Annotated in this window: 51 protein-coding genes, 1 tRNA gene and 1 pseudogene (1 of these 53 running past the window's edge); 33 read left to right on the top strand and 20 right to left on the bottom strand. The window is 44.4% G+C overall.

Going from position 1 to position 57671, the window contains the following annotated elements:
- Positions 1 to 137 precede the first annotated feature (137 nt).
- The 17 genes from AABW11_RS05995 (at position 138) to AABW11_RS06075 (ending at position 20291) form a co-directional block, all read left to right on the top strand.
- The gene (locus AABW11_RS05995) at positions 138 to 362 is read left to right on the top strand and encodes an addiction module protein (protein ID WP_340103885.1); all 225 of its coding nucleotides are present in this window, start codon (positions 138 to 140) and stop codon (positions 360 to 362) included.
- The gene (locus tag AABW11_RS06000) at positions 362 to 667 is read left to right on the top strand and encodes a type II toxin-antitoxin system RelE/ParE family toxin (protein ID WP_340103886.1); all 306 of its coding nucleotides are present in this window, start codon (positions 362 to 364) and stop codon (positions 665 to 667) included. Before AABW11_RS05995 ends, AABW11_RS06000 begins: the two co-directional genes overlap by 1 nt.
- A gap of 228 nt (positions 668 to 895) precedes the next feature.
- Complete coding sequence (locus AABW11_RS06005) at positions 896 to 3322, top strand: penicillin acylase family protein (protein ID WP_340103887.1); 2427 nt, start codon at positions 896 to 898, stop codon at positions 3320 to 3322.
- A gap of 196 nt (positions 3323 to 3518) precedes the next feature.
- A complete protein-coding gene (locus tag AABW11_RS06010; protein WP_340103888.1) occupies positions 3519 to 5237 on the top strand; it encodes a GMC family oxidoreductase in 1719 nt (572 codons plus the stop codon).
- A gap of 200 nt (positions 5238 to 5437) precedes the next feature.
- Complete coding sequence (locus AABW11_RS06015; protein WP_340103889.1) at positions 5438 to 6163, top strand: gluconate 2-dehydrogenase subunit 3 family protein; 726 nt, start codon at positions 5438 to 5440, stop codon at positions 6161 to 6163.
- Between the two features lie 1514 nt (positions 6164 to 7677).
- Positions 7678 to 8259 carry an RNA polymerase sigma factor gene (locus AABW11_RS06020; RefSeq protein WP_340103890.1) on the top strand — a complete coding sequence of 194 codons (582 nt, stop codon included), beginning with the start codon at positions 7678 to 7680 and terminating at the stop codon, positions 8257 to 8259.
- Positions 8260 to 8262: 3 nt separating this feature from the next.
- A complete protein-coding gene (locus tag AABW11_RS06025; RefSeq protein WP_340103891.1) occupies positions 8263 to 8469 on the top strand; it encodes a hypothetical protein in 207 nt (68 codons plus the stop codon).
- Positions 8470 to 8509: 40 nt separating this feature from the next.
- Complete coding sequence (locus tag AABW11_RS06030) at positions 8510 to 9334, top strand: mechanosensitive ion channel family protein (protein WP_340103892.1); 825 nt, start codon at positions 8510 to 8512, stop codon at positions 9332 to 9334.
- Positions 9335 to 9387: 53 nt separating this feature from the next.
- A complete protein-coding gene (locus AABW11_RS06035; RefSeq protein ID WP_340103893.1) occupies positions 9388 to 9678 on the top strand; it encodes a hypothetical protein in 291 nt (96 codons plus the stop codon).
- 153 nt (positions 9679 to 9831) lie between these two features.
- Positions 9832 to 11154 (top strand): carbohydrate porin, encoded by a 1323-nt coding sequence (locus AABW11_RS06040; protein WP_340103894.1) that lies wholly within the window; start codon positions 9832 to 9834, stop codon positions 11152 to 11154.
- A gap of 93 nt (positions 11155 to 11247) precedes the next feature.
- Positions 11248 to 12147 carry a patatin-like phospholipase family protein gene (locus AABW11_RS06045; protein ID WP_340103895.1) on the top strand — a complete coding sequence of 300 codons (900 nt, stop codon included), beginning with the start codon at positions 11248 to 11250 and terminating at the stop codon, positions 12145 to 12147.
- 157 nt (positions 12148 to 12304) lie between these two features.
- Positions 12305 to 12769: a DUF4112 domain-containing protein gene (locus AABW11_RS06050; protein WP_340103896.1), complete on the top strand. Its 465-nt coding sequence runs from the start codon at positions 12305 to 12307 to the stop codon at positions 12767 to 12769.
- Positions 12770 to 13521: 752 nt separating this feature from the next.
- Entirely contained in the window at positions 13522 to 14043 is a 522-nt protein-coding gene (locus AABW11_RS06055) for a hypothetical protein (protein WP_340103897.1), read from the top strand.
- A gap of 186 nt (positions 14044 to 14229) precedes the next feature.
- The gene (locus AABW11_RS06060) at positions 14230 to 16821 is read left to right on the top strand and encodes an outer membrane beta-barrel protein (protein ID WP_340103898.1); all 2592 of its coding nucleotides are present in this window, start codon (positions 14230 to 14232) and stop codon (positions 16819 to 16821) included.
- Between the two features lie 35 nt (positions 16822 to 16856).
- Positions 16857 to 17834 (top strand): OmpA family protein, encoded by a 978-nt coding sequence (locus tag AABW11_RS06065; RefSeq protein WP_340103899.1) that lies wholly within the window; start codon positions 16857 to 16859, stop codon positions 17832 to 17834.
- A gap of 671 nt (positions 17835 to 18505) precedes the next feature.
- A complete protein-coding gene (locus AABW11_RS06070; protein ID WP_340103900.1) occupies positions 18506 to 19513 on the top strand; it encodes an amidoligase family protein in 1008 nt (335 codons plus the stop codon).
- Positions 19503 to 20291, top strand: coding sequence for a gamma-glutamyl-gamma-aminobutyrate hydrolase family protein (locus AABW11_RS06075; protein WP_340103901.1), 789 nt, complete (start codon positions 19503 to 19505; stop codon positions 20289 to 20291). Before AABW11_RS06070 ends, AABW11_RS06075 begins: the two co-directional genes overlap by 11 nt.
- Before the next feature lie 300 nt (positions 20292 to 20591).
- Here the strand turns inward: AABW11_RS06075 and AABW11_RS06080 are convergent, their stop codons facing one another.
- Together AABW11_RS06080 and AABW11_RS06085 are read right to left on the bottom strand one after the other, a co-directional pair.
- Positions 20592 to 21824 (bottom strand): M48 family metallopeptidase, encoded by a 1233-nt coding sequence (locus AABW11_RS06080; protein ID WP_340103902.1) that lies wholly within the window; start codon positions 21822 to 21824, stop codon positions 20592 to 20594.
- Between the two features lie 138 nt (positions 21825 to 21962).
- A complete protein-coding gene (locus AABW11_RS06085) occupies positions 21963 to 22148 on the bottom strand; it encodes a hypothetical protein (RefSeq protein WP_340103903.1) in 186 nt (61 codons plus the stop codon).
- Between the two features lie 143 nt (positions 22149 to 22291).
- Here AABW11_RS06085 and AABW11_RS06090 point away from each other — a divergent pair, with 143 nt between their 5' ends.
- The 4 genes from AABW11_RS06090 (at position 22292) to AABW11_RS06105 (ending at position 26266) form a co-directional block, all read left to right on the top strand.
- Positions 22292 to 23293, top strand: a complete 1002-nt coding sequence (locus AABW11_RS06090) for an endonuclease/exonuclease/phosphatase family protein (protein WP_340103904.1) — start codon at positions 22292 to 22294, stop codon at positions 23291 to 23293.
- Between the two features lie 620 nt (positions 23294 to 23913).
- Positions 23914 to 24843 carry a ring-cleaving dioxygenase gene (locus tag AABW11_RS06095; RefSeq protein WP_340103905.1) on the top strand — a complete coding sequence of 310 codons (930 nt, stop codon included), beginning with the start codon at positions 23914 to 23916 and terminating at the stop codon, positions 24841 to 24843.
- Between the two features lie 199 nt (positions 24844 to 25042).
- Positions 25043 to 25714: an alpha/beta hydrolase gene (locus AABW11_RS06100; RefSeq protein WP_340103906.1), complete on the top strand. Its 672-nt coding sequence runs from the start codon at positions 25043 to 25045 to the stop codon at positions 25712 to 25714.
- A gap of 201 nt (positions 25715 to 25915) precedes the next feature.
- Complete coding sequence (locus tag AABW11_RS06105) at positions 25916 to 26266, top strand: hypothetical protein (protein WP_340103907.1); 351 nt, start codon at positions 25916 to 25918, stop codon at positions 26264 to 26266.
- A 77-nt stretch (positions 26267 to 26343) separates the two neighbouring features.
- Here the strand turns inward: AABW11_RS06105 and AABW11_RS06110 are convergent, their stop codons facing one another.
- Both AABW11_RS06110 and AABW11_RS20100 read right to left on the bottom strand, forming a co-directional pair.
- A complete protein-coding gene (locus AABW11_RS06110; RefSeq protein WP_340103908.1) occupies positions 26344 to 26685 on the bottom strand; it encodes an AtuA-related protein in 342 nt (113 codons plus the stop codon).
- A 377-nt stretch (positions 26686 to 27062) separates the two neighbouring features.
- Positions 27063 to 27714: pseudogene (locus AABW11_RS20100) on the bottom strand (SIMPL domain-containing protein).
- Between the two features lie 223 nt (positions 27715 to 27937).
- On the opposite strand from AABW11_RS20100, the gene AABW11_RS06125 reads away from it, so the two are divergent.
- Both AABW11_RS06125 and tnpA read left to right on the top strand, forming a co-directional pair.
- Positions 27938 to 31270 carry an amidohydrolase family protein gene (locus AABW11_RS06125; RefSeq protein ID WP_340103911.1) on the top strand — a complete coding sequence of 1111 codons (3333 nt, stop codon included), beginning with the start codon at positions 27938 to 27940 and terminating at the stop codon, positions 31268 to 31270.
- Positions 31271 to 31605: 335 nt separating this feature from the next.
- Entirely contained in the window at positions 31606 to 32067 is a 462-nt protein-coding gene (tnpA, locus tag AABW11_RS06130) for an IS200/IS605 family transposase (RefSeq protein ID WP_340103912.1), read from the top strand.
- A 251-nt stretch (positions 32068 to 32318) separates the two neighbouring features.
- On the opposite strand, the gene purM is transcribed toward tnpA, so the two are convergent.
- Complete coding sequence (gene purM / locus AABW11_RS06135) at positions 32319 to 33323, bottom strand: phosphoribosylformylglycinamidine cyclo-ligase (protein ID WP_340103913.1); 1005 nt, start codon at positions 33321 to 33323, stop codon at positions 32319 to 32321.
- Between the two features lie 438 nt (positions 33324 to 33761).
- Here purM and dtd point away from each other — a divergent pair, with 438 nt between their 5' ends.
- Together dtd and AABW11_RS06145 are read left to right on the top strand one after the other, a co-directional pair.
- Positions 33762 to 34202 (top strand): D-aminoacyl-tRNA deacylase, encoded by a 441-nt coding sequence (gene dtd, locus AABW11_RS06140; protein ID WP_340103914.1) that lies wholly within the window; start codon positions 33762 to 33764, stop codon positions 34200 to 34202.
- Positions 34202 to 35104: a hypothetical protein gene (locus tag AABW11_RS06145; protein ID WP_340103915.1), complete on the top strand. Its 903-nt coding sequence runs from the start codon at positions 34202 to 34204 to the stop codon at positions 35102 to 35104. Before dtd ends, AABW11_RS06145 begins: the two co-directional genes overlap by 1 nt.
- 260 nt (positions 35105 to 35364) lie before the next feature.
- Here the strand turns inward: AABW11_RS06145 and AABW11_RS06150 are convergent, their stop codons facing one another.
- The 6 genes from AABW11_RS06150 to ffh form a co-directional block, all read right to left on the bottom strand.
- On the bottom strand, positions 35365 to 35928 hold the full coding sequence (locus AABW11_RS06150) for an adenylate kinase (RefSeq protein WP_340103916.1): 564 nt from the start codon (positions 35926 to 35928) through the stop codon (positions 35365 to 35367).
- A 153-nt stretch (positions 35929 to 36081) separates the two neighbouring features.
- Positions 36082 to 36450, bottom strand: a complete 369-nt coding sequence (gene rplS / locus AABW11_RS06155; RefSeq protein WP_340103917.1) for a 50S ribosomal protein L19 — start codon at positions 36448 to 36450, stop codon at positions 36082 to 36084.
- A gap of 23 nt (positions 36451 to 36473) precedes the next feature.
- Positions 36474 to 37166: a tRNA (guanosine(37)-N1)-methyltransferase TrmD gene (trmD, locus tag AABW11_RS06160; protein ID WP_445263744.1), complete on the bottom strand. Its 693-nt coding sequence runs from the start codon at positions 37164 to 37166 to the stop codon at positions 36474 to 36476.
- Between the two features lie 6 nt (positions 37167 to 37172).
- Entirely contained in the window at positions 37173 to 37712 is a 540-nt protein-coding gene (rimM, locus tag AABW11_RS06165) for a ribosome maturation factor RimM (protein ID WP_340103919.1), read from the bottom strand.
- Positions 37713 to 37746: 34 nt separating this feature from the next.
- Positions 37747 to 38808: a 30S ribosomal protein S16 gene (rpsP, locus tag AABW11_RS06170; protein WP_340103920.1), complete on the bottom strand. Its 1062-nt coding sequence runs from the start codon at positions 38806 to 38808 to the stop codon at positions 37747 to 37749.
- Between the two features lie 36 nt (positions 38809 to 38844).
- A complete protein-coding gene (gene ffh / locus AABW11_RS06175) occupies positions 38845 to 40188 on the bottom strand; it encodes a signal recognition particle protein (RefSeq protein WP_340103921.1) in 1344 nt (447 codons plus the stop codon).
- Positions 40189 to 41205: 1017 nt separating this feature from the next.
- Here ffh and AABW11_RS06180 point away from each other — a divergent pair.
- The 6 genes from AABW11_RS06180 to AABW11_RS06205 all read left to right on the top strand — a co-directional run bounded on the left by AABW11_RS06180 (position 41206) and on the right by AABW11_RS06205 (position 46868).
- Complete coding sequence (locus AABW11_RS06180; RefSeq protein WP_340103922.1) at positions 41206 to 42042, top strand: enoyl-ACP reductase FabI; 837 nt, start codon at positions 41206 to 41208, stop codon at positions 42040 to 42042.
- A 370-nt stretch (positions 42043 to 42412) separates the two neighbouring features.
- Positions 42413 to 42985 carry a crossover junction endodeoxyribonuclease RuvC gene (gene ruvC, locus AABW11_RS06185; protein ID WP_340103923.1) on the top strand — a complete coding sequence of 191 codons (573 nt, stop codon included), beginning with the start codon at positions 42413 to 42415 and terminating at the stop codon, positions 42983 to 42985.
- A gap of 16 nt (positions 42986 to 43001) precedes the next feature.
- Positions 43002 to 43595 carry a Holliday junction branch migration protein RuvA gene (ruvA, locus tag AABW11_RS06190; RefSeq protein ID WP_340103924.1) on the top strand — a complete coding sequence of 198 codons (594 nt, stop codon included), beginning with the start codon at positions 43002 to 43004 and terminating at the stop codon, positions 43593 to 43595.
- Positions 43596 to 43677: 82 nt separating this feature from the next.
- Positions 43678 to 44355 (top strand): response regulator transcription factor, encoded by a 678-nt coding sequence (locus AABW11_RS06195; RefSeq protein ID WP_340103925.1) that lies wholly within the window; start codon positions 43678 to 43680, stop codon positions 44353 to 44355.
- Positions 44352 to 45434 (top strand): sensor histidine kinase, encoded by a 1083-nt coding sequence (locus tag AABW11_RS06200; RefSeq protein WP_340103926.1) that lies wholly within the window; start codon positions 44352 to 44354, stop codon positions 45432 to 45434. The genes AABW11_RS06195 and AABW11_RS06200 overlap by 4 nt, the downstream gene beginning before the upstream one ends.
- 357 nt (positions 45435 to 45791) lie before the next feature.
- A complete protein-coding gene (locus tag AABW11_RS06205; RefSeq protein WP_340103927.1) occupies positions 45792 to 46868 on the top strand; it encodes a mannose-1-phosphate guanylyltransferase in 1077 nt (358 codons plus the stop codon).
- A gap of 137 nt (positions 46869 to 47005) precedes the next feature.
- On the opposite strand, the gene AABW11_RS06210 is transcribed toward AABW11_RS06205, so the two are convergent.
- From AABW11_RS06210 to AABW11_RS06220, 3 genes are all read right to left on the bottom strand, one after another.
- A complete protein-coding gene (locus AABW11_RS06210) occupies positions 47006 to 47764 on the bottom strand; it encodes an MBL fold metallo-hydrolase (protein WP_340103928.1) in 759 nt (252 codons plus the stop codon).
- A gap of 97 nt (positions 47765 to 47861) precedes the next feature.
- Positions 47862 to 48155 (bottom strand): hypothetical protein, encoded by a 294-nt coding sequence (locus AABW11_RS06215; protein ID WP_340103929.1) that lies wholly within the window; start codon positions 48153 to 48155, stop codon positions 47862 to 47864.
- Between the two features lie 110 nt (positions 48156 to 48265).
- Positions 48266 to 48988, bottom strand: coding sequence for a hypothetical protein (locus AABW11_RS06220; RefSeq protein ID WP_340103930.1), 723 nt, complete (start codon positions 48986 to 48988; stop codon positions 48266 to 48268).
- A 103-nt stretch (positions 48989 to 49091) separates the two neighbouring features.
- On the opposite strand from AABW11_RS06220, the gene AABW11_RS06225 reads away from it, so the two are divergent.
- Complete coding sequence (locus AABW11_RS06225; protein WP_340104165.1) at positions 49092 to 49589, top strand: glutathione peroxidase; 498 nt, start codon at positions 49092 to 49094, stop codon at positions 49587 to 49589.
- A gap of 162 nt (positions 49590 to 49751) precedes the next feature.
- Positions 49752 to 49825 (top strand) — tRNA-Asp (locus AABW11_RS06230).
- A 319-nt stretch (positions 49826 to 50144) separates the two neighbouring features.
- Here the strand turns inward: AABW11_RS06230 and AABW11_RS06235 are convergent.
- The 6 genes from AABW11_RS06235 to AABW11_RS06260 form a co-directional block, all read right to left on the bottom strand.
- Positions 50145 to 50294 carry a hypothetical protein gene (locus AABW11_RS06235; protein WP_340103931.1) on the bottom strand — a complete coding sequence of 50 codons (150 nt, stop codon included), beginning with the start codon at positions 50292 to 50294 and terminating at the stop codon, positions 50145 to 50147.
- A 680-nt stretch (positions 50295 to 50974) separates the two neighbouring features.
- The gene (locus AABW11_RS06240; protein WP_340103932.1) at positions 50975 to 51166 is read right to left on the bottom strand and encodes a hypothetical protein; all 192 of its coding nucleotides are present in this window, start codon (positions 51164 to 51166) and stop codon (positions 50975 to 50977) included.
- A gap of 347 nt (positions 51167 to 51513) precedes the next feature.
- Entirely contained in the window at positions 51514 to 52278 is a 765-nt protein-coding gene (locus AABW11_RS06245) for an SDR family NAD(P)-dependent oxidoreductase (protein WP_340103933.1), read from the bottom strand.
- A gap of 575 nt (positions 52279 to 52853) precedes the next feature.
- Entirely contained in the window at positions 52854 to 55337 is a 2484-nt protein-coding gene (locus AABW11_RS06250) for a TonB-dependent receptor domain-containing protein (protein ID WP_340103934.1), read from the bottom strand.
- Positions 55318 to 56688 (bottom strand): HTTM domain-containing protein, encoded by a 1371-nt coding sequence (locus AABW11_RS06255; protein WP_340103935.1) that lies wholly within the window; start codon positions 56686 to 56688, stop codon positions 55318 to 55320. Before AABW11_RS06255 ends, AABW11_RS06250 begins: the two co-directional genes overlap by 20 nt.
- 3 nt (positions 56689 to 56691) lie before the next feature.
- On the bottom strand, positions 56692 to 57671 hold the 3' portion of the coding sequence (locus AABW11_RS06260) for an imelysin family protein (protein WP_340103936.1). The gene runs 130 nt beyond the window's last position; 980 of the gene's 1110 nt are visible here — the last part of the coding sequence; the start codon falls outside the window, past its right edge; its stop codon occupies positions 56692 to 56694.

Below are 57671 nucleotides of genomic sequence, written 5' to 3' on the forward strand. Positions count from 1 at the left end.
GAAATCCAAACCTTAGGGGGTCAATATGCCCGGAATGGGGGGTCAGTATCACCGGAATATCCATCTGCCAAAATTATTTTCCTTTTTTCGAGTTTATTACCATACTATAGAAGTATTCAAACAATTTGAGAAAAGCTATGATTAACAAAAAAATCAAAAAACAAGTACTTGAACTATCGAATCAGGAACGTGCAGAACTTGCACATTTGCTAATTGATAGCCTCCATCCGGAGAAAGAATTTGAATCGGAGGAAGCTTGGTCAGAAGAACTAAAAAAACGTATCGCCCGGCATGAGCAAGGCAAAAGTTCGGCAAAGTCCTGGAGCGAGGTGAAAAGAAACGCACAGGCACTTCTTGACTGATGAGTAAAATAGCCTTTGAACTCGACGATGCGGCAGAGGCTGAGTTTTACGAAATCGTTGATTATTACAAGCAATTTGATGAGAAGCTTTCCCGCGATTTTATTCAAGAGTTTGAAAATACTGTTCAGAGACTGATAAAATTCCCAAAAACTGGCCATCCCTATCTACATCAGTCAAAGCGTATTTTCCTTAATCGTTTTCCTTATGCAATTGTTTACAAGGTTTATGGGAATGAATTAATCATGGTATTTGCCATCATGCACATGAAAAGAAAACCGGATTATTGGGAAAAACGTGTTAAATAAATTGCAGGCTGCATAACCAGCAAATCGACGCGAAAACCGCCTTCCCTTTATCAAAAACTCCGATAGATTTAAGACTATTAGTAAATAGCAAAGTTTCGAATTACTGTGCCGTTTAAGCACCAAACCGTTAACTCGCCACAATACAGTATCCATTAAAAATCCCTTTTCATCATTCCACACTTTTGATTACTCTTTAGAAAGAATTTTACATCAACCTGAACGCTTTTCATGAAACGTTTACCATCTCTGGCTGCAACAACGCTCATCACGGCCCTGATTGTTTATCTGCTATCCGTTCCCCTTGGGCCTCTTCCGCCCGCAGGTTCATTTTTTCATCCGGCGATGGGCTTCTGGGCCAACGCCGAAACGGTTGGTGTAACAGGTGACATTACGTTTCCCGCAAGCGCCGCAACCGATCCCGTTGATGTCTTTTACGACGAGCGGGGAGTCCCGCATATTTTTGCACAAAATGATGCAGACCTCTACTTCGCCCAGGGTTATGTAACCGCGCGCGATCGTTTGTTTCAGATGGAGCTTCAAATCAGGGCAGCCGGCGGTACTCTCTCTGAATGGCTGGGAGAAACCACCATTGAATACGACCGCCATCAGCGACGCTTAGGCATGCAGTACGGAGCAGAACAGGCCATATCCCTCATCGCAGAAAACGACACCATTCGCTCCGTCCTGCAATCGTATGCCGATGGTGTAAATGCTTACATCAATAGCCTCTCTTACGAAACATATCCGCTGGAGTATAAAATTCTGAATGTTGAGCCGGCAGAGTGGAAGCCCATCAATACCGCACTACTTCTTAAATATATGACGCAGATGCTGGCAGGCCGATCCGATGATTTCAGTATGAGCAACACAATCGCTCACTTTGGCGAGGAGTTCGTCAACACCTACCTGAGTGGCCGTTCCGATTTGATGGAACCGATTGTGCCGCCTGAGAAAGAGTGGATGTTTAATCCGGCCACCATCACTCCTCCAAATGTTCGGTTCGACCCATCATTCACTGACGATATTCAGCCCTGGAAGCCCGACCCGCTGAATGGCAGCAACAACTGGGTGGTCGATAGTTCCAAAACCGCCGGTGGATACTCGATTCTCTCCAACGATATGCACCTGAATATGAGCATGCCGTCTATTTGGTACGAAATGCAGCTGCACGCGCCGGGAGTTAACGTGTATGGAGTTACCCTGCAGGGTACCCCAACGGTTATTGTTGGATTTAACGAAGCTATTGCCTGGGGCTTAACCAACACCGGTGCCGATGTCATGGACTGGTATTCAATTACGTTTCGGGATGAAACAAAGACCGAATATCTGCATGATGGGGAATGGCTATCGGTTTCTGAGCGGATTGAAACAATTCGGGTAAAAGGCGGACCGGCAATTACAGACACGCTGATTTTTACACATCACGGGCCGGTTTATGAAAGCGGGGAGATCACGCCCGACTCAGAAACAATCCAGCAAAACCACGCACTTCGGTGGATCGCCCACGATCAATCCAATGAGCTTTTGACCTTTTACAAGCTAAACCGCGCGCAGGACTATTCAGATTTCAAAGAGTCGTTTCTTACATATAAGGCACCCTCCCAGAACATAAATTTTGCGGCCGTTGACGGAGACATCGCTCTGCAAACGGTGGGCAGGTTTCCGCTTAAATGGCAATTTCAGGGCCGAAGCGTAAGCAACGGGGCCGATTCGCGCTACGACTGGAACGACTTTATTCCTTATGAACAGAATCCTTATTCTTTAAATCCTGGAAGAGGATTCCTGAGTGCAGCCAATCAATATCCTGCATCACCTGATTACCCGTATTACCTTGGTGAAAGTTTTGCGCCTTTCGAACGGGGCCGCCGTATTAACGACCTGCTGGGGGAAATGGAGTCAATCCGCGTGGACGATTTTGAAGAGATGCTGATGGATAATTTTTCATACCACGCCTACCGGCTGCTTCCCGCTTTGCAACTGGCGGTTCCGGCCGACTCACTCAGCGATGAAGAACAGCTTTACCTGAGCCGCCTGGATGACTGGGATTTTTTCAATGAAGCTGAAGCTGTTGAACCTACAATTTTTCATTACTGGTGGCAACAGTTCTACGATCATCTGTGGGCTAATAAATACGACACGATCTATCCCATGACACGGCCCGATCGCGATCTGACCGTAGATCTTGTAGTCAGCAATCCGGAGTCTGTCTGGTATGATAATGTACATACAAATAAGGTTGAAGCACTCGGCGATATTGCGCTCGGTTCTTTCAGAGACGCCATCGATCAGCTTACCAACGAACATGGAAGTGATTCTGATAATTGGCAGTGGGGTGCAGTCAGGAATACCAATCTCGGTCATATTGGTAGCATTCCCGGTATGGGAGTCAAAAACTTGTTTACGGGCGGCGGAGCTGAATCAATCAACGCAATCCGTGGCAGCCACGGCCCGTCATGGCGAATGGTGGTAGAGCTCGATCCGGATGGCGTGCGAGGCTACGGCGTCTATCCCGGTGGCCAAAGTGGCAATCCCGGCTCAAAAACGTACGATGAATTTGTGAATACATGGTTAGAAGGTGAGTTGTATGAGCTGACATTTCTCCGGGAGAAACCACAAGAGCGGGATGATTTTCCGTTGTTGGTTCGGTTTGAATAACCCCCGTCTGCACGCTGTTTTTGCTCCGAAGGAGTCCCTCTGGGGCAGGCTGACGGGTTTTATGATCCATAGCTTATTACTTTCTAAAAAAATCAGTGGCCATTCAAACATTATCAACCATTATAAAATATTATAATCACCACCTCAAACCGGGCAAATCGATTCTCAGCATTAACATTTAAACAACACTTTAAAAATGAAAGAAACATATGATGTAGTTATCGTCGGCTCAGGCGCCGGTGGCGGCATGGCCGCAAAAGTTCTTGGAAATGCCGGCTTGAAGGTTGCAGTGATGGAGGCCGGAGGTGATTTCGATCCGGCAAAAGACGAGTACCGGACCCAAATGCGCTGGCCCTGGGAGTCCCCGAGACGAGGTGCCAATACGGTTCGCCCGTTTGGAGATTTTGATGCTGCCTGGGGCGGCTGGGAAATTGATGGTGAACCCTATACCCGCACCGAAGGCACGGAATTCGATTGGTTTCGCTCCCGAATGCTCGGAGGACGTACAAACCACTGGGGGCGTATCTCGCTACGATTTGGGCCGAAAGATTTTAAGAGAAAAAGTATCGATGGCCTGGGCGATGACTGGCCCATCGGTTACGACGATGTCAAACCCTACTACGACAGGGTGGATAAACTGATTGGCGTATTTGGTACCAACGAAGGCCTTGAAGACGATCCCGATGGCTTTTTTCTGCCGCCGCCAAAACCGCGGCTTCATGAGTTGTATGTAAAAAAAGGTGCAGAACGCGCCGGCGTACCGGTCATACCGGGCCGGCTATCTATATTAACGCGGCCGGTTAGTGATGACCGCGGCGTCTGCTTCTTCTGTAACCAATGTAATCGCGCCTGCGGTGCTTACGCTGATTTCTCCTCTGGAACCTGCCTGGTTCAGCCTGCCATGAAAAACGGCCGGGTTGATCTCTACACCGGGGCCATGGTTCGGGAAGTTACCACAGACCAGCAGGGCAGGGCCACCGGCATTATCTACATCAACAAAGAGGACATGCAGGAATACAGTGTACAGGCCAGGGCTGTTGTGCTCGGGGCGTCTGCATGTGAGTCAGCACGAATTCTGCTGAACTCAAAATCCGGCCAGCACCCTGATGGTCTTGCAAACGGCAGCGGTGTCGTGGGCCACTATCTGCTCGACTCAACCGGGGCCGACAGAATGGCCATCATGCCAAACCTGATTGACCGCGACCGTTATAACGAGGATGGAGTGGGCGGAGCGCATATCTACTCACCCTGGTGGCTCGATAACGCCAAACAGGATTTCCCTCGCGGCTATCACCTGGAGTATTGGGGCGGAATGGGTATGCCGTCGTACGGAACGGGATTTGGCATGGACAATATGCGGCAGTACATTAAAGATGAGTTTGGCAATCCATCACCCAACGGTGGCTACGGAAAAGGGCTGAAGCGGGACATCCGCAGGCTTTACGGATCTACAGTGGGCGTTTCGGGTCGGGGCGAATCCATCGCCATGTACGACAATTACTGCGAGATTGATCCCGGTACCGTTGATAAATTCGGAATTCCGGTCCTTCGCTTTAACTACAACTGGAGCGAGAACGAATATAAACAGGCACAGCACATGCATAACACGTTTGAAGAAATTCTGACGAGCATGGGCGGCACCCTGCTGGGCAGCAAGCCCGGAGCCGATCAGGAGTATGGGCTCCATGCACCGGGCCGTATCATCCATGAAGTAGGCACCACGCGCATGGGAACCGATCCTAAAACGTCTGTTTTAAACGAGTTTGGCCAGGCCCATGAATGTGATAATCTCTTTGTGGTAGATGCCGGTACATTCGTCTCCCAGGCAGACAAAAACCCTACATGGACCATCCTGGCCCTCTCATGGCGTACATCCGATTACATCGTGGATCAGATGAAGAAAAATAATATTTGAAATGGATAATACATCTTATAATAATGGTAAAATTGCTATGAGTCATCCCGCACTCCGATGCGGGATCTCCAATTCTCGTTCAGTCCTTACCACCTATAAAAAAACCTTCCATGATTCGAGGATGTGAGATCGCGGGTCAGAGCCGGCGATGACAGATTTGGATACCCTATTTTCTAATTTCTAATCAACAAATAACCAAAATGGACAGAAAAGAATACATAAAACTGATGATGGCCGGCTCTCTTGGTGCAGGTCTTTTTATGGCCACCGGCTGCACAGAAGAAGACAGACAGCTGAGCGAGCAGATCATAGCGAATAACAGTCCGGGTGACGGGTACGGCCGAACGGAGGAAGAAAAGAAACACGATCAGCGTCTGCATGCTGACACGTTTTTCACGACCGAAGAAAAAGAGATGGTAGCCGTGCTTAGCGACATCATAATTCCGGCTGATGAAATCTCAGGCAGCGCCACCGATGCAGGCGTTGTAGAGTTTATTGAGTTTATGATGAAAGACTACCCACCATTCCAGGTGCCCACGCGCGGCGGGCTGATGTGGCTGAACAATCTATGTAGGAAGGATTATGGCTCGGATTTTCTGTCGTGCAGCTCACAGCAGCGGATGGAAGTAATTGACAAAATTGCCTGGCCCAATGATGCCGCACCGGATATGGAGTACGGCGTGCGTTTCTTCAACCGCATGCGAAACCTAGTCTCTACCGGATTTTTCACTTCCGAAATGGGGATTAAGGACATGGACTATCGCGGCAATCGCGCTAATTTCTGGGACGGTGTTCCTGATGACGTCCTCGCCAAACACGGCCTGTCTTACGACAAAAAAACCCTGGAAGAGACCATCCGGTTCGAAGAGCGGGGTGTCATGGCAGAATGGGATGAAGATGGAAATTTGATCCGGCCGCGCGCGTAATATAGAAGGTCTTCGATTTATCTTTCAAAAGAATTCGCAGTCTGCCTGCATTGATGAGGTGAGCTTGTGTTTTAAAGACTGACCTCCCATCGAATTTACAGGGCGCAAAATCTCCCTTAAAAAACTTGGCCGATATTTCATGGAATATCAGCCGCTATCACAGGCTTAATCCCTGAATATTCACACAAAAATTGTGTCGGTAGCAAGGCTATACTCCGCCAAGACGTCGAAGAGCAGGCGTAAAATAAAGAGAGATGGAAGAGTACATAACGCACTCTGAATACGCTTTATTTCCACACAACAAAGCTCTCTGTAAAATTTCACTTAGCGAGAATCGAACCCAGGTTTTTAATTATTTGCATTAAGTCACGCATATCAAAAACACATAATCCGGGTCAAAAAAAAAGTCTTTCGATACAGGAATGAGTAGCTTTTTTAACCCTGTATTTAATAAAAAATCTAAACAGATTGCCGCTTTACAAAGAAGGAATTCTCGTAAGTAAATCTTCAGTTTAAAGCCAGGATTGGCGGCCCTTCATGTTCATTATTTATTCCAATATAAAATGATTCCAGCTGTACGGTTATGAAGGGCATACAAATATCTGCTTTACTAAGTAATTGAAAAGTATCTTCCAGTACCTGGAACCAACGAGTGTAATGCCTTCGATGAAATGTCGTGTAGTCATCACGCCATTGACATGATATTAGTGAGATAATCACGTTTATTATCAAGCCAGACCATACTTTGTCCAGACCTTCATTTTGAGGAGTTTGCAAAACCAGGGATTTTATAATAGTTCAAGTCCAGCCGGCGGACGTGAGGATTTCGATTTCACGATTACTCTTAAATTTGATAAAAGCGCGGGTTTATAAAGCCCCCGTTTAAACCACTGTTACGTGTATTTCAAGTTTGAGGTGAGGGAAATTGTGTGTAGAGCTGCTGTTTTATTGATAACAGCTAAATTTAGTTACCACCAGCAGTTATAATTCGGGTCCATTACATTATAAGTAAAGTTATTCAATCTACTTTTCCCTACGTACCGTCAACTTCAACTATGTCGCCAATAACAAACGTCCTGTCCAGATTAATAATTAGTCCGTATATAAGATTTCACAGGGACTCTCTTGGCTTTAACCGATAGTTTATCCTGTAATACATAAGCTATGCTATACCAGCTGAATTGTTCATATAAACCAAATCCAAAGCGGTGATGAGACCGTGAGTAAAAACTCCATACTTAATCATGGAGTGCGCCAATATGGTGGTTTTTTCATCAATGCTACTTTTCCGAAAAAGAAGTTTTGAAATACAGTTTAGCATTTTCCAAAGCACTCTTTTATTTTTTTGCTGTTCCTTTGTTATGCACGATCATACCATTATACTCCTATTAAATTACAAAGCTACCTCTATTAGAAAAGGGCGTATATTTTTGAAAAGCCACTACCAATGAGTGACTTTTAAACTCTTCGGACGTCTAAGTTTCTAATAAAAAGTAAAGCATGCATGTACATTAATGGTTAATACCTATAAAAACTCAACTGATATTGAGTTGGTACAAAAAGTGACAAAAAACGGCGATCAGGAGGCGTTTGGCGAACTCTACGATCGTCATTGCAGCCGGGTCTACAATAAATGCATCACCTTTACGAACTCAGCTTATGAAGCTGAAGATCTGACTCATGACGTTTTCTTGAAGGCGTTTTTGAAATTGTCCTCATTCAAACAAAATTCGTCTTTTTACACATGGTTGTATTCAATAACCTATAACTCCTGTATAGACTACTCAAGAAAACGATCTTCGGATAGCCAGGATATCACTTTGGCAGCTAATGAGGTTGAGAGAGATGAGGCAAAGGCATACTATGAGAAAACGGAAGATGAGCTTTTACAAATAAAGGTCGGGTACCTAAAAAAAGTTTTGGCCGATTTAGAATCTCCTGATAAAATGATTCTTTTAATGAAATACCAGGATGACATGTCGATTACAGACATACAGGACGTCTTCGGGGTAAGTGAAAGCGCCGTCAAAATGCGGTTACTACGTGCCAGAGAACGTGCACTGACCATTTATAAAAGATTAACCAAAAATCCCTAATCAATGCTGGACGATCATTCGCAAAAATCGAATAATGCATTTAAAAAGCTCGCTGAAGAGAATACCCCTTCCCCTCAGCTAAAGAAAAAAGTTCTTTCCAGCACAAATTTCTGCCGGGTTCTGGCCAAAACATTGGACCTCTTCTCACTAAAAGCAGTCGATTCATTTATTGAATTGATAAACGTAAATAAGCCGAAGAGTGACCGTTAAAAAAATCTGCGTCAAATTTTAATGACTTAATCAAACAACTATGGAAACATTTACCGACCTGACCGATGTGGTCCAAAATTCTTTTTTAGCGTTTGGGGAAAAGCTTATGAGCGTTCTTCCCAATATACTCGGTGCAATACTTCTTTTGATTATTGGCTGGCTTGTAGCAAAGTCGGTTGAACTTGTAGTGAGAAAACTCCTGCAATCAATAAAGTTTGATAAACTCGCTGAAAAATTTGTTGACGCAACGTCTGTAGATTCCAGGGTTATAGCAATTGCACCGAGTAAAGTAGTATCAAAGTTTATTTACTGGATAATTTTGCTCTTATTTTTCATTTCAGCATCAGATACATTGGGGTGGAATGCTGTTTCCGGTGCAATAGGGGAACTGGTATTATATCTACCTGAGTTATTCAGTGCCATCGTTGTTTTCATCCTTGGCTTGTTGCTGGCAGGTTTTGTCAGGAAGATTTTAACAACTACTCTGGGCTCTCTTGGTATGTCTGCAGGCAGTGTGCTAAGCAATATCATATATTACTTTATACTTATTATTGTAGCCACCACGGCACTGGATCAGGCGGGATTAGATACATCCGTAATCACTTCGAAACTTACGGTTATCCTCGGAGGTATCTTGCTGGCCTTTGCCATCTCATTTGGATATTCCTCCAGAGACGTGCTAACCAATATTCTTTCTTCTTTTTATGTGCGAAACAGCTTTACTGAAGGCCAACACATAACAATTGGCGAATTTACAGGTGTGATTAAAAAAATAGACTCCATTCATGTAACTCTTTCTACGGAGGATGGAGAAATTTTATTTCCTACTCACAAACTTATTTCCGAAAATATTATCAGAACTTAAGTCTGCACTACACCAATCACCAAATGATCAAACAAAAAAAACAAAGGTTTCATATGAGCAAACGAGATGAATACATCGATAAAATAACTGCTAAACTAAAATCATGGGATGCCGAGATTGACAAGCTTGAGGCCGAGGCAAACCAGTCGAAAGGAGAATTAGAAGCGGATGTTAAAGAGCAAATTGATGAGCTCAAAACGAAAAGGGCAGAAGTATCAAAACAGGTGGATTCTATTAAAGATGCCTCTGATGATGCCTGGGAAGATATGAAAGATGGAATAGAAAAAAGCTGGAATGCACTGTCATCCGCTTTTGATAAGGCCAAATCTCGGTTTAACCAGTAATTTTACATGCCGTTCTAAATCTAAAACCCGGGCTTTTTTGTCCGGGTTTTTTTGCCAAAAATAAACAAATGAGTTCTATAGATTATATTTTTCAGACGTTGTGAACATTATATTTTTATCCCCTTGTTAACTTTCAAACAGAATTTAAAAACCTTGCAAAGACTCTATTACTCTTTCTTGCTGCTTTTGCTATGCATGAACACCAACACATTTGCGCAAGGCGTTGCTGAACAAGAAAGTATTTGGGAACGTGAAGAAGCTACCGGCAACTGGGGCGGTCTGCGTGCTCCTTTCAATAATTACGGGTTTACTCTTGAGTTGAACTTGATCGGAGATGTGATGGGCAATGTTTCAGGGGGAATCAACCAGAAGTCTGTTTTCATTCAGAATATTGACCTTAAGTTTGTCATTGATAACGAAAAACTGATAGGCTTGCCGGGATCCAACATCCTGTTTTCAGTCCTCCAAAACAACGGAAACAGCATTAGCCAATACACCGGCGATGTGCAGGGTGTAAGCAACATTGAGGCCGAACAAGCCATCAGGCTATTTGAAGTCTGGATTCAGCAACGGTTATTTGCAGACCAACTTTCTGTCCTTGGAGGTCTTTATGACGTGAATTCAGAATTTGATTTTATAGAGTCCGCTTCCCTGTTTATTCAAAGTTCGCAAGGCATGGGCGGCGATTTTGCCGAAAGTGGTTTAATTGGTCCGCCTACCTTTCCGGCTGCCGGATTGGGAGGCAGAATCAAGTTTGTTCCGGACCGGAGAATATACATTCAGGCCGGTTTGATGGATGGCGCACCTGCTTCACTGAATTCCGCAAAAAGCGCAGATTTTACGTGGAACAATAGCGGTGGCACTCTGGCCACTGCCGAACTTGGCCTGCTGTCATTTGGTCAAGAATCTTTCAAACCACAAGACAACCTATCCACCCGGCAAAGCCGGTCTTTTATAGGCCGCGAAGTTAGCAGTGATTACAGAACAAAAATTGCTCTTGGGGTCTGGAGTTACTCTAAGAACTATGTATCAGACCGTTATGGTACAACGTTACCATCTGTCACAGATAACCAAAATGATAAAGGCATATACATTCTTGCTGACTGGAAATGGAATCCTAATCCCAAAAAAATCTATCAGCAATTATCTGTTTTTGGGAGAATTGGTTTTACTGAAAACGAAGTTAGTCGCTTTAAATCATACGGTGGCGGTGGTATAACTTATAAAGGGTTGATTCCCGGTGACCTTAACGGGTTACTGGGATTTTCGTTAGCGTCCGTACAAGGAAGTAAACTTTTTCAACAAATAAACGGACAGGTTGATGATTTTGAAACCGTACTCGAACTCACCTACTTAACAAAAGTTATTCCCTGGTTGAATATTCAACCTGACATACAATATATCATTAGTCCGGGGGCAAACCTGAATACGTCAAATGCACTGGTAGTGGGAATACGTACGGATATAGCACTTTGATTTATTTTCAAATTCAGAGTTAATGCGAGAGTATAAACCCTAAAAGGAATTTCAGTAGCCAACCTTTTAATAACAGAAAAGTTTTACGGTATTATGAGTAAAAAAGTTCATTTAGTCCTTGGAAGTGGTGGAGCACGTGGAATTGCTCACATAGCAGTAATCGAAGAACTTGAAAAAGCGGGTTATAAGATCATTGAGGTCATTGGCTGTTCCATGGGGGCTGTGGTCGGTGGCATTTATGCGGCCGGTCACCTAAAAGATTACAAGGAATGGATATTTAACCTCAATAAAGAACGAGTATTTGACCTTCTGGATTTCACCTTTACTAAGCAGGGCTTTGTAAAAGGTGAGAAGCTATTTGCCCAGCACATTGAGGTAACCGGCCAAGAACAAATTGATAAATTTTCTATTCCTTTTACAGCGGTAGCAACCGACATGCGCCATCACAAAGAAGTGCATTTCACCAAAGGGGATTTGTATAAAGCTCTTCGGGCCTCAGCCTCCATCCCCGGGTTTTTCGTTCCTGTGGTTGAAGATGGAATGGTTTTAGTAGATGGAGGCGTGCTTAACCCACTTCCAATTGACCTGGTTAAAAAACAGAAAGATGCGATAATCGTAGCCGTTAATTTGAATGGTAAAGCAGATCCAAAATTTGACAAAAAAGAAGAACAGGAGACTGACACATTGGATGAAGTGCAGGAATGGTTTGATGATGTTTTGCCAGATTTTTTGAGGCCTAATAGTAAGACAAAATCAAAGGCTGAATTACCGGCCAAAGAGGAATCTTTTTCATTGATCGAACTGATGGACACTACCTTCAATTTTACACAAGACAGATTAACGGACCGAATTATCGAATTGTACAAACCGGATTATCTCATCGAAATCCCGAGGAACGCGTGTGGCGTCTTTGATTTTGATGAGGGGAAACGGATTTACGATATTGGAAAAGAAGCTTATCGAAAGGTTTTGGGGTCCGATACCGTAGTTTAATCCATTTAGAGAATTCTTAACTGTTTCATGAAAAAACTAAATTGAGTCTTTGGGCGGCCATGTTGAGATAGAAAATGAGGTGCATAAGGGAACAACATCTAAGGTAATTTAACCGAATCCGATTCGTAGAGTAGCTGAAATTGATTAATAACAATGAATGTCAGATATAGAGAAACATCCCTCCAATACCAGAAAACTTGCCGAACTGTTAGACAGTCGGTTTACTGTTCCCGGAACGAGTATAAAGTTCGGTATAGACCCAATTCTGGGGGTTCTAACCGGTTTTGGCGACTGGGTCACTGCCATACTATCAGCTTACTTGATGTTTTACGCCACCAAATTAGGCGCAAAGACGAGTGTGCTGTTCAGAATGTTCTTGAATATTTTCATCGACCTGCTTATTGGCGTCATCCCCGTTCTGGGTGATTTGTTTGATGTAGCATGGAAGGCCAATATTCGTAATATCCGGCTGCTGGAAAAACTGGAAGCTGATCCTTCCAGTACCGAATCCCAAAGCTCACTCATAATGTGGGCACTACTTATATTTCTGATTTCAATCCTGATTGGCATCCTTTTTCTGATCGGATGGATGATCACGAAGATCTGGGAGCTTATTTTTTAATCTGTTTATCTGTTTCTATAGCTGAAAAAATTAGCACTCTTTAGATACTTACTAAAAGATGGATCTACAGGAAAGTATGTAAGTACTTGTAGAATTTTTAAGAACTCGAAGTTCCTGTGTAACTTCGTTTACGGATACCATAAGACCGGGAGTTGAATTATGCACATATTATTTTTACACGTCATCGCGGACTCTGATCCGCTATCTCCCATTATCGCATAAAACAACATTATATTACTGGCAGAGCTTACTGTTTCAAATCAGTAGGGGAGATGCCGTTCCGATGCTTCGGGACGGTATGACCATGAGTCTTAAAATCCCGATCAAGAATTAGACACCCACAAACTATCCTGTAGATCCAAAAAAGTTTAAACGTCCCCAATTTCTGAATTCTCCATTCAATAGAAGGATAATGTGCTTTCCTGCCTTTTTTAGGGTTATTCTGCACTATTATGCGCTCATCTTTTCGAAGGCAAAGCGAATTCCCCGGAATAAAAATTCTCAAATTAACAGGGTATTGGCCAACGATTTGTTATCGATAAAGTGTTAGAACCGAATGCATAAATCTCACCCATATTTGTTGAAAAAAATATGTGACCTAATCTTTATTCCCCGTCTAATGATTTGTAATCAGATTTTGACTCTGGCTACTGCCCGAACAAAGTGTAATAGTTTTTACTCTTGTACTAACTCTGGGCTATCGTTTTAGTCGAAACCCAACTGATTTCAGATAAACTAATAAAAATGAAATTATGATATCAAAAAATACATATTCGAAGATTCTTGCACTGGCAGCCTTACTTATTGGTTTTATTTCCTTTACCGGATGCGGAGATGACAACCCTGTAAGGTTATCACCGGATGAAGTACAAGGCCGGTACGATTTTACAGAGTTTACGTTTATCCCGGATGCAGGAGCGTTAATGGCTGCCAATGTGCTGGATACACTGGTGATGGATAGAACCAGCCTGCTTCTCCTGGACGGAGGGCAATTTGCACTAAACTATCAGTTCATCAATGGTGAGGAATCACTTATTTCTGGAGATTTTACCGTTACAGAATCTGCGGTTGAGTTAAACATGTCGTCAGGATCTGATGACAGGCAAAATGAGCTGCTGCTCCATTCACCTCTTAGATTGATTCGAAACATGGAGAGTTCAAGCCTCGAAACCAGAGAGGTTAGAACTAAAAATTTGAGTTTATTTTCAGGCCGATACGAAGGTATTCCGCCAGTTGAAGGAGAGCTTAGAATTAAACTTGTCCTGCGACAGTAAAAGCCAGGTTGTGGCTTAAAAAGCTGACCTAAAAAGGCCACAACTATAGTCAGGAAAAGAACTAAAAAATTTCACGGTGCTTAGATATCGCGGAACCGGTGTGTCTGATAAATCTGGACTGACAAAACACACGGTCTGCCACCAGTAAATGAAAAAAGTATAACAACCAATAAATTGGATACTATTATGCGTACAAACAAAGTTGCACATATGTTGGATTTTTTAAAAAAAGCCAGTTTAACGCTATTGATGGCAGGTTTAGCATCAACTGCATACTCACAGGTTGCTGGTCTTAACTATTCGTTTTCTCCTACGGCTGAGCGCGTAATTTGGTCAGATAACAGCGGACTTTCTAATGGTTTTATTTACGGTGGAAAGATAGGAATTGGATTTGGACAGTATGTAGAGCTGGAGGGCGGCTACCAGTTTGGAAGAGGCTTTAATACCGACCCACAGCGACTCAGCCAGAATGCAAATTTCAATACTCTATTTTCAAATTTGCCGGCCCGTGATCTCTCAATTAACAAATTCGGCGTCAATACCAGGCTTAATCTTACCAGCTGGGCGTTTGTCCCATATCTGAACATTGGAGCCGGTTTAATGGAGTTCAGGCAAGACGATCATGTAAACAACCGATCTCTTTATTATGCGGGCGGTGCCGGAGTAATGACCACACTCGCATCCAGGTACTCTATTTTCGCAGAAGTGAACAGGACCGGATATCGGTTGAATCCCGGCAGCCTTTACACAGAAAATGATTTAAGTAATGCCGGTATATCACCCGGTACGTTAAATGAAGTATTGTATCACACCTGGAACTTAAAAATTGGTTTGAAGGCATATCTGGGCGGAAACCGTTATGATGATCCCTCACAAACAAGTTTTGTTTTTCTCGATAAATATAATGGCGGCCTGTATAACACACGCGTTAGTATTGCACCTGTTTTTGGTCAGATTTTTTTCAATGAGTCACTGGGGATGCCAAACAACCAGCAGTTTGCAGGGCTCTCTGCAGGGTTTGAATTTGGCCCGCACGTAGCTCTGCAGGGATTCTACTGGAAAGGTTTGAGCAGTGAAGATTTAGAATTTGAGGGGATTTCAATGGTTGGTGCAGAGTTTAAATCTTCACTGATTCGATCAAACATCACACCCTATTTTACATTAGGCGCGGGCTATCTTTCACTTGATGATGATTACCGAACTAAAAATTTGCCACTAATCAGTAACCAGGTATTCGGGCTTGCGGGTCTTGGTGTAGATTTTCATGTCTCTAAGAGAATTACTCTCGACGCTGCTGTTCGTACCATGATGAATAGCATAGAAGATCCGGAGCCGGCCACATGGCAGCAGAATCTTGAATTCAGTCCCATGCTTACTGCTGGTGTTACTATCAAAATTGGTTCAATAAGTAACCGAAGAGCTTCACAGAAACGGCAGCAGATGGCGATTGTAAGCGAAGGGCCCAGAACGCAACCCGAAGCAGAAACTGACCCGCAATCAACAAGACAGGAACCAGAAGTTGTTCGTGAAGAAACTAAACGGCAGCCTGAGACAAAAACCGAAAGCAAACCAGCCGGCGAAACACGGACAGCTGAACAAAGAGAATCTGGAAGAATGGGTTCTGTTATCAGCGACCTTTCACCGGAACTACAGCTTGTTGTTATGAGAGAGGCTGTTCTTACTGAACAGATTGCCAGAGCAGCAGCTGAAGGAAATTCTGCAAGAGAAGAGTTTCTGAAAGCAGAAAGAAATGAGCTCAGATCTCAGTTGATGACTGTTGGCTTCCCTACATCTAAGGACTCAAAAGATGAACCTGTTCTGGATCAGCGCACATTTACTTTGCCGGTCCTTCAGGAAGGCGAAATTTACATACGCTTTGGCAAGCCTGAAACCAGGAAGCAACAACCGCAGCAAACTGTAGGTGAGCCTTCGCAAACAGCGGGTGATGTAGATACTCGCACACAGGACCTGGAAAATTCTGTGAACAGACTGCTGGATGAATATCTCGAAAGAGAAGGCAGCGAAGCAGCAGCTGATACGGCTGATACTCAGCTCGGGAATATGGAAGCACGTCTCAATCGTTTGATGGAAGCATTGGAAAACAAGCCGGAGTCCGATCAAAATATCGATGCAAGACTGGAGGCGTTCGAACGGAAAGTTCTTGAACTGCTCGAAGCACAATCGGCGCAAACTCAAAGTCAGCAGCCATCTAGCCAGGAAAGCCAGGAGTATTTAGATGCCCGGCTTAATGAATTTGAAAACAGGATACTGAACATACTGGAACGGCAACGTCCTGCAGTAATACAGGATCAGGTCACCAGGGAAAGGCAAACAACCACCTCATCAACTCTCACTCGCAATACACAAGGCAGAGAATTACAAGGTCTTGGCGTGTATATGGGAATGTCGAACCCTCTGCAAGTAACTCTTGGGGTAAGAGCCGATTATGGAACAATTCTTGGCGACCGCTTCCAGATCCTGCCTGAATTCATTTTAGGAGTCGGAAGCTCAACAGCTATGTATAATATCAATATGAATATGCTTTACAACCTCGACTTTGCCAGATTTGGTGAGTCCTTTGTGCCATACGTGGGTTTGGGAGCAGGAATTTTAGCATTCTCAAATCCCCCGGCAGATTACAAAGGAATTCAACTCACAGGATCCGTCATTCTAGGTACGGAATATCAATTAAGAAGTGGTGCATTTTTTGTTGATTATGCAAACTATAACCTGTTTAAGATCAATAGATTTCAGATGGGCTATCGGTTTAATTTTTAAAATCAATAGTGAGTAACGTGCATTTTTCAACAAAAATGAGATTTGATTTCCTGATCATATTGCTGCCGGCATTTCTTCTGCTTTTGAGTGCAGAAGCGTTGGTAGCACAGGAAGTTCGTTACGAGCAAAATACACTGATTCGAATAGACTCTTTGTCCTCAGGAATTGTACTGAAACCGGGGGCCAGCTCGGCCCCCGATTTCGTTTCTCCGATTGATGGAATTCCATTTTCCTACGAATTTGAAACACCGGAAGGACTGCTGAGAATTAAGGAAATGCTTAGCGGATGCCAGGAATGTGCACCCTTGCAAGAAGATACAGGCTACACCCTTGAAGAGATTGAAAATGTACTGAGAAAACTGTTAGCCGAACGAGGATTACCGTTTGATCAAACGACAGCTGCGGGGACGGATGCTTCAGCCGCTGCACAAAGTGCAATGAACCGGGTCGACCAGCTATCTCGTTTAAATCAGTTCAGAAGTTACACTAATGTCCCTGCAAACCAAGGGCAGCCTCAAGATGCAGCTGACTTAGAAAAACGTGAACCAGTGACAAATACTGACACCGATACTCCGATTGCGCCGGCACCATCTACTCCTCAAGCACAGCGGGAGTCTCTTGAAGAGATGATAGCGCGTGTGGAAAGGGATTTTACAGATAAGGGCAGTTTTACAGATCAACGTGTGCAATTCGAATTTGATAGTCATAAACTGCTACAGGGATCATTTTTATTGCTTAACGCAATAGGAACGTATATGACAAATAATCCGGACCAGGAAATAATAATTACCGGCAACACCTGTACCATTGGACCTCTTGAATATAATTACCGCCTTTCAGATTTAAGAGCAAATAGTGTCGCCGATTACCTGTTGTCTAATTATCCAAAAATAGATGCCGGCCAGATTTCAACAGAAGGGCGCGGACCTGATAATCCTATTGCCAATAACGATGATCCGGAAGTACGTTATCTTAACAGGCGCGTCGAATTCATCGTTAAAGGCGAACAATAGTTGAATCTCAGGGCCTGTTTTTTCGAATTGGTTGAAATAAATGTTAAAGGGCTTAATAGCCTAATTTGACGATAGTACCGTTGATTCATTCATACCCGGCAGCCACCGGTTTCAAATTTAGCACTATTTGGCCCGTCGCCAGATGGTTTATTCTATCCCAATCTCATTCCCAATGCGTAGCCCGGGCTGTGTTATGTGAGTTCTTCAGGGCCTTTAAATCACAAAATCGAAACTCTTAATTGATTTTAAATTGACTATTTGTGACCGCCTCCCTTTCCAGACTCCGATGGAGTCACACAACACACTATGGGGCTGCCCTATGACACAACGAAAGCCCACAATAATATCCAGAAGCGATCCACTATACCAACGCCCACAAATCCATTAGAGGGATTCTATAGATAGGTATTTAAGGTTGACCCGTTGATCATATCGTCTCCTCGAACTAACCTGTTAAAATTCTCACCTTCATTCATAAAATTGTTTGGATTTTTACAATAAAAACAAATTCACTGAAGTTCATACATCTCTCTGTTTATTCTGACGTTCATTCAAAGTCTCATGAATAAATAGTTTCTTACACTCAATATCTCCGCTATCTTTAAAACGAAATACATAGATTGCCTTAAGCGCTAATTTTGATTTTTTATTGATACTTTGTCAATCTTAATATGAGTCAACCCCAGTTTAAAACACCTCCTTCACCCCTGAATACAACGGGTGAGGAGCGCTGTACAGGATTTGAATTTGAGTTCACGGGAGTGGAAATCCCGGAAGCTGCCCGCATGGTCCGGGATCTGTATGGTGGTTCCGTAACGAGAGTGAGCACATACGAATATCACGTGGCAGGTACATCTTTTGGCACGTTTAAACTGGAACTTGATGCTCAGCTTCTTCGTGAAAAGAAATATGAGAAAACACTGAAGTCAATCGGGATCGATCTCACAACTTTTAAAAACATAGAATCGATCGAGGACAAGCTGAAAAATATGGCTTCGTCGGTGGTACCATTTGAAATTATTACGCCCCCGATTCCGCTCTCCGGCATGCCAAAGCTTCTGAAACTCGTTGACGAGCTGCGCACCTGGAAAGCTAAAGGAACCGGCAGTTCGGTACTTTATGCATTTGGGCTTCATTTGAATCCGGAAATTCCCGACGATTCTGCTATGAGCCTACTCAATCATCTACGGGCCTACGTGATGCTTGATCCATGGATCCGAAAAGATGCCAAAATTAACATCAGCCGGCGTCTGACGCCCTACATCAACGAATATAAAGCAGACTACCTCCAGCTCATCCTAAGCACAGGCTATAAACCGTCGCTTGAAGAGATGATCCGTGATTACTTCCGCTTTGATAACAGCCGCAACCGGCCGCTCGACATGCTTCCGGTCTTTATGCATCTTGATCCTAAGACCACACAATCTCTTCTAAAAGAAACACTGACCTCCGCCCGGCCGGCTTATCACTACAGGCTGCCAAACTGTTCTATTGAAGATCCGGACTGGTCACTGGCTGATGAATGGAACCGCTGGGTGTTGGTGGAACAGTTAGCGGCTGATACCAAAACACTATATCAATACTCAAAGACCTACTTGAAATTGAAGAAAGAGACACTGGTTGGGTTTGAAACGAAATGGGTTGAACTGATGAACCGCTGGGTTCGCAATGTCTCATAAACGACCAAAAATTGGTATAACCGGGCCTGATGAGGGCGGAACCGGAGCCTGGCTTTTTACAGCGCTCTCTATATTATTGGCTGGAGGAAAACCTGTTCGTATTACGGTGAAGTCACCAGCTACAATTGATGAACTTGACGGTCTCATTATCGGCGGGGGAGCAGATGTTGAACCATTGAAGTATGGCCAGGAACGAATTGAGAAAGCGGTTCTCGCTAAAGACAGCCGAACAGTTTTTGAGTGGATACTCTCTATCCTTTTTTTCCCCCTCTATTGGCTGGTTAGATATTTTCAGCACACAAAATCGGCTCAGGTTGATACTGACCGAGACGACTTGGAGCTGCAGCTTCTGCGTGATGCTCTCCGCTATAAGAAACCGGTTCTGGGTATTTGTCGTGGCATGCAGCTGATGAACGTCCATTTTAATGGATCTCTTCACCAGGATATCAGGGGATATTACACGGAAACACCACAAGTCTCTTCCATCTTTCCCAAAAAGCGAATTGAGCTTAAAGAAGGATCTAAGCTATCACGCATACTTAAAACAACCGTCTGTAACGTGAATGCACTCCATAATCAGGCTATCGATACTCCCGGTGATGGTGTGGAATTGGTTGCTAAAGAAAAAAACACAGACATCACACAAGGACTCGAACACCCGGACTACTCATTTGTAATTGGTGTGCAGTGGCATCCCGAATACCTGATCCAGGTGAGGCGTCAGCGCTGGATTTTCAAAGAATTGATTAAATGCGCAAAAAAAGCCCCTACTTCCTAACCCATTATTGGGTTTTAGTTTAGTAGCAAACAACTATTGCCTTTGAGTTGGAATCTGCATGTAAACATGCCATACTTCATTTTACCGAATTCTAACCCTGGCCTTTTTGAGAAAGAAATACGATTTAGGAGCTTTGAATAATCCATCTGTCGGCTGGTTTTGCCGGCGGATGGATGTCATTAACCCGTCAGTCCGCGGGAGCAGCATTCAGACAAGCATTATTGCATTGTCCCGATTCAATGATTTAATCCATTTCTCTAAATACAGTTGATAAACCTTATGCACCACATCTAATCTGTTTTAACCATTTCTTATCGCCTTAATCCTTTTCAGCGCCGGCGGATGGGAGTAGTTCAGAAACACGTAAAACGGGTGGGGTGTCAGGTTGCTGAGGTTGTCTTTGGAGAGTTTCTTTAGCACGTCCACCATGGCTTCAGATTTTTCGATTGTTGATGCCGCAAAATGATCGGCCTCATATTCATGCTTACGGCTCATCATCTGCATGAAAACTCCAAGGATGGTTTCAACAGGTGAGTAAAGCAGTCCAAAAAACAACAGTCCCGCATATACGCTCATCTCTTCCATAAAGAATGCATCAAACAGTGCCGGAACCTGCAGGAATATGGAGAGCAGCACAAACATTATACCGGTGTGCAGAATACTGATCGTCATATTTTTAACAATGTGATTCTTCTTGTAATGGCCGATTTCATGAGCCAGTACCGCTACCAGCTCTTCTTTGGTGTGATTTTCGATGATCGTGTCGAACAGGGCGATTCGCTTATTTTTGCCGAACCCGGTAAAAAAGGCGTTTGATTTGGATGAGCGTTTGGACCCGTCCATCACGTAAATTCCCTGCAGCGGAAAATCGACTTTATCTGCATATTCTTCGATGGCCCGGCGTAGCTCACCATCTTCCAGCGGTTCAAACTTGTTGAAAAGCGGCATAATCCACGTTGGAGCAACATACTGCATAATCAGCGAAAAAGCCGTAACCGCCAGCCACGCGTAGACCCATGCCCAGGCTCCGCCGTATTCAAAAAAGGCGATGATTCCTGCCAGCAGGGGTCCGCCAATCAGAACCGAAAGGGCGAGTCCTTTCAGGCGGTCAGCCACAAATGTTTTAGCGTCTGTTTTATTGAACCCAAAGCGCTCTTCAATCACAAATGTGGAATAGATGCTAAACGGAAGAGAAATAATTGCCTTACCGATAACCAGCGCCCCGATGAAGATCAGGCCGGTGCCAATCACGCCAAATTCAAAACTCCGCGCCCATTGGTCGAACCAGTTAAAGCCGCCTGCAAACCAGAACGAAAGCAGTAAAAGCAGGTTAAACGTGCCTGTGATAAACCCAAATTTCGTATTGACCCGCGTGTACTCTTGTGATTTGGCATAGGTTTCCTCATCGTAGACATCCTCAAATTCATCGGGAAGCTCTTTGGATAGTGCTTTTAGATTGAGTCGGTTGGATATGATGCCCAGCGTAAAATCGATCAGGATTGCCGCCAGGATGATGATGGTGAATATGTTCACTGATTACGTTTTTTTATCGTTTTCTTTACTTTTATGGTGCAGATCAAAGGCCCACTTTACAATGGTGAAAAGTGAGTGATGTATTGATTTGATTTAGACATCGTGTAGATCTGTTTCTTTGCAGTTTTGAACAGAATATTATTCTATTATTGCTGCACACTCACTTCTTATCTTCTTTTGATAATCGACAGGATCCACTCCTTTTTCGAGAATCCCACAATATCTGGATGCATTGAACGATTTTTTAGCTTTCTTAAGCTGATCCTGAATCTTTTTGAGAGATTCCTCAGTTGATTCTGATTTTTTTATTGTAACTGATCTCATATCGTTCTGTTTATTTTTTGAACTTTTAGAAAGATAACGTTTTTTAATCACTTTTATGGAGCTTCACTAATTTCATAATTTGATAATTTGATTCAATCACAGATCTTCATACTCTCTGTTTTAATGCCAACAAACCAAAATCCATGAAGTCTTTTTATCCTCTTTCGCTTCTAATACTCGTATTCTCATTTGCAGCTTGCTCAACTACCGATCTTACCACAGATTCCACCGCAGCTCATGAGAACTGGGAGTGGATTGCCACACCATCGTGGTATGATCATACCGAGTACGACACTGTTTCGGTGGTAACCTGGAACGTGGAACACTTTGTAGATGAGTACGATAATCCCTACATCGATAATGACCGTGAAAACAGTCCTGAAGACGATCTGGCTGAACGCCGCAAACTCCTGGCGGAAGCACTTATCGATCTGGATGCGGATATCGTGGTGTTCCAGGAGATTGAAAGCGCAGCTTATGTTGAGTCTATTGCAGAAGAATATCTTGCAGAGATGGGATACCGCTATTTCACAAGCCGTGAGAGCAATGACTGGTATATGAACGTGGTGGTGATGAGCCGGATACCGCTTGGCATATTATACAGCTATGCGAATCCATATACCTACATTGTAGGCGAAGAAGATGACGATGGCGGCCCCTCTATCCAGAATTTAACAAATAACCGGATGCTGTCGGTAGATGTGCACGTCAATCCAAACTATAGGTTTTTACTCTCCGGCCTGCACTTGAAAGCGGGACGCGGTGACAGGAATGCGGGCTGGAGAATCGGGCAGATCAACCTGCTCCGTGAGCATTACGGCAGGATTTCGTCGATTAATCATGATGCCCGAATCCTGGTAACGGGCGATCTCAACACCATTCCCGGCGATCCGGAATTTGAGCAGCTTCTTGGTAATGAAGAGAGCCGGGTTCAGTTTATAGATCCACTTGCCGATGTTCAATCTTACACTCACACCGCCGATGACCCGCAGCGTCAGCTTGATCATATCCTGCCAAACAGACCTATGATGCAGGATCTCGTTCCCGGTTCCGCCACCATCCCGATGCCGTTCGATGCTGAAACAATGCGTTTCATCAGTGACCACCTGCCGGTGATGGCGAAGTTTGTAACAACAGTAAATTGATTTTAGATAAGTCATTGCATTTCTAAGAACTCCTGATTCTGAATAGAAGGGTGCCTAAAACAAAGCAGAAACCACGCACACGTCTGAACGCTTGAGAAATGCTATGTCTCTCCCTGGTTCGGGATCTTTAGACATGGCATTTCTGAGGACTCCTGATTCTGACCGGATGAGTTCCCCAAAACAAAGCAGAAACCAAGCACACATTTGAATCCTTGAGAAATGCTATGTCTCCTGGTGGCAGTGGTTTGAGTCTTGCTTAGTCCGTTATCAGAGTCACTTGACATTAGACATGGCATTTCTGATAACTCCTAATCATGAAAAGATCGGCCACTAATTTTGACTCACCCGCTATGCACACCTCCAGATTCACAAGAAATGCTATGCCTCCCGTGGCAGCGGATTGAGTCCTGGTTAGTACGTTATTAAATTTACGAGGCTTCAGACATGGCATTTCTGAGGACTCCTAATCGTGAAACGTCCGCTCACTAATTCTAAATCACAAGCTATGCATACTTTTAAATGAACGAGAAATACCATGTCTCCCAAAAATGTTGGAACTCTCTTGAAAAATATTTAGTTTAACATTAAACAATATTATCCAAGAATTTAATTCTAAACCGATGACACACCAAAAAGGGATCCATCACATTACGGCATTAGCCGGCGATGCTCAGCGCAATGCAGATTTTTATGTTAATAAGCTTGGAATGCGACTCGTCAAAAAATCGGTCAATCAGGACGACCCCGGAACCTATCACCTGTTTTATGGAAATGCAGAAGGAACACCGGGCTCGGGCCTGACTTTCTTCCCGTGGCCGATGGCGCGGCAAGGTAAACCGGGATTGGGTGAAGCCGTGAAAGTTGCCTTGGCTGTGCCTTCTGTTTCGATACAGTATTGGGCTGAGCGATTTGGCGAACAAGGTATCGATTTCGATGGTCCGTACGACCGGTTTGGCCAGCATGCTATCGGGTTTAAAGATCCTGATCTGATGGCACTTGAACTGGTGTTTGATAAGAATGTAGATGCCATACCTGGTTATGAAAACAGCTCTGTTCCGGCAGAGCACGGTATCCGTGGATTTCGCGGAACTACGCTGTTATTAGATCAACGTGAGCCAACTGCTGAAGTGTTAAAAGCACTATTCGGATTTGAAGAAACCGCCAGTGACGGCAACAAATATTATTACACGACAGACGCCAAAGTTGGCGGCTCAGTGATCATTGAAGAAGGTGAATCCAAGCCTTCGGCAAACGGTCGTGGTATCATTCACCACGTAGCATTTCGTGCAGAAGATGATGATGAACTTGAGTCACTGCGTGAAAAGGTTGTCGACATGGGGCTCAGTCCATCGCAGGTGATAGATCGCCACTGGTTTCACTCGGTCTATTTCAGGTCACCCGGCGGTGTGCTGTTCGAAATTGCCACCGACGGGCCCGGCTACGATGTAGACGAAGACCCCGACAAACTCGGCCAAAAACTGATCCTCCCCCCATGGCTCGAATCCAAGCGCGAGATAATCGAAAAACGCCTGCCGGAGATTGAGGTTTAGGTAAAAGTCTCCCCTCGAGGGGAGACGATGTGAGCGTTTAGCGCTCATCTTTTCCACACGAAGCATAGCGGAGTGAAACATCTGAGGGGTGTCCGCACTACGTAAACACCCCTCGCATTCTGTTCTGAACGAACAGTATGATCTCCCCTCAAGGGGGGATCTACTAACTGGCCACAAAAAAACTCAAACCAATACTAAAATGTCACTATTCCGAATCGATCCAGACAACCCTTTCCGGGGCCCGCATCAATCCATCAAACCAAAAGAGTACGGAGCACCGATGTCCAGGGCAAAAGCCGCCATGATTATGATTCACGGCCGAGGCGCAACAGCCGAAAGCATGTTCTCTCTGGCTGATGAATTTGCCCAGCCCGATTTTCATTACCTGGCGCCACAAGCTGAAAACCATACCTGGTACCCCTACTCATTTTTGCAGCCTAAGGAGAATAATCAGCCTGGTTTATCAAGCGGTTTGCAGCGTATCCATGATTTAATGGAGGAGATAAAAAGCGCCGGTATACCTGCAGAAAAAATCATCCTTTTGGGATTTTCACAAGGTGGTTGCCTGGCCACAGAATTTGCTGTGCGTCACCCTCAAAAATTAGGCGGGGTCGTAGGGCTCAGCGGCGGACTCATTGGTCCGGAAATTGATCTCTCACTCTACACCGGTTCCATGGAGCAAACACCCGTTTTCCTTGGATGCAGCAACATCGATCCCCATATTCCAAAAGAGCGGGTGGATGAAACCGAAACTGTATTCAAAAAACTGAATGCAGACGTGACAAAATCCATCTATCCCGGCATGCCACACACGGTGAATGAAGATGAAATTAAGACTGTGCGCGGGATGATGGCGGATCTTCTTAAGTAGACAATTGTTTCATTATGCGAGTCTGTTATACAGTGATGCTACGCCAAGGTGTGGTTTCTCAAATCTATGCTCGATAAAAAATTCCCCTCCTTCGCAAGGAGGGGCAAGGGGTGGTTACTATATTTTTAAAAGAATGAATCTGGTAAACAGACTTCGGAATCCACGAAACATATAAATCAATCTCCAACAATACTTTTACCCATGAAAATCACACGACTCTACACCGGATCTGACAACGAATCACACTTCGAAGAGATAGAGATTGACCTGGAAGATGCAGGTGATATCGGTCACTTGTCAGAGAAGCTGGATGCCACCGGGATCATATTCCGTCGCACAGAACCGGATTATAATTACACCTGGCATAACGCACCGCAGCGGCAGTACATCATTATGCTGGACGGTGCTGTAGATGTGGAGATTGGCGACGGAACCATCCGCCGTTTTTCAACCGGGGATGTTCTGCTGGTAGAAGACACCATGGGACGCGGCCATATCAGCCGTGCAGTTAATAATCAGCCCCGAACCTCTGTATTTGTGACGTTAGATTGAAAAGTTATCTCCCTGGGATTAAACCGTGCTTTATTACCAAATAAGATAAAACAGAGATTAAAATTTTTTAAACTGTTTTACGACACCTTCTCAATCAACTCGTCCGGCACATTCATCTCCATACGAAGCAGGGTAGAAGCGTGTGTTTTCCCCTGTGCGTCCAATTTTAGTGAGACGGTACCGCCCCCGCCAAGGCTTTCGTTCAACATAAAGTTCAGTGCACCAATATTCTCCATTTCATATCGCTCAACCTCGCCTTTGCATATATGCTTCATATACTCTTTCACGCGGTCAGCTGTCAGGTTCTCTTTCAGAAATGGGTAAATATCAGGGTGGCGTGCGATGATTCCCACATTACTTCCGTTTCCTTTATCGCCGCTTCGTCCGTGCGCAATCTTCAATAGTTTTACTGTAGCCATAATATTTTGATCTATATTTTAATGTATTCTGCTTTATTTGATATGTAACTTTTAAATTGCAATCATGCGGCTGATTGGGAGGATTCCCCTCCTTTCTAAGGAGGGGATTAAGGGGTGGTTCAAGTACTTTAAATTCACTTTTCCAATCTTGAATAAAGAAAACGAATCCAACCACCCCCGGCCCCTCCTTCAAAAGGAGGGGAGTTTATCAATCCCTTTCTTTCAACCGAAAGTTCACAAATAAACGAAACTAATGTCATCTCAAAGATAACTATTCAGTTACGAGTCATCGGATGAGTCGTTAGTAAAGAACATAATTATCAAGAATCACCCGTTTTTTCGAAAAAAACTCATCCGATGACTCGTCTTGAAGATACCTAATCCGACAAGTAATACACAATCGTTGACACCACACGTACTTTTTTTGATGTGCGGTGTATTGTTGTCACTCGGCATAATGCTGAACTGACCCTGTAAAGCCGTCTTAATTTTTCCAAGCTCACTATTCGAATCTTCCGCAAACTTCTAAGCTACCTGGCGTGCATCAATCGTTGCTTGCTCAATCATCTCCGGTTTGATCTCATTCAAGCGGTTAAACAGGTATTCGGGCTGAACCATATACTCGTTGCCGCTAAGCGTGACACCCTGTTTTCCCAAATCAACAAAGCGATATACCGGAATTCCGGATTTTTATTGACGCCCTAAAGCTGCGCAGAACGGTCCGTTAAAACCGGCGTAGAAAAATAGAGTTCCTCTTCAGAAATGCCCTGGTTTACCAGGAAAGCCCTAACCTTTTCATCGCTCGTTTCAAGAGCTGTGTAGGTGCCAATTAGTGTGTTGCCTGCTTCCGTGTATTGAATCGGCCAGATCACCACATCTGCCGGATGCTCCTGCTCCGCAAGACCTATCACTGTTACCGTTCGCTTAAGCTGTTTAAACGTGATGGCAGCATCTTTTAAAAAAATATCCCAGGACCGAGAGCCCCAATACGATTGCAACGCCAAGTACTACTAATTTTTGATCTTTCATGACCTCAACTCAATAAAGATATATTAGATACCAATTCTGTCAACACCCACTGAAACTTTTTGTTTCTAAAATAAGCTCTTCTTCAACTTAATATTACTGGTACTTAAAACTTTAATGCCAAGAATACGAGCACCACGCTAATGTATATAATTGTAAACCAATTGAGCTGACCCCTCAAATTGGTTAGATTCCTGATCTCAACTTAATCCAATTTATTTTTACAATGACACGCATCGCTCACTTTTCTTCCAGTTTAAAATATTTTCTCATCTTTTTGATAGCAGCTTTCACTCCGCATTTAACGCTGGCACAGGATGGCGATGCTGACGCCGACAGCACTTCTGAAGACGAAAATAATGAACTTCCGCTCGAACCCGGCAGAGAGTTCTCTTTTGAATTAGATGAAGGATCCTGGATTGCTCTTGATGTGAGTCCCAACGGACAAACCATCGTGTTTGATTACCTCGGCGATTTATATACGATACCCATGGAAGGCGGTGATGCCACTCAGATTACCAGTGGTATGCAGTTTGATAGTCAGCCCCGGTACAGTCCCGATGGCAGTAAAATCGTATTCATTTCTGATGCATCAGGTGGGGAAGGCGTCTGGATTTATGACGTTGAGACGGAAGAGAAGGAAAAGCTTACCAAGGGGAAGGATAATGAATACCAGTCGCCGGAGTGGATGCCGGATGGCAAGTATGTTATTGCTTCCAAGGATGATCCCGGAAATCATAAAATCTGGATGTACCATGTGGATGGCGGATCCGGAGTGCCGGTCACGGAAGAGCCCGACAACCTTAGAATGTTGGAAGGCGCGTTTGGAGCCGATGATCGCTATATCTGGTTCTCCCGCCGGTTTGGAACCTGGAACTATAATGCCAGCCTGCCACAATATCAAATAGCAACATACGACCGGGAGACGGGTGAAATTACGGTTCAGTCCGATCGCTATGGATCTTCGTTTCGCCCAACCTTGTCAAGCGACGGCAAGTGGCTGGTATATGCAACGCGCCATGATGAGCACACCGGCTTAGTCAAACGGGAGCTTGAAACGGGCGATGAAAGCTGGCTCGCCTACCCGGTTCAGCACGATGACCAGGAATCGAGGGCATCGCGGGATGTTCTGCCCGGGATCTCTTTCACCCCGGATAACCAACACGTAGTTGCTTCTTATGGTGGCAAGATCTGGAAACTGCCGATTGAAGGTGGAGACGCTACTGAAATCCCATTTTCTGTCAGCGCTACTATAGAACTGGGACCCGAGCTCGATTTCGATTACCCCATCGAAGATACGCCACAGTTTAAAATCACACAGATCAGAGATGCAGTTCCGTCACCTGATGGAAGCATGATTGCGTTTACCGCTCTTAATGAAGTGTATACCATGGAATTGCCAGATGGTGAGCCAAAAAAACTTGTAGACCTCAATGAAACACAGGCTCAGCCGGTATGGTCGCCCGATGGCGAGTGGATTGCATTTGTCACATGGACGCCCAAAACAGGAAAACTATACAAAGTTCGTCCCAACGGACGACGCCTCCAGAAGTTGAATGAAGAAGAGGGTGTGTTCCAGGATCCGGTCTGGAATAACGACGGCAGCCACATTGTGTTGATCAAAGGTCAGCCACAGGATTTCAGAAACGCTACCCGGCGATCTGCTTTCCAGGGAACCAGCGATTTGATATGGATTAATGCCGATGGTAGTGAGAACAACTTTATTACCTATACTAATAACCGCGGAAACCCGCACTTTGTAAAAGGATCCGATCGGATTTTTCTTTCCGGCAGAAGCGGACTGGTTTCTATTCGCTGGGATGGAACAGATGAGAAAGAGATTCTGGAAGTATCGCAAAGCGGTGGGGGTAATGCATCATGGATTCGAATGGCACCTGAAGGTGACCAGGCGCTGGCTCAAATACGAAATGACCTGTTTGTCGTGACTGTCCCACAGGTTGGAGGTGAAGCACCGGATATAAGTGTAGGTGGTTCTTCAAGTCAGTTTCCATCAAACAAACTGACAGAAATCGGCGGACAATTTCCAGCATGGGCCTGGGACGCCAGTAAAGTCCACTGGTCGATCGGTAGTGCTCACGTTATCTACGATTTTGAAGCCGAAGAAGCGTATTCGGATAGTGTAGAGGCAGCCAAAGAGATGGAAGAAGAAACGGAGGAAGAATCTGAGTCTGATGAAGAATCAGACGAAAATGAGGAAGAGGAAACCGAAGAAGATGAAGGATATCAGCCGATGGAGATAGATATCTCCGTGATGGCCGATCGTGATATCCCGGAAGGTACATTGGTTCTTCGCGGTGCTACCGTTATCACCATGAATGGCGATGAAATCATTGAAAATGCTGATCTGCTGATCGAGAATAATCGCATTACAGCAGTAGGCAACCGCGGTGATATAACTATCCCTTCCGATGCAGAAGTAATGGACATGAATGGAAAAACCATCATCCCCGGGTTTGTAGATACGCATGCTCATTTTCGTCACCCGGTTAATCTGCACCGAGGAGAGTTCTGGTCGTACCTGACGAATCTTGCGTATGGAGTCATCACCACGCGTGATCCGCAAACAGCAACAACTGACGTGTTGACCTACCAGGATCTGGTTCATGCCGGGAAAATTATGGGTCCGAGAGTCTATTCAACCGGACCCGGTGTTTTCAGCAGTGAAGATATTGAGGATCTGGATCATGCCCGCGATGTTCTGACCCGCTACAGCAAATACTACGATACCAAAACTATCAAAATGTATGGAGCCGGTAATCGCGAACAGCGTCAGTGGATTATCCAGGCGGCAAAAGAGCAGGAGCTCATGCCAACCACCGAAGGAGCCCTCGACTTCAAAGAGAATCTTACGCAGGTGATTGACGGTTACCCCGGCCATGAACACTCCTTCCCTGTATTTCCTCTGTATAATGACGTTATCGATATGGTATCATTTTCAAGAACGGTCTATTCACCTACACTTTTAGTGGCTTACGGCGGTCCTTGGGCTGAAAACTATTTCTATGCTGTGGAGCGTCCGCATGATGAGTCCAAACTACAGCGGTTTATGCCGCATCAGAATCTGGATGAACGAACACGTCGACGAACGTCTGGTTGGTTCATGGAAGAAGAGCACGTGTTTGAGGAGCAGGCAGTCTTCGTTAAAGATCTCGTAGAAGCGGGTGGGCGGGCCGGTGTGGGCAGTCACGGTCAGCTGCAGGGTCTTGGCTACCACTGGGAGCTTTGGGCGATGCAGGCCGGCGGTATATCACAACATGATATCCTGAAAGTAGCCACAATTCAGGGAGCCGATGGAATCGGACTTGATGACGACCTTGGATCCATCGAGGAAGGTAAACTTGCTGACTTGGTCATCCTCAACAGCAGTCCTTTGGATAACATCCGAAACACAGTTGATATATCGCATATCATGAAAAACGGCTACATGTATGAAGCCAATACACTTGATGAGGTCTTTCCGACCCAGCGGGAACTGCCAAACTTCTGGTGGCAGGATAATGAGCCGGAGAATGTGCCCGGAGTGGACGTTCATGAATAGAAAGGGATATACACATGTAGGTCATCGCGGGCTTTGACCCGCGATATCCTTTATCCAATACATTATTTTAGAGTGCCCTTCTGTCGACTGGTGTAGGGGAATAAGAGATAATTCATTGAGGATAAACCCCTTTTTTTTAAAAAAAAGTACCGTCAGGTACACTCATCTTGTAACACCGAAATTTATTTCGGTGATTTTAGCTATCCGATGCATCGAGTACCACTCGGTACGATTAATCTCTTCATCTCAAAACAACAATAAATAATTGTGTAAGGCTTACTTATGATTTGGTTCATACACTTTAAAGAAACCAAGAGTCAATTCAAGGTATTATTATGCCAAACACCTACCACCAACTATATATTCAAACGGTTTTTCCAGTTAAATATAGAAGGGCACAAATTCATCAAGACTGGAAATCAGATCTTCAGGCAGTCATAGGAAATCTGATTAATGACACAGGCTGTAAAACTCTCATAGTCAACGGGATGGAAGACCATATGCACTGCTTTTTTGGGCTAAAACCATCGATAAGTATCTCAGATGTTATGAAATCCGCTAAGGCTAAATCCTCAAAATGGATCAATAATAATGGGTACACTTCAACTCGTTTTGAGTGGCAGAAAGGATATGGTTGCTTTTCCTATAGTCGCTCTCAGATTGATGGAGTGTATCAATACATAAAAAATCAGGAAAAACATCATCAACAAAGGAGTTTTTTGGAAGAGTATATAATCATGTTGGAAAAGTTTAGGGTAAACTACGATAAGCGTTATATCTTCAAAGAATTGAGATAGATTACAAGTTTACTTTTATAACGTTCGATATATAATCCGTGCCTAACGGCACTCTGATCCTCTGATTTAGTCTTTACCCAGGGATAAATCCCTGGGTTACAAAATGGTTATGGCTATGCCATTGTAGATATTTTACTATGCTTCAAATAGATGTGAAAGAAATGCGAGATACCGCATCCCCCATAAGGGATCCCATCGGGAAAGTGCGGCATGACTTCCTTATAGCACTTAGTATGGAGCCCCCACAGTAACTAAATCACTTTTCCAATCTCTACCGGCTCCTCATCAATTAAGTAAGCTTTCTCATTCACCTCATCAATTGCATCAGGCGATACAATAGCCACAAGGCCAATTCCCAGGTTAAAGGTACGACGCATGTCACTTTCAGGCACATTACCGGTTTCCTGGATGAGCTTAAAGATTTCCGGTCTGTTCCAACTTTCCCAACCGATATCAAGATCCAATCCCTCAGGCAGTACTCGTTTTGTGTTGCTGATGAGTCCGCCACCGGTGATATGGGAAAATCCGTTTACGCCGTCGATCTCTTTTAAAGAAGAAATCAGCCCAAGATATGATTTGTGGATCGCCAGCAGTTCGTCTCCGATTGAACCGTTTAATCCCTCAGGAGAATCGGCTATATCAAATTCACTGAACAGTACTTTCCGTGCCAGCGAGTATCCATTGGTATGAAGGCCACGGCTCTTAAAGCCAATGACAACATCGCCTTTTTTAACCCTATCGCCGGTAATCAATTTGGATTTATCAACGGCTCCCACGATGGTTCCGGCCAGATCAAACTCTCCTTCACTGTAAATATCCGGCATTTCTGCTGTTTCTCCGCCAATCAAAGCAACGCCATTTTCCCTGCACGCTTTTGCAAAACCACTGATCACATCAAAACCTACTTTTTGCTCAAGTGATCCTGTAGAAAAGTAATCCATAAAAAAGAGAGGAGTGGCTCCGCATACAGCAATATCATTCACACAGTGATTAACCAGATCCTGGCCCACGGTATCATAACGGTTCGCTTTAAATGCAACAATCAGTTTGGTTCCAACCCCATCAACACTACTGACGAGGACCGGTTCTTTCATTGAGGAAAAATCCGGTTGGAAGAGAGCGCCAAATCCACCGATATTACTGAGAACAGATACGTTATGTGTTTCTTTTACAACATCTTTGATAGAGTTTACCAGCTGTTCACCAGCTTCAACATCAACGCCAGAATCTTTGTAGGTAACCTGTTTTTTAGTCAAACCGAATATATTAGATTAGGAAGTTCATACAAGATAGAAAGAAAAAAAGAGATCATTTAAGAGGATTTCTCTCACTTATCCACAGGAGTTTACAAATAAGATGGGATTTTAATTTTTGTAGTATAGTAGTAGAGCCTGTGGATAAGTGGATAACTTATTTATCCTTTTTTACTGACAAACTTGACACCCGGTTGTTAATAACTTTGTGCATAACTTATTCAATAAAAACAATCAGTTAGAATCAGAATTTGAAAACTATCCACAATTCTATATAAATTTTACATACAGGCACATTGAAGTTATCGACTTCAAAAGTTATTCTTTTTTGATGTGTATAATTCTTATTTATTGTGGACGGGTGTGAACAACTGAACGGAATTTTTTTATTATTCTGTTCTCCACACTATAAACGAAAGTTATCAACAAACTTATCAACAGATGAAAATTGTAGTTCAGAGAGTGAGCAGCTCTTCTGTAGAGGTTAACGGGAACGTGACTGGCGCTATTAAACGGGGAGTGATGCTCCTTGTGGGCATTCACGAATCGGATACAAAGGAGACAATTGATTGGTGCTGCAATAAAATAGTGAGCCTTCGGATTTTTGAGGATGAAAACGGTAAAATGAATCGATCAGTCGCTGATATAAATGGTGGAATTCTTGTTGTGCCCCAGTTTACACTCTATGGTGATACAAGCAAAGGAACGCGGCCAAGCTTTATTAATGCGGCTCTGCCTGACATTGCTGAGCAGCTGTTCGATCAGATGGTGAATAAGTTCACTGAGATTTACAGCGGCTCGGTTGAAACCGGCCTATTTGGAGCCATGATGAACGTGTCTCTTGTTAATGATGGACCAGTAACCATACTTCTGGAGCGCTGATGTCGGTACTGTTTATTTTTATTGACGGTGTGGGTGTTGGAAAGAACCTAGATATAAATCCGTTGGCTTCGTCTGACTGGTCATCCTTTTCTTATTTTACGGAATCTGGCGGTCTGCATGATGAGTGTGCTGAGATTAACAAAAATGGAATTCTGTACAAACCCATAGATGCTAATTTGGATGTCAGCGGTTTGCCCCAAAGCGGAACAGGACAGACCACACTTTTCTCCGGTGAAAACGCAGCCAAAATAGCCGGAAAACATTACGGACCCTTTCCCTATACAACCACCCGTTTTTTGCTTGAGGAAAAGAGTCTGTTTCATAACGTACTGGATCTTGGATTGAAGCCGACGTTTATGAATGCCTACCCGGACATCTTCTTTGAACGGGCTCAAAAACGGGATCGCTGGACGGCCACAACTATGATGGCACGGTCAGCAGGAATAGAACTAAACAGGGTAGAGGATCTGCTTGAAGGTAAAGCCATAACGGCTGAAATTATTCAAAATGTCTGGCGGGAGAATCTCAAGCTTGAAGTGCCCGAGATCACAAAAGAGGAGGCGGGTGACCGGATGATAAACGCTGCTAAAACGTATGACCTGGTTCTCTATGAATTTTATCTTACAGACAAAGCGGGTCACAGTATGGATAAAAAATATGCTGATCAAATCCGGGATCTTCTGGATCCGTTTTTGACGCACATCACCTACAATATGGCTGATAATGATACGCTTGTGATGACCAGCGACCACGGGAACCTTGAGGATCTCTCAACAAAAACCCACACCCGCAATCCGGTTCCTCTGTTTGTAAAAGGAGATACGGGACCATTTAAGGATGCTAAAAGTATTATGGATGTGACGCCGGGGATTGTATCTGTTTTGGAGAGAGAGAAGGGCTAATATTAAGTAAATCGTTAATAATTGGAATCCCCTCCTTTGAAGGAGGGGCCGGGGGTGGTTGAGTATCGATATTTATTACCTAAAGTCGAAATTTAAAGCTAACTCTGAGTTTATTAACCACCCCTAAATCCCCTCCTTAGAAAGGCGGGGACTTTCCCAAAACTGTCAAATAACATACACATAAATAGAACTAAAAAAGCCCGCTATAAAAATAACGGGCTTCAGTAGATTTTTTAAAACTTGATCAAATATCGATCAAATCAACTAATTTTATCCAGCTCGGTTTTTATCCGCTCAAAGATTTCATCGATGGAGCCCATACCGTTTATTTCCTTGACGATCCCCTTTTTCTTATAGTAGTTTAAAACGGGTTCAGTCTCATTTGAATAAACTTCGAGGCGTGTCTTAATTTTTTCAGGTGTGTCATCAGACCGGCCCTCCTCTCTCGAAAGAATTCTGTCGATCAGCTCTTCCTGCGGAACAGAGAGTGTCAAAAACAGGTCGATGCTGTCGTCTTGCGAAGCCAGATGTTCATCGAGCGCTTTTGCTTGTGGGATAGTTCGCGGGAATCCATCAAGGATGTAGCCGTTATCATACTTATCATGTTGAAGCTCATCTACAACCAGGGCAACGACGGTCTCATCAGATACGAGTTCACCTGCATCAAGGATAGACTTTACCTTTTTGCCAAGCTCGGTCTGGTTTTTGATATTGTATCGAAAAATATTACCGGTTGATAGGTGGGGGATATCGTAATGAGAGCTAATTTTTTTGGCTTGCGTACCTTTGCCGGCTCCGGGAGGCCCAAACAGAATTAATTTCATGAATCAATGGACTATTAATACAGGTTTAATGAATTCGCAGCCAAGGGAGCGAACCCACATTGTAATTGTCTGATGTGATGCAGAAAGGCAAACGGATTTCCGGAATCAAAAATAATATGAAGTTGAAAATCCGTTTGCTGGAATAAAAGAAACTTACTTTTTTTCCTTAGGAGCTTCAGCAACTTTCTTTTCACGGATACGAGCAGATTTACCTGTTCGCTCACGGATATAAAACAGTTTAGAACGGCGGACACTGCCACGTTTCTTCACTTCAATCTTAGCGATGAAAGGAGAGTAGAGTGGAAAGATACGCTCAACACCTACGTTGCTCGACATCTTACGCACCGTAAATGTTTTGTTAGCACCGCTTCCGCGTTCATTAATCACAACGCCCACATACTGCTGAATACGCTCTTTCTCACCTTCACGTACACGATAGTGAACATTTACGGTATCTCCTGCTACAAATTCAGGCAGGTCGTCGCGCATCACTGTTTGTTCGATTAATCTTAGTTTATCCATTGGTTTATTCTTTATTACTGGCGTTAGTTATTCTTGTCAAATTTCTTGTAAAGATCGGGCCGCCGTTCTTTGGTTTGTTTCAGCGACTGATCGTGTCTCCACTGTTCAATTTTTTTATGATCACCCGAAGTTAATACATCCGGTACGTCTTTCCCTCGGAATGAAGATGGCCTGGTGTAAACAGGTCCTTCAATCAAATCGGATTGGAATGAATCGGAAAGAGCACTTTCAGCATCACCCAGTACACCCGGAATGAGCCGCGTAATTGCATCCGTCATTACCATCGCCGGAAGTTCGCCGCCTGATAGCACATAATCCCCGATAGAGTACTCGGCCGTTATAAGCTCGTCAATCACCCGCTGGTCTACACCTTTATAGTGGCCGCAGAGGATAATCAGGTTTGAAGATACCGAGAGCCGGTTTGCATCTTTTTGTTCGAACTGTTTTCCACTAGGCGCGGTAAAGATAATCTCATCGTACTCACGATCTCCTTTCAGCGATTCGATGCAGGAAAAAATAGGCTGCGGTGTTAAAACCATTCCGGCACCGCCACCATACGGATAGTCATCAATTTTAAGATGTTTGTCTTCCGTGTAATCCCGCAAATCGTGAATATGAATATCTACATGGCCATTATCCCGTGCCCGGCCCACAATACTGTGGTTGAGGGGGCTCTTCAGAAGAGCGGGAACGGCGGATATAATATCTATTCGCAACATTGCTTACTCCTCCTCCATCAGCTGATCAAGATTATGGCAGCGAATGATGCGTTTATCGTGGTCAACATCAGATATATATTCGTCAACAAAGGGAATCAAAAGAGATCCTTTTCCGATTTTCGCTTTAATTATTGAATGTGCCGGGTTTTCCATTACATCAAGAATTGAGCCGATTGATTTATCACTGTCATCAGCAATAATATCATAACCGGTATAATCTATATCATCCGTTTCGATAGACTCGATGTCTGCGTCGGGATCGAACTGGTCCGAAAAGATAGCTTTATCTTTAACCTCTTCAGCGTCTGTTCGATTGGTGATCATATCAAATTTTACAAAGAACGATACTCTGTTTCTTTTTTCCTCTGTGTAAACATCTTCAATTCGCAGAGGACGATAACCGGATCGCGGGTCATTAAGATACACGATCTGATTTTCGCTTAGCATTGTGGCAGCAGATGGGCTGTCCGGTTCAAACCGGACCCACCCGTCGAGTCCACGCGGGCGGCCTATGCGCCCAATTTCATGCAACCGGGAATTCATTGCTGTCTCCGGTTAAGGTTCGCCTGATGCCTGATTATTCCCCGGACTGTTTGCTTTCCCAGGCGCGCTGAACCGTTACACGGTCTTCGTCCTCAGGCACAAATCCTTCCAGTTCTTCAAGAGGCGTATCTTTTATATGGTCAATCGCTTCAGTAGCATTCATATCCGTTGATACCTGGCCTGAAGCTTCATTTTCATCTTCAGTATCAGACTCTTCAGCTTTGGCTTCCTTCTCTTCTGATTCCTCGACATCGACATCAGCCTCAGCCTTCTTCTCTTCCTTAGGTTCTTCTGCAGCTTCAGTTTTCGTTTCTTCCGGTTCTCCAGTAGCAGAGGCTTTTTCTTCCTCTTTTTCTGATTCTTCTTCAGCCGGAGCAGCTTCTTTTTTCTCTTCCTTTACTTCAGCGGCTTCTTCAGCATCTGCTTTAGTTTCGGCTTCTTTTTCTTCTTCCTTAGCAGGAGCTTCTTCAACGGCAGCCTCTGTCTCAGGTTTAGCTTCTGTCTTTGTTTCTTCTTCAGCAGCAGATTCAGTTTCAGCTTTAGATTCTTCCTCAGCTGATTTCTTGTCTTCTTCTAAAGCGGCTTCAATTTCACCTGCAGGTGTTTGAGGTTTTTCTTCCTCTTCTTTAGCCTTGGCTTCTTCAGCTTTTTTGCGTTCGAGCTCTTTGGCAGCTGCAGCAGCTTTCTCTTCAACCTGCTTCTTATACTCTTTCTCTTCTGCTTTCAGAAGTTCTTTCTGTTGCTCTTTTCGGCTGACAGACTCTTCGCCTGACCTGGCTTCTTTTGCTTCACGCCATTCGGAGATGGCTTCTTCAATTTCTTCTTCGCTCTTGCCCCATCGCATCAGGTGCATTTTATACATAATGCCTTCACCCTTTAAGATGTTGCGAACGGTATTGCTGGGCTGAGCACCAATTTTCAGCCAGTGAATAATGCGTTCTTCGTCGTAAGTGAGTTCTTTGTTTTCACTAACATTATCGAATCGGCCGAGACGTTCGATAATGCGTCCGTCGCGAGGTGCACGGTTATCTGCTACCACAATGTGATAGAATGGTCTCTTTTTCCTACCTTTTCTTTGTAAACGTAACGTAATCAATGATTTGCTCCTGGTTGGTTTGTGTGTTTAATTCGGTTATTTCTTGCCAAACGGCAAGTTTTTGAGCCCTTCCATAGCGCGGCCCATTTGGTTCATTTTCGACATTGTTTTCATCATCTTCTTCATCTGTGTAAACTGCTTCATCAGCTCGTTAATCTCACGAACGGATGTTCCGGATCCTTTGGCTATTCGCCTGCGCCGGCTGCCGTTCAGCAGTGTTGGATCTTGTCGTTCGTCGGGTGTCATGGAATGGATGATTGCTTCAATCGGCTTGAATGAATCTTCACTGAAATCAGCATCCTGCATCGCTTTGTCTGCACCCGGAATCATACCAACAAGATCGGAAACATTCCCCATCTTTTTGATCTTCTGAATCTGTTCGAGGAAATCTTCCAGATCAAATTTGTCGGATTTGATCTTCTTCTGCAGTTTCTGCGCCTGATCTTCATCGTATTGTTTCTGGGCTTTTTCCACGAGGGATACAACATCACCCATCCCAAGAATACGCTGTGCAAGGCGGTCGGGGTAAAACGGCGCCAATGCGTCGAGTTTCTCCCCGGTACTCATAAATTTGATTGGCTTGCTTACCACATGGCGAATAGACAAAGCCGCTCCGCCGCGTGTATCACCATCAAGCTTGGTGAGGACAACGCCGTCGAAATCGATTGTTTCATTAAATGCTTTTGCGGTGTTGACGGCATCCTGACCTGTCATGGCGTCAACAACGAACAGAATTTCATCGGGCTCAACAGCTTCTTTAATAGCTGCCACTTCGTCCATCATTTTCTCATCCACATGCAGGCGGCCGGCGGTGTCAATTATTACTGTATCAAGCGCCAGGCTTTTTGCCATAGATACGGCTTCTTTTGCTACACGAACCGGATCTTTTTGCTGGATGGAATAAACGGGCACATCAATAGATTCAGCTAGTGTTTTCAGCTGGTTGATGGCGGCCGGGCGATATACATCAGCCGCGGCAAGAATAGGATTGCGGTTATTCTCAGTTTTGAGATACCGTGCAAGTTTACCACAGAACGTGGTTTTTCCGGACCCCTGGAGACCGGCAACCAATATAACGGTAGGCGGATTTTGAGCGACATTCAGGTCAACCCGCTCTTCGCCGAGCATGGTAACCATTTCATCAAACACAATTTTTGTAAACTGCTGGCCGGGATTAACACTGGTAAGTACATCGGAGCCCATCACCCGTTCTTTCACATCATCGGTGAATTTACGAGCAACTTCAAGGTTCACATCGGCATCAAGGAGAGCACGGCGTATTTCACGCACCGTTTCTGCAATGTTGACATCCGTGATCCTCGATTTACCCTTCAGTGATTGAACGGCGGATTCTATTTTAGAAGACAAATCTTCAAACATAACGAGTCAATAAGTAAAAGTATGTATGTGTGCGCACATAGTGCAGAGTCTCCAATAATACGGACATCCCCCGATCTTATCAACACCCGATGTGGATAATTATTTCTAAACAACCTGTCAGCACCTACCGGATCTGACAGCGTCGTGAAATGAAAAGGTAAACTGTCAAGTGCGCTTTGCGCGTTGAACTGTTGAATTGTCGAATTGAGAAAATCGATAACTCTACGGACCTGCAAGACCGCGAACGCAAAGAGCTGTTGGCAAAGTCTGTTCCTCATTTGGAAAAGGATAGATTATCACTCAAACAGGGTTCGTGAAACATTGCATGTCTGTTTTTCGCTGCACAGAATTTCGGATCAAATCAGAGTTGTCAAATGCCTTCATTGAACATGAATTAAATAGACATGCCATGTTTGCCGAGGCACCCGATCAATTCAACAGTTCAACAGTTCGACAAATATCACCCTTACTCCGACGCTGTCAGAAACCGGAAAAGCACCGGAATGCTGACAGGTCTGTTGCCTCAACCTGTCAGCACCTACCGGATCTGACAGCGTTGTGAAATGAAAAGAAAAACTGTCGAGTGCGCTTCGCGCGTTGAACTGTTGAATTGTCGAATTGAGAAAATCGATAACACTACGGACCTGCAAGACCGCGAACGCAGAGAGCTGCTGGCAGAGTCTGTTCCTCATTTGGAAAAGGATAGCTTTTCACTCAAACAGGACACGTGAAACATTGCATGTCTGTCTAGAGCTGCACAGATTTTTGGATCTGATCGGTCTCGTCGGATAGTTTCTTTGATTCTGGATTAAATAGACATGCCATGTTTGGTGGTTGCAATCAAACAATTCAACTGTTCGACAAATATCACCCTTGCCCAGATGCTGTCAGAAACCGGAAAAGCACCGGAATACAGGTCTGTTTTCAGGAAAGAAACGATATATTTCGAACTGACGGGCGAAGGTGTTATTTTCTTGCAGAATTGATAGCCACTAAATTTTAATACAACACACAGATATGTCTGAATCAAAAGGATATGGTTTACTGAAAGGTAAAAAAGGAATTATTTTTGGAGCACTTGATGAGCGCAGTATCGCATGGCGTATTGCACTGGCCTGTAAAAGAGAGGGGGCTGATTTTGTACTCTCAAACGCGCCAATTGCCCTGCGGCTCGGAACATTGGATGCACTCGGAGAAGAAACGGATGCACCTATTATTCCGTGTGACGTATCTGATGAAGAAGATGTTGAAAAGCTGATGAAGCAGGTGAAAGATGAGCTGGGTAGTGTCGATTTTATCCTTCACGCGATTGGGATGTCGCCAAATATCCGCAAAAAGAAAGAGTATAAAGATCTTAATTATAATTGGTACAACCAGACGCTGGATATCTCAGCAATTTCGCTCCATAAAGTGCTTCACTTTGCTGAGAAGGAAGAAATTTTAAATGACGGGGGAAGCGTTTTGGCTCTATCATATATCGGTGCACAGCGAATTTTTTCCAAGTATTCCGATATGAACGATGCAAAAGCCCTGCTCGAAAGTATTGCCCGTAATTACGGTAGTCGGCTGGCCTCACGTGGCATCCGAGTAAACACGGTATCACAGGCACCAACGAAAACATCAGCCGGAAGCGGCATTAAAGGATTTGACAGCATGTATACATTTGCAGAAAAAATTGCGCCGCTGGGCAATCCTTCCGCCGATGAGTGCGCCGATTACTGCGTAACGCTCTTCTCTGATCTGACCAAAAAAGTAACGATGCAGAATCTATACCACGATGGCGGATTTGTAACATCCGGAATTTCCGAAGAAATGATTGATGGCCTTGTGAAATTGTATGCAGATGAGGAATAGGGGTTTGGTTATTGGCTTATTTGGTGATTAGTCATTGGTGGAGGGCAGTGAGACATTTTCTGTCACTTTAGGGTGTCGGGGTGAATTGCTGTTATGAGATGGTAATATCAAATTCGGAATAGTAAATAAGAGTGTTCCCCTTCGAAGGGGGCAATGGGGGATGACTCACTGAACTTTGCTATGACTAAATCATCTATTTTGCGACCATGAGTCCTAAACATAACACCCCTCGCAACCTGTTCTGAACGAACAGATTGTTCTCCCCTCAAGGGGAGATCTTCTTTGCCCCTTTAAAGGGGGATACTTTGAGTTCAATTACCTGGTCAATATCATAAATTACCCCGTCGTTAAAATCTAAGCAGTAAACATAATGGCAAAAAAAATTCTTGGTATCGATCCCGGGTCGCGTACAACAGGCGTGGCTATTCTTGTTGAACACAACGGATCGTACTCAGCTGAGCTTTGTGATGTTCTCCGGATGGAAAAAATGGAGAATCATAACGACCGTCTGCAGTATATTTTTGATGAGGTTACTAAGCTGGTCAAAAAGCATAAACCTACGCAATGCGCCGTGGAAACCCCGGTATATGGGGTTGACCCGCTTGCCATGCTGAAACTGGGCCGCGCGCAGGCAGCTGCTATTCTTGCTATCACCAACCAGGGACTTCATGTGGAAGAGTATTATCCCAAAGCGGTGAAGAAAGCGATTACCGGCAATGGAAATGCCAGTAAAAAGCAGGTGGCGTTTATGCTGGAACGGATGATCACCCTGCCGGATGAAAAGCTCACGAACGATGCGACAGATGCACTTGCCGTGGCTTGGTGCCATCATACTAAATCTGGCCCTATCCAGGCATCGGGCGGAAAGAAGCCATCACACCAAAATAACAGGAAGTCGAGCTGGGCCGCATTTATACAGGATAATCCTGATCGCGTAAAATAGATACTGAATTTAGTTTATGATTGCATATTTAAACGGTGTAGTAGCAAAAAAATCAACAAATCAGCTCATTATTGATGTGTCAGGTGTGGGATACAGTGTAGAGGTATCTACGCAAACACTGGACAAATTGCCTGATGCAGGATCGAAGCTTCAGCTATTAATTTACCACCATTTTACGGACAGCGATCAGCGGCTGTTTGGATTTTCGGAACAGAAAGAGAAAAACCTGTTTGAACGGCTGATTACAGTGAAAGGGATCGGGCCAAAACTTGGTCTTACAATTTTGAGCGGAATGCCGGCCCATGAATTGATCCAGGCCATTGTGACACAGGATACGGGCGCACTCTCAGGAATTTCCGGAATCGGGAAAAAAACTGCACAGAGGATGGTACTCGAGCTCAAGGATAAACTGTTTGATGAATCGGAGCCATCGGTTGTTTCTGCCGACGGTCAAACCAGGGATCGGCGGGAAGAGTCGGTATCAGCGCTTCAGGCACTTGGTTTTAAAAAGCAGGACGCAAACCAGGTGGTGTCTAAAATCATATCAGACAGCCCTGACTCTGGTATTTCTGAGATAGTGAAACGAGCCCTCGGAGAAATGAAAAGGTAATAGTTTGTTAATACCCATTTATTATTATTAACTGACGCAGTGAACCACTGTATGCATCAGACCGGAAACGAATCCAACCATTTTGTCAGCACACACCATATTAGTTGTAGATGATGAGCAGGACCTTTTAGACCTGATTGAATATAATCTCAAAAAAGAGGGATACAAGGTTCTAAAAGCAGAAAACGGCCTCGAAGCACTTGAGGTGGCCCGGGAGCATAACCCGGATTTAGTTCTTTTGGATATAATGATGCCAAAAATGGATGGCCTGGAAGTGTGTGATAAAATGCGCTCTGATCCGAATCTGCAGCATATCCCCATCATATTTCTGACCGCAAGAAGCGACGAGAAAACAGAGGTTGAAGGGCTCGATACCGGGGCTGACGACTATGTAACGAAACCCATCAGCACAGCAAAACTTATTTCAAGAATTAGGGCGGTGCTCAGGCGCTATAATGAGACTGAGGAAGAAGAGAAAAAACTGGTTGTCCATGATCTGGAAATTGATAAAGACCGGTACATTGTCACAAAAGGTGACGAAGAGTTTCAGCTTCCAAGGAAGGAGTTTGAGCTGCTCTACTACCTGGCCGGGAGAAAAGGAAAAGTGAGGGATCGCCAGACGCTGCTGAACAAAGTTTGGGGCGATAATATTTATGTAGTGGATCGTACCGTGGATGTGCACGTACGGAAAATCAGGGAGAAGCTGGGCGATCACTACATTGAAACCGTAAAAGGGGTTGGGTACAGATTTAAAGAATGAGCAAAGACGCGACTGAGAATTCCTACATTTCTGCGTTTGCATTTCGTGCGGCAATACCCGCCGCAGTTGGCACCGCACTTGCCATTTTAGTCATTCTGCGATTTGGGACAGGTAGCGATACCCCGGACATTATTTTGTTTACAGCAGCAGGCTCACTGTCAGTGGGACTGTTGATGTACTTCTACCTGTTTTTTTCGAACCGTAAGCGGATTAGAAGGCTCCATCAAATCTCGAAGAATATCACCCGTAAAATCTTCGAGGACTACGATGATGTACCCATCAAACGGCGTGATGAGATTGATTTGCTCACCAAACGGCTGATCCTGGCCAGTAAGACGGTTGAAAAAGAGATCCTGAGGCTGAACAAGATCGAGAACTACCGGAAAGAGTTTATCGGGGATATTTCCCATGAGCTAAAAACACCGATATTCGCCATCCAGGGATTTCTGGAAACGCTGCTGAACGGCGCACTTGATGATCCCGACGTGAATGAACTGTTTTTGCAAAAGGCGATGAAAAATGTCTACCGCCTGACCTACCTCACCAAAGACCTGATGGAGATTTCCAAGCTTGAAACCGGGGAGCTGAAGTCCAATTTCCAGGAAATTTACCTTCGAGACCTCGTGCTTGATGTGGTCGAAAATCTCCAGTACAAATCACAAAAAGAGAATGTTACGATTCGGGTTGATGACTTTGATAAAAACCTGCAGGTAAAGGCCGACCGTAACCAGATTAAACAGGTGCTGATCAACCTGATTGAAAATGCCATCAAATATAATGTTCAGAATGGGTCTGTTGAGATTGGGGTAAAACCCAGTACAGAAGATCCATACCGGATACTATTATATATAAGAGACACCGGTATTGGAATAGATCCTAAAGACATCCCAAGGGTGACCGAGCGGTTTTTCAGGGTTGATAAATCCCGTTCGAGAGAGAAAGGCGGTACAGGGCTTGGGCTGTCTATCGTGAAGCATATCATAGAAGCGCACGGCGAAACGCTCTCCATCGAAAGCAGTAAAGAGGGAACGGAGTTTAGCTTTACGCTCAGCAAGGTAAACCATATTCTCCAGGATTGATGGCGTGGTGACTTTTCAAGCTTTTCTGCACACGATCTTTTTGTAACTTAGGCGCATCTTAAAAGCGACAACAGCATTCGCATGGATTAGTGCTATATCAATCGTTATTATTTGCTTGGAAGATTGGTAATGGTAATTTCCCCTCCTTACGGAGGAGGGGTAAGGGGTGGTTGGATTTAGATTTTTTTCCATCATAATACTATGGGAATCAATATCGATTACTTGAACCACCTCTATATCTTCTCCTTTCGAATGAAGGAGGGGGCGTTTTTAACTAATGATATTATATTAATCTGATGGGTACAGATTAAATGGCGATTGACATTACTTTCGAATAAAAAATAAAAGAAGATTCACATGACCTATGCAGTAATCATGGCGGGCGGAACCGGAACTCGATTCTGGCCGAAGAGCACCAGCAAGCATCCCAAGCAATTCCTGAAATTGTTCGGTAAAGAGACGATGATTCAGCAGACGGTGAACCGCCTGTCACCTGATATTAACAGCGAAAATGTGCTCGTTGTAACCAACGAGGATTATATTTCATTTGTTAAGGATCAGCTGCCATCTGTTCCTGAGCACCAGATTATTGGAGAACCGGTTGCCCGAAATACGGCACCGTGTGTGGCAGCAGCGGCCGCAATTCTTCATAAAATCGATCCCGATTCTACGATGATCGTGCTTCCGGCTGACCACCGGATTGAAAACCGTGAGGGATTTCTGGATGTACTTCAAAACGCAACAGATATTGCAGATGAGACGGGATCACTGGTTACAATCGGCATCAAACCAAACAGACCAGAAACCGGGTATGGATATATTCAATACAATAACGATATAAAAGTAGAAGCCGGTGATCATACCGCCTATTCTGTGAAAAACTTTACTGAAAAGCCGAACCTGGAAACTGCTGAATCCTTTTTGAAATCGGGAGATTATGTCTGGAACAGCGGGATGTTTATCTGGAAAACATCGTCCATCCTAAATGCCTTTAAGGTGCATCTGCCTGAAATTTATTCGCTTGCACAAACACTGATTCAGTCTGAAATGAGTGATGAGGATATTGAATCATTCTACAGGTCGTGCCCTTCAATTTCTGTGGACTACGGCATTATGGAGAAAGCGGACAATGTTCAGGTGATTCCGGCTGAATTTGGCTGGAATGATGTAGGCAGCTGGCGTTCGGTTCATGATCTGTCTAAAAAGGATGATCAGCAAAATGCGCTTGACCCCGGAGATACCGTTGCACTAAAATCCCGGGGAAACCTGGTTCAGTCAGACAGCGGCAAGCAGGTGGTTCTCATTGGTGTGGAAAATCTCGCAGTTGTAGAGACGGACGATGCGATTATGGTGCTAAACCTTGATCATGACCAGGATGTAAAGACGGTTGTCGAGCAGTTTAAAGCGGACCCGGAGAAAAAAGAGTTGACGTAAATCTAAGGAATTCAGTTTGAAAATAACGTTGTCCCGGCCACCGAGCCGGGATCACCCATTCTCGCTCATATTGTAGACCCTGCCAATGTCTACTTTTTACTTGGGCTTGTATGGAAGATTCCTGATCGGAGTGAGGGTTAAAGCCTTATCTCAAGCATATCATAAGCCAGCCTCACATTAGCGGGCAATTTTTCATTGCTGTCCTGGTGATCCACATACGAGTTCATGTGAATGAGGTATGTTTGATTAACCTCAAGCTCTTCAGCAAGTTCTACCGCCTCTGGAATGGTGAGGTGAGTTGGATGTTCAGGCGCCCAGCGGAGCCCGCTCAAAATCAAAACGTCACTGCCTTTCACCTTCTCCTTGGTTTCATCCGGAACAGATTTAACGTCGGTCATGTACGACAGGTTGCCGATGCGATAACCCTGAACATTAATTTTACCATGATTATATGCGAGAGGTGTAACAGTGAGATCCTGAAATGCAAACGTTTCGGTAGCTTCGTGAATATCTACACTTGTTGAGCCGGGATATTTATTGTCACCGAACATGTAGCTGAAACGCTGCTTTATAGAGGTTGCTGCCCTCGGACTGGTGTAGAGCGGAATCGCCGATTTTTGTACGTAATTAAATGGCCTCAGATCGTCGAGCCCCGCAATATGATCCATGTGTTCATGCGTGATAAGGACTGCATCAACTCTCTTAACATTCGAGCGAATGGTTTGAAGTCTAAACTCCGGGCCGGTGTCTACGATCAGGGATGTTTTATCTGTCTCCACCCAAATAGAGCACCTGTACCGCTGATTCCTGGGGTCACCGTTTATTTTATCGCTTCCAAAGCCACCGGCAACCGGTACACCCATAGATGTTCCGGTTCCTAGAAAGGTACATTTCATGTTTTAAACCTGAGTTGGATTATTAACTTTATTTAGCTCTTAAAGTGAGGATGAGAATATGTAGAACCTGCGTTTTTTTAACTCTTTGTTCGGTGTTTTAGCCCTCTAAGTCTTCAATAGGTTCGCTGAAGCGGTCGATCCGTGCCCACAGATCTTCCAGTTCTTTCCGTACAGCCGGTTTGATAAATACTTCATCAGCTCGGTCACCCCTTAACACCCGCGCCAGGATGGCTGCCTGCGACTGCGGAGGTTTGTTTTTGTTGATGACGATCAGCATTTCTCCTTCAATGACACACTGGTCGCCGCGAAAGCTCCCGCGTTCTTTTCGAATCGTGTAACCAAGTTTTTCACAAAGTGATTCAAGCTCAAGAAGCAGTTTTTCAGTTTTCATACAGCAAACCCGGATTATTCATCAAGAAATTATGGCTACTAAGTTTTAAATGCATTAATACTATTAACAGTTTATAAGGTTATTCAATATATTCTCGTGAATAATTCAGGTTAAAATGCTAACCCAACTGTAATGGCATGCGAAAGGAACTCGTAGTCGTTTTGTGTTCCTTCAATATTGTAATCTCTGTAATCAAAATCATACCCAACTACCAAGGCGGCAGACCCGAATACCTCGTTAAAATAGAACCGGGCCGCTGTTGTGCCCCTAAACAGGCGGCCACCAAATAGATTTCCCTGCGAAAAGCTAAACCCGATATTAGGCGTTGCGCGAAGAGAGACGCCAACCCTGGGGTTTATTTGATACCGTAAACTTGCACCCGTTCCGATGGTAAAAGAGCTCTGCTGAAAATTGTTGCTTGATCGATCAATCTGTACACTCATCAGGTCGGTACCAATCTGCAGCGGCAGAGCCAAAATGAATTGTTGAGAGCGAATGAGGGGGAAATCATTATATAGCAGCGCACTAACATTTGCATACGAGTAGTCATCAATTCCAGTAAGGCTACCGCCAAATCCTGCGCTAATGTCGAGCCCGGGATTTTCGAACCGTATTCTGAAAATACTGCCATCAAATGCTGCCTGGTCGGCCAGGGGAACATTAGATCCGGTAAAATTAAAATCTGCAAACTCAATCCCTGCGCCAAATGTACTGTAAGATTGAATTCTGGTTGGCTGGCGGTCTTCTGATTCTCCAACTGAAAACATTTGGGCATGAGATGCTATGGGAATAAACATCAGAAGTAATAGGAAAAGAATTGTATTTTTTTTCAAAATGGGGAATGCTGTTACTGATTTATAACTTAAAACAATGAACTTACAACACAACGATATGAATTTAAAAATATTCACAACAATTCCACTTTTATTATTAATAATGGGATCAATCGACGTCAATCGTATTTACGATGCAGAGGTTACGACTATAGATGGTGAAGAGATTACCCTTGAAAGATATGCGGGTGATGTTTTGCTAATCGTTAATACCGCCTCCGAATGTGGATATACACCTCAGTATAAAGGTCTTCAAGCACTTTATGAGGAATATTCCGACCAGGGAGTAACAGTTTTAGGTTTTCCCGCCAATAATTTTGGTGGGCAGGAACCAGGGTCAGACGAAGAAATTCTCCAGTTTTGTGAGGTTAATTATGGAGTCGAGTTTCCAATGTTCTCGAAAGTATCGGTCAAAGGAGAAAATATCCATCCACTTTTTAATTACCTCACAACGGCTGATAACGAAAGTTTCACGGGAGAAATCAACTGGAATTTCGAAAAATTCCTGATTGACAGGAACGGAAATCTGATCAAACGATTTAGAAGTAAAACAGAGCCTATGAGTGAAGAAATTACAAGCTCAATAAATAATTTGTTATAGGCTGTAAGTTTTTATCCCATCACCATCCCGATAGAGGATCACAATTGATTTTGTGGTCCTCATTTTTTTCGCACTCATTTTATTCTTCTCTTGACATCGTAGTAAATAGCGCAGTATATTTAGGTCTGTCAAAAAAGAGATGAAACCTTATTGATTATAAATGGTCCGGTAGTTCAGCTGGTTAGAACGCCTGCCTGTCACGCAGGAGGTCGCGAGTTCGAATCTCGTCCGGATCGCATTGGAGCCCAATCACTTACAGGTGGTTGGGTTTTTTTGTTTTTATCAGATAGTGCAATTTAGGGTAACGATAGGGTAACGTAGTATTTCGTAGCAAGAGTTACTTAGGTTGTTTATTTACTCTCTCCAAAGCTATCGCCACCTTTGTTGAATTGAGCTACTAAGCTCCGGAATTCCAGTTAACCCTGCAAATCACCCGCCCCCACACTTCCACATTTTTGCGAGCATGCCGGGCCTTAACGATCCTGCGTTTGTGCTGCCGGGCGATACACCTGAATGTAGGAAAAAAACCGCAACCAGTCAGCACGAAACGCCTTGTTAAGGATTTGAGTGACTTACGACCCGACCGCCTAAACCCATTCGAAACCATTTATCAGGCACCTCACTCACCATGACTCCGGCAGGCGTTGGAAGGATTTCGCCAAGCGATTCAATAACAGCGCCGATCAGCTGATTTATTTGAACCAACTTTCCGGATTTATTAACCAACCAAGCCCAAGGCGACGAGGGAAAATCTCCGCAATACCACAGCAGGCCCGACTTTTTTGGCTGGATTTTCTAAAAGGCACCTTTTCGCAAAAGCACAATTTCCGAACGACGGATAGCCAACTCAACGACGCTGGCGGCCGTACTTTACGGAACAGATTTTTGTAGCAACCAGCCGCTATTAGGAATTTACGAGTGCCCGCCTTTACGAAACTCTACGGCACGCGGAACTCTGGGACTCAGCCAAGCCAAAACGAGGCCTGCCACCGTTACTGGAAAACCATTTTGAAAAAGCTCATGGCGCCCCAGGTTCTTGGGAAACGTTTAATAGAAGCAAACCAAAAACCGAGCTTAAAAGCCGATAGAATTGGTGGGATTTAAAGAGAAGCAATCGCCCCGCATCACATTTGACAAACCCTTGCGAGCCTGCCGGGCCTTAACATGTATTTCTCTTCAGGCTTTTCAGCCCTGAATGGTGTCTGATTGTAATCGAAATTTATTTATACTGCAATTAGAACACGGTTATAGTCCGGATAATGTTTGTCGGCATTCTATCTCACTTGCCCACTGCCAGTGAGATAGTTAGCAAATCTCAATCTATTCCTCCTCCAAAGAGAAAGGCTGCTAACCCTCCTCTTAGGCTTCTCAGCCTTTGCTTTCCATTAAACGGCTTCAGTAAACTCCTCCGGCTCTTTATAGCTTTCCCGATGGATCACGCGCGTGTACTCTCCAGATGGCTTTAAAGCGAAGTGATCGATATAGCCGTGTATATTTTTGAACGGAAAAATGCTTTCGATATTCGCATAGGTTCGCTCTTCTGTCTCGTTCAGCACAATGAATAGCGTGGCTGACACTCCAAACAGATTCTCAAGATCTACGCCCTGCTGAAGCTCAGCCGGGGTGTATTTGCTCCCTCGTCATTTCCCCAGGAATTTTCGAAGTGCACTTTTTTTATTTAGGTTGCGAGTAAACCGTTTTCCTACGATGACTGGCTTGCCGTAGTCATCTATGGTTTGAAGCTCCCAGACCAGGGAAATTTTTTCTTTGACCCCCAGGGCGAATCGAGAGTCCCGAGGTTAACAGCGTCAACAAGAACAGAAGAATGCAGTCCTTCATCAGGTACCGGATAATTGTCGGGGTCTTCGGTAATAATTAAATCTGACATTTTTCTATCCCGATATTTAACACGGACACGATCTAATCAGCCCGCAGCACTTGCTCCGCCATCAACTGTGAGAACTGTGCCTGTAATCCATTCCGACTCATCGGATGCCAGGAAAAGCGCCGCCTTGGCAACATCGAGCGGAGTACCGGTTTTACCCATGGGGATGGTTCCAGGTACTTCATCCAGAATGGTGTCGGGGTTTGGGAATGCGACAGCAGATGAGCGGTAGAGCTCCGTATCAATCGCACCAGGGGCGATCATATTGATGCGAACGGCCGGCGCTGCATCCACTGCAATCTGCCGAACCAACGACTCCACGGCTCCCTTAGTGGCACAGTAGGCGGCATGATTTGGAAATCCTTTTTGCGAAGCTAATGAGCCTGTCACGATCACGGATCCTCCACCGTTCTGTTTCATTTCAGGTAACGCAATCCGAAGTAAGTAAAAAAGCGAATGAATATTCACATCAAAAGTTTTTTGCCAATGTTCTGCAGATATATCCGTGAGCGATCCGAGGCCAAGCATACCCGCATTGGCAACAATGATGTCGGGCATTCCAAAATGTTCTTTTGCAGAGCTATATAAATTTTCATTGCCGTGTTGGCTTGACACGTCCGCAGCCACAAAAAACGCCTCACCACCCTTCTCCTTGATTTTCTTTACTGTTTCGGCACCCTTCTGCTCGTCTCGGCCGCTCACGATTACCGAGGCACCTTCTCCGGCAAAATATTCGGCAATTCCGCGACCAATTCCCTTGGTTGATCCGGTAACAATCGCTGTTTTGTTCTTCAGTCGTTTCATACCCCATTGTATTCATTATCTGTTTCTGCAATATACTCCAATTCACTTCAATCATCAGCGGTTCTAAATTAGTGTGGGAGAAAGCCGATTAACTACCCCGGGCAGAGTCCGCGAGGCATCACCTTAGAACTCATAATTTTTTGATAAATATAGTTATTATCATGTAGTGTCGCCTTGCCGGCCCAAATGTTTAATTCTAAAGTGGTTTAATTCCGAGGCTGTCCAAAAAGGGTGTCATCCCGCACTCGATGCGGGATCTCCATCCGTTGATATTGGCAGGAGATACCGGATCGGGGTCCGGTATGACTGAATGGATAACATTATAGCACTATTACGCCCTTTTGAGACAACCTCAAAGGATAAAAGTCCCCCTTTGAAGGAAGTGAACCCGACCGCGGTCGGGAGAGCTGGGGATGACTTTCTGAGTTTAGAGATGTCCTGAACTTGGTTCAGAGCTTCCTGCCGGTGTAAGTGAAGTGGATAATATTACCGTATCGCTTAAAAAAAATTATAGAGGTGTTTTTAAAATCAAGATGTAGGTGGTTACTGATTGTCGTTCAGATATTTAATAAAGATTACTTCCCAAAATTCACCTGGAATGTCGCATAATATGTACGCGGCGGAGAAGGAATAATGCCCGGGCCGGGATATCCTGTGGCGCGACGCGTGAAGTAGAGGTTATTAAACAGGTTGTTAATACCCGATTCCAGCGTGATGCTTTTGTATGACCAGGAGAGCGACAGATCCGCGACACTGTAGGATGGAATCTCACCGCGAATACCGCTTTGGTTGTCGTTTATATTTTGTTCCGCGTTGGAGGCATCTGTAAACTGGCTCGACATATAGGTATACTGAAAAGAACCCAAAAGGTTTTTGTATCCGAATGAGATACCGGTTTTCAAATTAAGAGCGGGCACAAACTCTACCTCATTGCCTTCTACGCCGGGGATCTCGGAATCGAGGTATTCTGACCGTGTGATTGCTGTGTTTGCAAAAAGATTGAGCCGCATATCACGGCCATCGACCCCTAACAGCGAGAGGGTATTAAGCTCAGCCAGGCTTTCAATACCGTACATAAATGCCCGCCCGATATTTCCCCGGAACCGAACCACACGTCCGGTCTCTTCAATTTCGCCATCTGCATTGACCCGCGTTTCTGCCCGAAGCACCTCCCCGATTCGGTTATTGTACATCAACCCAAAACCGCCCAGTTCAAACGACAGGCTTTGGCCTGCACGACCCCTCACTCCAAAATCAGCCGTGAATCCATCTTCATCTGTTATATTTGGATCTACCTGGAACGTAGGATTTACAATCCGAATGTCATTAAACGTAACGGACCTGTAATTTTGTGAGATGTTTCCATAAAACTCTGTTGTTTCACCGGGAAAATAGCTCAGACCCAGACCCAATAAAAAGAAATTGCGGTCGAAGGTTCTGTCGTCTTCAAAGGTTTGGTTTTGGATTGGGTTGCCGGCCAGGTCAAAATTGACTCGCTTAAACGTACCGTCACTCTCTGTTTTGATCTGTTCGAAGCGGAAACCCGGAGTCACCGAAAAATTATCGGTGATGTAAAAAATGTTTTCCCCGAACAGTGCTACGTTTCGGTTCGGGTAGGTGAAATCGGACTGATTTGGAAAGTTAGGAAACCGGTTGTCGGCCAGTGAAAAATCTGCAGCTGAGCTTGCGGTTCCCGGCCCCTGAATGGAGGTGTTGCTTGAACGATAGTATTTACTACCGATCAGAAAAACGGCGTTTCTATCACCCAGGGAATATCTTTTCAAAAATCTTACTTCGGCACCCCAGTTATTAAAATCTCCGAGAATCAAATCGCGGGGAGCATCCGGATCGTCCTGCTGTGATACGCGGTTTGTTCGAAACCCGACCGATTTTCGGGATGCATCAAGCCCATAGACTAAAGCACTCAACTGACTTTTATATGAAAATTGATGATTAAGCCTCAGTGAGGCAACTTTCCAGTCTACCTCAAACCAGTTGCGGGTCCGGTTGCTGAAGTATGGATTGCTGTAGAATTGTGCATCCGTCAGGCCGCCGGGTTGCTGAGCGAGGTAGTAGAGGTAGGTGAGGTCGAACCCGATTTTAGTATTTTCGCTTAACTTGTAGTCTGTGTATAAATAGACATTTTGGGATTCAAATCCCGAATTTGGCCGGAAACCATCACCATTCTTGTAATTAAAATAACCGTAATAGCCAATATTGCCTGTTGTACCGCTGACGCTGTTGAATGATGTAAACAGGCTGTTTGACCCCACAGATTGTCGCGATTTCAGCTTAATGCTTTTATCGCGCGCAGGTTTTTTCATTCTAAAATTGATGAGTCCACCGAACTGCGTGCCATACTGGAGTGATGCCGCCCCGCGAATAATCTGAATTTCCTGAAGTGCTTCAGCGGGCGGCGTGTAATAGCTTTCGGGATATCCCAGTACATCGGCACTGATATCGTAACCGTTCTGGCGAATATTGAAATTTGATGAACGGTTCGGATCGAGTCCCCGACCACCAATATTGAGCTGAAGTCCGGCGTCGTTCGATTCAAAAATATTGAGGCCCGCCACCTGACCGTATATCTGACGGGCATTATTGGCTGACGTGTTTACGGTCATCTGCTCCAGGGAAATCACTTCATTCTTTTTGCCGGCGTAGATGGATGTTCCTTCAACTTCTCTAAGTCGGTTTAACGCAAAAAATTCGCTGCGCTGACCAACAATGGCTACCTCAGTCATCTCACGATTCAATGGAACCATCTCTACAGATAAAGTCAGATTCTCGTTTTCTATAACAAATGTACGATTGATTACCTCATAGCCCAGCATAAAGAAGTAAAAATTGTATTTGTCCGGGGGAAGGTTGTTGATCTCAAAATCGCCGTTTTTGTCGGTTTGAAACGATTTCCCGGCCCTGTTGTCATAAATGTCAACACCTTCGATTGGTTCACCTGTATTACGATCCGTTACCGTTCCCGATATCTGGTACTGAGCAAAGGCCGGTAAAGCAAAAAGCCCGCAAATAATAAATAGACTAAAGGCCTTTAATTTCATCTTCAAATGGCATTAACCAGGTTTGGCGGTAGTTTGATTGTTCAATTGTCGTAAGATCGATCTCGGGATTTACGTAGAGCTGGCTGCCACGGCCATTCAGGGCAACGTAGCTGTCCACGTAGATTTCAGGATTATCGATTCCCTGTTCTTTGTAGTGCTGTTCGAGAAAGTGAGCGTATTCAAGAATAAAATCGGGCTGAAAAGACATCTGTTTTTCCTGGAAACGCGTCAGAAACTCATTATTGTCTACATAAAATTGCTGTCCGGTGGCGGGATCCACCACTTTGAAATTGGCATACCCTGTCTTTTCCATCAGCATCACGCGCCAAGAGAAGCGATAGCCTTCTTCCGTCCAGAATAGTTCCCCCGGGTAGAGCATATACCTGAACGGAACCAGTAGTTGAACGACAAAGAAGAGCGCAATAACCGACAGTGATACGTTCTTTATCCAAGGTTTTGGGAACGAGTAAACGGCAGCTTTGTCAAATGTTGCTTTGCTTATTTTTAATATGCGCGAGATGAAAGAAAGTATTTTGTTATGAAGACCCGCATCAAAAAAGATAAGCGCGCTCACAATCATGATGTATGGAAACATGCCGATGGGGAAGAGTACGCGGGTGAGAATATGAAATACAACCACGAGTGCAAAAGCAAATACCCGGGTTCGTTTAATTAGTAGCAAAAAAGGAATTGTGAGATCGTAAAGTGCACCTGCCCAGGAAAAAGCATAGTGTGTCCAGGACTGCTGAAAAAGATCGCCGAGAATGGGCAGCGAATATTTTGAGGGCAGCCAAATCTCCAGCGGCATGGCGTGAATCAGCCAGTCGGAGTTGAGCTTGGCAAGTCCCGCGTAAAAATAGACGATGCACAACAGGAATTTGATGGAATCGATAGTCCAGGCCGGGACTAGTTTGGAGCGGAGTTTTTCATTCCTGAATGCATCAACAGAAAAATAGGCGTGTGCCGGCAGGAAGATCATCAGAAAGCTTAGGATGCTGATGAAGTAGTAGTGGTTAAGGTAAGTGGTTTTATCCATGAGTTCGATATAGGTGAAACTCAGGAAAAAGGTGATGATTGCCACCTTGTACTTATACCCCAGTGAGACAAAAATAGCGGATAGCCCACATATCATAAATATAATATACGTGTATCCGCCAAGCGGCTGAACCCACTCAAAACCACTGTAGGAAAAAGAGAGAGTGGGGTCGATGTACAGTTTTTCTATCCAGCCGTTTGCTGCAAACCGAATAATGCTAATGAGCATTAGCGCTCCAAAGAATATTCGGAAAACAGCTAGCGGCGCAGCATTTGTTGAAGAATTGAAATATTCCCGGATTGAAGAGGTATTCAAAGTTTAATCGCCGTCAGCGTCAACGTAATCTACATTAATATTAAGTGCCTGGAGCATGTCTACTTTCATGTAAACTACATTCTGTTGTAATGCATCGTATGTTAATAGCATTTCAGTATTATTCGTTTCTACCTGTGTGCTTAAGTTACCAGAAAGTGATTGAGCTTCCATCCGCACTTCTTCGAACTGGCTGTTAATCAGGTTAGCTAGACTTGAACCATTTTTTGTGGTGTTCAGATATTCAAGGTATGAATGAAGACTCTCTCCCGTTGTTTCAGCCTCAAAGTGGCGGCCGTTGAAAAAGTTTTGTGATGCCCTGAGAGATTCTAAAAATAGTGTCTTTGAGTATACCTCACTATAATAACCTTCCACATGAGTCTCTAATGGTGTCCCGGAAAAGACGCCGGCTGGAATCCCAATTTTGCCGGCTCTTAGTATTTTTTCGTAATAAAAAATGTAGTCGTTCACCATCATGTCAAGCGAGGAGTTAGCGCCGCTTCCAGTGTTGCTGACAAACTCGTCTCGGTATCCGGAGTTCCAGTCCTCAAGAACAGATTCCGTTAAGCTGTCTATTCTTTTAGACAGGTCTGTGATGTAGGTCTTGTAGGCAGCTGCATTTTCATGTGTGGTATAAAAGCCCAAAATCGCATCATCGGAATCATCAAGCCCGAAAAGTAAATAATCCAGTGCCGGGAATCCCTGGCTGTTATTTAGGGATGGAAGTTCGAGGTTGTATGTTCCCTCTTCTATATTGTCAATAATTTCCTCGGTGTCTGTAGGGTAAATATTAAGATTGTCGCGATAGCGGAGATCCATTGCCGGTCCCATTTCAAACATAGACACATGTTGCCATGCGGTATAGCTTTCCAGCCATGTGTCGCGAAGAGTCGTAAGCGTTTGCTGTGACGGATTACTTGAAAACTCATTTGCAGCAGTATGTAAAGATTCTGCTTCGAGTGCAAAATTCTCAAGTGACGGTACGA

This window comes from Rhodohalobacter sp. 8-1, assembly GCF_038150125.1.
Taxonomy (GTDB): domain Bacteria; phylum Bacteroidota; class Rhodothermia; order Balneolales; family Balneolaceae; genus SW132.

Coding starts and splice junctions, on each gene's coding strand:
- AABW11_RS05995 (WP_340103885.1), top strand. CDS start 138: ATGATTAACAAAAAAATCAAAAAACAAGTACTTGAACTATCGAATCAG.
- AABW11_RS06000 (WP_340103886.1), top strand. CDS start 362: ATGAGTAAAATAGCCTTTGAACTCGACGATGCGGCAGAGGCTGAGTTT.
- AABW11_RS06005 (WP_340103887.1), top strand. CDS start 896: ATGAAACGTTTACCATCTCTGGCTGCAACAACGCTCATCACGGCCCTG.
- AABW11_RS06010 (WP_340103888.1), top strand. CDS start 3,519: ATGAAAGAAACATATGATGTAGTTATCGTCGGCTCAGGCGCCGGTGGC.
- AABW11_RS06015 (WP_340103889.1), top strand. CDS start 5,438: ATGGACAGAAAAGAATACATAAAACTGATGATGGCCGGCTCTCTTGGT.
- AABW11_RS06020 (WP_340103890.1), top strand. CDS start 7,678: ATGGTTAATACCTATAAAAACTCAACTGATATTGAGTTGGTACAAAAA.
- AABW11_RS06025 (WP_340103891.1), top strand. CDS start 8,263: ATGCTGGACGATCATTCGCAAAAATCGAATAATGCATTTAAAAAGCTC.
- AABW11_RS06030 (WP_340103892.1), top strand. CDS start 8,510: ATGGAAACATTTACCGACCTGACCGATGTGGTCCAAAATTCTTTTTTA.
- AABW11_RS06035 (WP_340103893.1), top strand. CDS start 9,388: ATGAGCAAACGAGATGAATACATCGATAAAATAACTGCTAAACTAAAA.
- AABW11_RS06045 (WP_340103895.1), top strand. CDS start 11,248: ATGAGTAAAAAAGTTCATTTAGTCCTTGGAAGTGGTGGAGCACGTGGA.
- AABW11_RS06050 (WP_340103896.1), top strand. CDS start 12,305: ATGTCAGATATAGAGAAACATCCCTCCAATACCAGAAAACTTGCCGAA.
- AABW11_RS06055 (WP_340103897.1), top strand. CDS start 13,522: ATGATATCAAAAAATACATATTCGAAGATTCTTGCACTGGCAGCCTTA.
- AABW11_RS06060 (WP_340103898.1), top strand. CDS start 14,230: ATGCGTACAAACAAAGTTGCACATATGTTGGATTTTTTAAAAAAAGCC.
- AABW11_RS06065 (WP_340103899.1), top strand. CDS start 16,857: ATGAGATTTGATTTCCTGATCATATTGCTGCCGGCATTTCTTCTGCTT.
- AABW11_RS06070 (WP_340103900.1), top strand. CDS start 18,506: ATGAGTCAACCCCAGTTTAAAACACCTCCTTCACCCCTGAATACAACG.
- AABW11_RS06075 (WP_340103901.1), top strand. CDS start 19,503: ATGTCTCATAAACGACCAAAAATTGGTATAACCGGGCCTGATGAGGGC.
- AABW11_RS06085 (WP_340103903.1), bottom strand. CDS start 22,148: ATGAGATCAGTTACAATAAAAAAATCAGAATCAACTGAGGAATCTCTC.
- AABW11_RS06090 (WP_340103904.1), top strand. CDS start 22,292: ATGAAGTCTTTTTATCCTCTTTCGCTTCTAATACTCGTATTCTCATTT.
- AABW11_RS06095 (WP_340103905.1), top strand. CDS start 23,914: ATGACACACCAAAAAGGGATCCATCACATTACGGCATTAGCCGGCGAT.
- AABW11_RS06100 (WP_340103906.1), top strand. CDS start 25,043: ATGTCACTATTCCGAATCGATCCAGACAACCCTTTCCGGGGCCCGCAT.
- AABW11_RS06105 (WP_340103907.1), top strand. CDS start 25,916: ATGAAAATCACACGACTCTACACCGGATCTGACAACGAATCACACTTC.
- AABW11_RS06110 (WP_340103908.1), bottom strand. CDS start 26,685: ATGGCTACAGTAAAACTATTGAAGATTGCGCACGGACGAAGCGGCGAT.
- AABW11_RS06125 (WP_340103911.1), top strand. CDS start 27,938: ATGACACGCATCGCTCACTTTTCTTCCAGTTTAAAATATTTTCTCATC.
- tnpA (WP_340103912.1), top strand. CDS start 31,606: ATGCCAAACACCTACCACCAACTATATATTCAAACGGTTTTTCCAGTT.
- dtd (WP_340103914.1), top strand. CDS start 33,762: ATGAAAATTGTAGTTCAGAGAGTGAGCAGCTCTTCTGTAGAGGTTAAC.
- AABW11_RS06145 (WP_340103915.1), top strand. CDS start 34,202: ATGTCGGTACTGTTTATTTTTATTGACGGTGTGGGTGTTGGAAAGAAC.
- AABW11_RS06150 (WP_340103916.1), bottom strand. CDS start 35,928: ATGAAATTAATTCTGTTTGGGCCTCCCGGAGCCGGCAAAGGTACGCAA.
- rplS (WP_340103917.1), bottom strand. CDS start 36,450: ATGGATAAACTAAGATTAATCGAACAAACAGTGATGCGCGACGACCTG.
- rimM (WP_340103919.1), bottom strand. CDS start 37,712: ATGAATTCCCGGTTGCATGAAATTGGGCGCATAGGCCGCCCGCGTGGA.
- ffh (WP_340103921.1), bottom strand. CDS start 40,188: ATGTTTGAAGATTTGTCTTCTAAAATAGAATCCGCCGTTCAATCACTG.
- AABW11_RS06180 (WP_340103922.1), top strand. CDS start 41,206: ATGTCTGAATCAAAAGGATATGGTTTACTGAAAGGTAAAAAAGGAATT.
- ruvC (WP_340103923.1), top strand. CDS start 42,413: ATGGCAAAAAAAATTCTTGGTATCGATCCCGGGTCGCGTACAACAGGC.
- ruvA (WP_340103924.1), top strand. CDS start 43,002: ATGATTGCATATTTAAACGGTGTAGTAGCAAAAAAATCAACAAATCAG.
- AABW11_RS06200 (WP_340103926.1), top strand. CDS start 44,352: ATGAGCAAAGACGCGACTGAGAATTCCTACATTTCTGCGTTTGCATTT.
- AABW11_RS06205 (WP_340103927.1), top strand. CDS start 45,792: ATGACCTATGCAGTAATCATGGCGGGCGGAACCGGAACTCGATTCTGG.
- AABW11_RS06210 (WP_340103928.1), bottom strand. CDS start 47,764: ATGAAATGTACCTTTCTAGGAACCGGAACATCTATGGGTGTACCGGTT.
- AABW11_RS06215 (WP_340103929.1), bottom strand. CDS start 48,155: ATGAAAACTGAAAAACTGCTTCTTGAGCTTGAATCACTTTGTGAAAAA.
- AABW11_RS06225 (WP_340104165.1), top strand. CDS start 49,092: ATGGGATCAATCGACGTCAATCGTATTTACGATGCAGAGGTTACGACT.
- AABW11_RS06245 (WP_340103933.1), bottom strand. CDS start 52,278: ATGAAACGACTGAAGAACAAAACAGCGATTGTTACCGGATCAACCAAG.
- AABW11_RS06250 (WP_340103934.1), bottom strand. CDS start 55,337: ATGAAATTAAAGGCCTTTAGTCTATTTATTATTTGCGGGCTTTTTGCT.